This window comes from Rhizobium sp. N122 (assembly GCF_002211295.1).
Taxonomy (GTDB): Bacteria; Pseudomonadota; Alphaproteobacteria; order Rhizobiales; family Rhizobiaceae; genus Rhizobium.
On sequence record NZ_LOKU01000001.1, the window covers coordinates 113,522 to 171,192 of the forward strand.

The following is a 57,671-nucleotide window of genomic DNA, read 5'->3' on the forward strand; positions in this document are numbered from 1 at the left end:
CGTATGCGCCGGTCGTTGAGCGGCGCTGCGCGGGTATCGATGCGCAGCGATGTCGTCTCCGAATTCGGATAGGCGAAATCGGTTTCCTTGTTGGTGGCATCCTGCACCGATACGGCCGGAACGATATCGGCTTCGCCGGCATCGACCATGGCGGCTGCGACCGCACTGTCCGAGCGGAACAGATAGGTCGCCTGCTCCACTTGCGGCTTCTCCCCCCAATAGTCCGGATTGCGCTTCAGCACGATCGACTGGCCGATCTCCCATTTGTCGAAGGTATAGGGGCCGGTGCCGATCGGCTTGCGGGTGAATTCGTCTGCCGGTGTCGCCTCGGCCGATTCCACGGCCATCACCGTCATCAGCAGCGGAAGGATCGGCTGCGCCGGTTTTGTCGTAATGCGGATCGTGTTGGCATCCGGCGTCTCGAAGCTGAATTCCGTACCGCCGAAATATTTGCCGCCGGTTTCACAGCTGAGCTTCTTGTTCTTGTTGCGCTCGATCGTAAACTGGACATCTTTGGCGGTGAACGGCTTGCCATCGTGCCATTTGACATTCGGGCGCAGCTTGAACTCCCAGGTGTCGTCGTCGATCTTCGACCATTCCGTCGCCAGGCGGGGTTTGAGACCGCCATTGACGTAGTCGAATTCGACCAGCATCTCGTTGACGTTCTCGGAAATGACCCGGCCGACGTCCTGGCGCGCGGCCATGCAGGGCTCGACGACATCGACGGTTTCCGCGAGCACGACGGTGACGTTGCTCTTGGCATCGTCAGCGTGAACCGAGCCAGCGCTCAGCCCGATCATCGCGGTTGAAAAACAGGCAGCGACCAAATGCAGTTTCATTTCGTTCTCCTCCCATGCGCCGGCGGCGCTCTTTACGGCGAATCTTCGTCCTATCTCCGGTGATCCGGCCTTCGCCTCCTCTTTGCGAAAAGCCATCCTAATACACAAGCGCACTAATATACTAGTTAAGCGGAGCGATCAAGCGCAGCACCCGGAACACGGGCGCCAACGCTGTCCGAAACGCTCGATTTCTAGCCGGCCGAAGCAATCGATCCACGCATCGTCTCGACCTCACCGTCGGTAAGATCGGTCAGTGGCGGACCCTTTGGCTCGTGCCTCGAGCCGGCGAATGATCTCGCGACGTTCCGTCGCGGCGATCAATTGCTTCTTCCTCGGCTTCAGTTGCGCAGATCGAGGGGCAACAGGCCGGCGGGGAAATTCTGGTAGGCGACGGGGCGTAGAAACCGGCGGATCGACATGGTGCCGACGCTGGTCGCGCCGAAATTGGTCGAGGCCGGATAGGGGCCGCCATGCACCATGGAATCGACAACCTCGACGCCGGTCGGGAAGCCATTGACAAGCAACCTGCCCGCCTTCCTTTCGAGGATCGGCAGCAGGTCGCGGGCCAGGCCAAGATCGGCGTCTTCCATATGGATCGTCGCGGTCAGCTGTCCCTGGAAGCTTTCGGCAAGGGAGAGCATCTCTTCCGGCGAGCCGACGCGCACCACCAGACCGAGAGAACCGAACACCTCTTCGCTGAGCGAATGATCGGCAAGCCAGGCCGAGCCATTGGTCTCGAACAGATTCGGGGCGGCGTCCCGGCCAGCGCTCTTTACAGAAAGAACCGGCGCGACGGCATTGCTCGCCCGCATGCGCTCGACACCGTCGTGATAGGCGGCGGCGATGCCTTGGGTCAGCATCGTCTGCGGCGTCACCTTTTCAAGAGCCGCCTTGGCAGCGCCGGTAAACCTGTCCGCCTCCGGCCCATCGACGACGACGGCAATACCGGGTTTGGTGCAGAACTGGCCGGCGCCCAGCGTCAGCGAGCCGGCCCAGCCGGAACCGATCGCCTCAGCCCGGGCGGCGGTCGCGGCCGGCAGCAGGAACATCGGATTGACGCTGCCGAGCTCCCCGAAAAAGGGAATCGGTTCGGGGCGCTGGGCGCAAAGGTCAAAAAGCGCACGGCCGCCGACAAGCGACCCGGTAAAGCCGACCGCCTTGATGGCGGGATGGGTCACCAGAGCCGTGCCGACATCGCGGCGCCCGCCCTGGATCAGGCTGAAGACGCCAGCCGGCATTCCGGTGCGCTCGATCGCAGCTGCGACCGCCTCGGCAATAATCTCACCGGTGCCGGGATGGGCCGAATGTCCCTTGACCACGACAGGGCAGCCGGCGGCAAGCGCGGCTGCCGTGTCGCCGCCGGCCGTCGAAAATGCCAGCGGAAAATTCGAGGCGCCGAAAACGGCGACCGGGCCGATCGGCCGCTGCACCAGGCGGATTTCAGGCCGCGGCGCCGGCTGCCGATCGGGCTGCGCCGCATCGGTGCGAGCATCAAGATGCGCGCCTTTGCGGATATGCTCGGCAAACAGCTTGAGCTGTCCGGTGGTGCGACCGCGCTCACCATTCAGCCGGCCCTCCGGGAGCCCGGTTTCCTCGGTTCCGATCAGGGTGACGGCCGCGCCGCGCCTGTCGATCTCCTCGGCAATCGTCTCGAGGAAAACGGCGCGCTCCTCGCTTGTCTTCGCTGAAAAGGCCGCAAAAGCGGCTTCGGCCGCGCGGCAGGCGCGGTCGACCAGTTCCGTCGTACCGACAGCGAAGTCATGGGCCGGGCCATGCGCCGGCTCGGAGCGAAATGTCGAAGTCCCGGCAATCCACTCGCCGGCGATGAGATGCCTGCCTGAGGGTGTCCAGCTCATTGTTATCCTCCTCGGCGGAGCTTTGCTCCGTCCTGATGCGGTCGTTGTTCAAGATACCGGCTTTAGCGGCCGTTCACCTTTCGCCATTCGGCAAACAGCGTCAAATTGCTCTCATCGGTGGCCGGGTAGAGGCCAATGATCGTATGTCCCTGCTTGACGCGTTCGGTGACGAAGTCCTCGTAAGCGGTCATCTCCACCGCTTCGTCGGCTATCTCGTCGGCTATCTCGGCCGGGATGACGATCACGCTGTCGTCGTCGCCGACCATGATGTCGCCCGGGAAGACCGCCACGTCCCCGCAGCCGATCGGCACGTTGATGTCGATCGCTTCGTGCAGCGTGAGGTTGGTCGGGCTGGAGGGACGATGATGATAGGCGGGTAGATCAAGGCCGCCGATGGTCATGGCGTCGCGGAAGCCGCCGTCGGTCACGACGCCGGCACCGCCGCGCATCATCAGGCGGGTAATCAATATGTCGCCGGCCGACGCCGCCCGCGGGTCCTTGCGGCTGTCCATCACCAGAACATGGCCTTCGGGGCAGGTCTCGATGGCAAGCCGCTGCGGGTGTTTCGGGTTGCGAAACACGTTCATCGCATTGCGGTCCTCGCGCGCCGGCATGTAGCGCAGCGTGAAGGCCGGTCCCACCATATTGCGGCCTTTCGGCTGCACCGGCCGGACATCCTGGATCGTCTGATTTCTCAGGCCGCGCTTGAACAGCGCCGAGCAGAGCGTCGCGACCGAAACACCCATCAGCTTTTCACGGGTTGCGGGGTTCATATTTCCATCTCCTCGTTCGAATTCAGCCGCCGAAGCTGCGCGTTTCCACGGTCCAGTCGCGGGCTTTGCCCGTCAGGCTGCAGCCAAGCCCCGGACGGGCGGGCACGATCATCCGGCCATCCCTAATGTCGAGCTGTTCGTTGAACAGCGGCGCCAGCCAGTCGAAATGCTCTACCCACGGCTCGTGCGCATAGGCGGCCGCCAGGTGCAGATGGATTTCCATGGCGAAATGCGGCGCCAGCCGCATGCGTTTCGCCTCGGCTTGCGTGCAGATTCGCAGAAAGGGCGTAATGCCGCCGACCCGTGGTGCATCCGGCTGAATGAAGTCGACCGCATCGGCGCGGATCAGGGCCATATGTTCGTCGGCGCTGGCCAGCATCTCGCCGGTAGCGATCGGCGTGGCCAGTTCGCGCGCCAGTGCGGCATGGCCCTCGGCGTCATAGGCATCGAGCGGCTCTTCGATCCATTCGAGATTGAGCGGCTCGACCAGCCGGCCGAAGCGCAACGCCGTCGTGCGGTCCCATTGCTGGTTGGCATCGACCATCAGCGGCACACGGCCGTCGATATGGCTGGTCACGGCATCAAGCCGGCGAAGGTCGACCATCGGGTCCGGCTGCCCGACCTTGATCTTGACGCCGCCGATACCGGCGGCGATCGAGTGATCAATGGCATCGCGGATTTCCTCGACACTCGACGACAGGAAGCCGCCTGACGTGTTGTAGCAGGCGACGCTGTCGCGATGGGCGCCAAGCAGTTTCGCCAGCGGCAGGCCGGCCCGTTTTGCCTTCAGGTCCCAGAGGCAGATGTCGATGGCGGCAATGGCCTGCGTCGCAATGCCGGAACGGCCGACCGAGGCTCCGGCCCAGCAGAGCTTGTCCCATATGCGCGCGGTATCGCTGGGATCTTCGCCGATCAGGTTGTCGGCAATCTCGCAGGCATGGGCATAAAGAGCCGGTCCGCCTGCCCGCTTCGAATAACTGAAACCGAGACCGCTATGGCCCGCTTCGGAGACGATCTCGCAAAACAGAAACGCCACCTCCGTCAGCGGCTTCTGCCGGCCGGTCAAAACCTTGGCGTCGCTGATCGGCCGCGCCAACGGCAGATAGGTAAGCGACAGGGTGACCGAACGGATGGTGTCCAGCTTGGCCGGACCGGCCGCAAAGCCAGCCTTGGGCGGCTGCGCGGGGATCGTGCGTCGATTGGGATCAAACATCATGGTGCCTCAGTTGATGGCCGGTTCAGGCGTTTTGCCACCGAATTCCGTCGTCAGGAAGTCGAAGTCGCAGCCTTTGTCCGCCTGCTCGATATGCTTGGAGAACATGAAGCCGTAACCGCGCTCATAATGCCTTGTCGGCGCCACCCAGGCGGCACGCCGCGCGGCGATTTCCTCTTCGGAAACCAGCATATTGAGACTGCGTGCCGGAATGTCGAGCTCGACCATGTCCCCAGTTTTCAGCAAAGCCAGCGGCCCGCCAATGTAGGATTCCGGCGCGGCGTGCAGCACGCAGGCACCGAAACTGGTTCCGGACATGCGGGCATCCGAGATGCGCACCATGTCGCGCAGGCCGAGCTTCAACAGCGCCTTCGGCATCGGGATCATGCCCCATTCGGGCATGCCGGGTCCGCCCTGCGGGCCGGCATTGCGCAGCACCAGCACCGTATCGGGCGTCAGTGGATAATCGGGATCGTCGATGATCTTCTTCATCTCCGCATAGCTGTCGGCGACCAGCGCCGGGCCGCGATGGCGGTGGAATTTCGGGTCGCAGGCGGCCGGCTTGATGACAGCGCCGTCGGGACACAGGTTGCCCTTGAGCACTGCCAGCGAACCCTCGTGATAGACCGGGTTCGATAATGGCCGGATAACGTCGTCATTGTAGATCTTCACCTGGTCGAGGCCGTCCACCAAGGGTTTGCCGGTGACGGTGATCGCGGTTGGATTGAGCTTATCTCCAAGCTGCCGCATCAGCGCCCGCAAGCCGCCCGCATAAAAGAAATCCTCCATCAGGTAGGTCGAACCGGACGGCCGGATATTGGCAAGAACCGGCGTCGTGCGGCCGATGCGATCGAGGTCATCGAGCTCCAGCGGCACGCCCGCGCGCCGCGCCATGGCAATCAGGTGAATGATCGCATTGGTGGAGCAGCCGGTCGCCATGGCGACGGTGACGGCATTGTCGACGGCCGCCGGGGTGATGATTTGGTCGGGCGTCAGATCCTCCCACACCATATCGACGATGCGGCGGCCGCAGGCCGCCGACATGCGCTGGTGGTTGGCATCGGCCGCCGGAATCGAGGAAGCACCCGGCAGCGTCAATCCCATAGCCTCGGCGATCGCCGTCATCGTCGACGCCGTGCCCATGGTCATGCAATGGCCGTAACTGCGGGCAATTCCGCCTTCGATGCCCTGCCACTCCTCCTTGGTGATCGTGCCGGCACGCCGCTCGTCCCAATATTTGAAACCGTCGGTCCCGGAGCCGAGCGTCTTGCCGGCATAGTTGCCCCGGAGCATCGGCCCGGCCGGCAGATAAACAAAGGGAATGCCCATGCTGACCGCACCCATGACAAGGCCGGGTGTCGTCTTGTCGCAGCCGCCCATCAGAACGGCGCCGTCGACAGGATGGCTGCGCAACAGCTCCTCGGTCTCCATCGCCAGCATGTTGCGATAGAGCATGGTGGTCGGCTTGACGAAGTTTTCGGAAAGGGAAAGCGCAGGCAGTTCCATCGGAAACCCGCCCGCCTGAAGAATGCCCCGCTTGACCCATTCGGCGCGTTCGCGGAAATGCATGTGGCACGGCTGGGCATCGGACCAGGTGTTGATGACGGCAATGATCGGCTTTCCCTGCCAATCCTCCGGCGCATAGCCCATCTGCATGGTCCGCGACCGATGACCGAACGAGCGCTGATCATCCGGCAGCATCCATCGGGCCGACCGCAGTTGCTCGTAAGTTTTCCTAGCGGTCACGGCTTTCTCCCACCTTTTTGCGCGCTCATTTACGCGCCTTCCTTCAACTGATATTTTAGTTTCCCATATATATCAACGGCAACTTTGCATTCTTGTGCATTAGGGCGTGCAAAGCTATGAATGGAGTGAAAAGGATTGCCTCACATGAATTCCCAGTTCGCCTCCACATTCGGCCTGACTGCACCCGGTTTTCCAGCCGCGGCCGGCAGCACCGTCCAGCGCGTCTATGATGATCTCAGAAAGCGCATCATCACCATTCAGCTGCCGCCAGACACCACGCTGTCGCGCACCGAGCTTACCGAGACTTACGAAGTCAGTCAGACTCCCATTCGTGACGCATTGCAGCTCCTCAAACAGGAGGGCCTGGTGCGCATTTACCCGCAGTCCCGCACCGTGGTGACCAGGATCGACGTCCTGCAGATTTACGAGGCGCATTTCCTGCGCGTCGCGCTGGAATCGGAAGTCTGCCGCCGCCTCGCGACCGATCCGGATCCGGATCCAAGCGTCATCACGCGCGCCCGCTCGATCATCAAAATGCAGTCGGCCGTCGCCGACGACGTCGACCAGATTGCCATCTTCCAGGAACTCGACGAACTCTTTCACCAGACATTGTTCGCAGGCGCCAAACGCAGCAGCCTGCATCAACTGGTTCGCGAGCGGTCCGGCCATCTCGAGCGCATTCGCCGTCTGCATCTGCCCGAAAAGGGCAAGATCATGAGCATCCTCGACGGTCACCACGCCATCATCGACGCGATTGCCGCCCGCGACGAACAGGGTGCCGTCGATGCGATCCGCGAGCATCTCAGCCGCACCGTCGCAAAAGTCGAAGACCTGAGGAAGGAGTTCCCGGACTACTTCGTCTGAGCCTGCCACGCCGCCGCTTTCCCCCAGGGTCAATTGACCGGCGTCAGCAGCGGCCTGCCTGCGAAGAAGGCGGCAAGGTTGTCGACCGTCAATTGCGCCATCCTGTCGCGCGTTTCCTCGGTGCCGCTGGCGTGATGGGGATAGAGCACCACATTGTCGAGGGCTGCGAAGCGCGGATCGGGATTGGGTTCGCTCAGGTAGACATCGATGCCGGCCGAGGCGATCCGCCTCTCCTGCAGGGCCTTGATCAGGGCCGGTTCATCGACCACGCTGCCCCTGGCAATGTTGATGAAGCTGCCCGTCGGTCCGAGCGCGTTCAACACATCAGCCGAAATCAACCCTTCGGTCGAAGCCCCGCCCGGCGTCGCCACGATCAGGATATCGGCCCAGTCCGCCAGTTTTACCGGCTCGTCGAAATAGGCAAAATCATTGCCGGCTTTCTTCGTCCGCCCGGAGTAGCCGACCGTCAGCCCGACGGCTTCGCATCGCCTGGCAATCGCCATGCCTATGCGACCGAGGCCGACGATCCCGGCCCGCTTGCCCGACGTCGACGTCGTCAGCGGCATCATGCCGTTGCGCCCCCAGTCGCCGGAGCGCACATAGCGGTCGCCCTCCGGCAGGCGCCGGCGTGCCGCCAGCATCAGCAGCAGCGCCGTGTCGGCAACGTCGTCGCACAGCACCTCGGATGTATTGGTGAGCTTGATGCCGCGCCGCGTCATCGCCTCGATATCCATCTGGTCGTAGCCGGCCGAGGAACAGGCGGCGAGCTTCAGCGCCGGCAATTGCGCAAGCAGCGCTTCGTCGATCGTCACATGGCCGTTGCAGACCAGAGCCGTGCTGATCGGCCCGGCCCTGGCCAGAAGGGCATCGCGTTCCCCACCTTCTGCAAGGTCCAGCCGGTGCAGCGTATAGGTCTTCTCCAGTATTGCCATTTGACGGGGCCGGAGCGGATAGGCGACGATGACATCGGGCTTCATGCGGGAACGAGTCCTTCCTGTGCGAGGCGTGCGGCGCGGCGGGCGGCCTGGATTTCGGGATCGGGGTCGAGGCCGGCGGCAAGCAGCGCCCGGGTATAGGGGTGGGTGGGCGCGTCGAAGATCTGGGCCACCGGCCCCTCCTCGACAATTTCGCCGGCCTTCATGACGATGACGCGATCGGCGAAATCGCGAACCACCGGCAGGTCGTGCGCAATGAAAAGGTAGGACAGGCCGAATTCACGGCGCAGGCCGCCGAGCAAGGCAATCACCTGCGCCTGGATCGACACGTCGAGCGCCGAAACCGCCTCGTCGCAGATGATCAGTTTCGGCTCCATCGCCAGCGCGCGGGCAATGGCGATGCGCTGGCGCTGGCCGCCGGAGAATTGGTGCGGATAGCGGTCAGCCATATCCGGCTTCAGGCCGACCTTGACCAGCAATTCGGCCACCCTCTCCTTCCACCTCGCTTTCGGCAGGATCTCGGGATGAATGACCCAGGCCTCGGAAATCAGCCGGAACACGGTCATCCGGGGGTTGAGCGACTGCGTCGGGTCCTGAAAGACCATCTGCAAATCGCGACGCAGCCTGAATATGTCCCTCGGGCTCATCGCAAGCAGATCATTGCCGCGGTAGAGGACCTGGCCCTCCTGCGGATCATCGAGACGAACGATTGCCCGGGCAAGCGTCGACTTGCCGGAGCCACTCTCGCCGACGACCGCGACGGTTTCGCCAGGCATGATGACGAGGTCGACGCCTTTCAGGGCCCGGAAGGCGCCAAAACTCTTCTTCAAACCGATGGCGCGCAGCAGCGGCTCGCCCTGGCGGTTACGCTCCTGCGCCATCGCGCCCTTCCCGGGTGCGGCGGCAATCAGCTTCTTGGTATAGGCGTTCTGCGGGTTGCGATAGACTTCAGCTGCGTTGCCGGTTTCGACGACGCAGCCGGAATTCATCACCACCACCCGGTCGGCGATCTCCGCCACAACGCCGAGATCATGCGTGATCAGCAACAGGCCCATGCCGGTTTCCTGTTGCAACTCCTGCAGAAGTTCGAGCACCTGAGCCTGCACCGTAACATCAAGCGCGGTGGTCGGTTCATCGGCAATCAGGATGTCGGGCTTGCAGGCGATCGCCATGGCGATCATCAGGCGTTGCCGCTGTCCGCCGGAGAACTGGAACGGATATTTCCGCATCGCCGCCTGCGGATTGGTGATGCCCACCCGCTCCATGAGTTCGAGCGCCCTGGCACGGGCCTGCTCCGCGGACTGACCATGCGTGGTCATCATTTCGGTGATTTGCCAGCCGACCGTGTAGACCGGATTGAGATGCGCCAGCGGGTCCTGAAAGATCATGGCGATCCTGGCGCCGTTGATCGAACGCCGCTCCTCGGGCGTCATTGTCAGCATGTCGCGCCCATTTAGGAGAATGGTGCCGCCGGTGATCTTCCCGGGCGGCATATCGATCAGGTTCATGATCGCCGAGGCGGAGACCGACTTGCCCGAACCGCTTTCCCCGAGGATCGCCAGCGTCTCGCCGCGATCGAGATGCCAGCTGACATCCTGCACTGCCTTGACGGCGCCGCTGACGGTGTGGAACTCGACCGAGAGGTTACGCACTTCCAGAAGATGTTCAGCCATTTTTCTTGCCTCTCATTTCCCGGCCTCTCATTTCCAGGCGCCAGCGTTGCGTCGGATCGAGCGCGATGCGCAGCCAATTCGACAGGAGATTCAGCGACAGCGTCGTCAGAATGATTGCAAGGCCGGGCCAGAAGGAAAGCCACCAGGCATTGGTGAGATAAGGCCGCCCTTGGGCGACCATGAGACCCCAGGTGATCTCCGGCGCCTGAATGCCGATCCCCAGGAACGACAGCGAGGATTCCGCCAGCATGACGAAGGCGAAATCAAGCGTGGCGATGGTCACCAGCGTCGGAAAGATCACCGGCAGGATGTGATGGAAGACAATGCGCCGGTTCGATGCGCCCATGACCTTCGCCGCCTGCACGAACATCCGCTCGCGCACTTCAAGCACTTCGGCGCGGGCGGTGCGCAGATAGATCGGGATACGGGTGATCGCCAGGACGAGGACGATATTGGTGACCGAGGGTTCGAGCATATAGAGCACGATCACCGCCAGAAGCAGCGACGGAAAGGACATGATGACGTCGCCGAGGCGCATGATCCACTGAGCGGCGGAAGAGCGGCTGTAACCCGCCACCAGTCCAAGCGCCGTGCCGACGACAGAGGATGCAAGCACCGCCGCCGCCGCAACCAGGATGGTGTTTTGCGCCGCCACAACGACGCGGGCCAGAAGCGGCCTACCCAGCGCATCGGCGCCAAGGACGTAAAGCCATCCGCGGGTGATATCGAAGGGCGGCGCGTTTCGGCCCCGCAGGTTCTGCTTGGTGGCGATGCCCTCCAGCAGAAACGGGCCAAACAGCGCGCAGAGAAGAACGATCAAGAGGAACAGAGCAGCGAAGAAAGCCAGCTTGTCCGCCCACAACATGGTCAGCCAACGCCCGATCGGGCCGCTCGGTTTTTTCTCGATGAGGATTTGTGTGTCGGTCATCGCCATCGCTCAATACCGGATACGCGGATCGAGCAGCGCATAAGCGATGTCGATCAATAGGTTCATGATGAAGATCGCCAATGCCGAGACCATGATGACGGCCAGCACGACGGCGAAATCGCGAAGCAGGATGGAATCGATCATCAGCTTGCCGATCCCTGGAAAACCGAACACCGTCTCGACGACGACGGCGCCGTTCAAGATGGCGGCCGCCTGATCGCCGATGACGGTGATCACCGGCAGCATGGCGTTGCGCAGTCCGTGAACGAAGATGATCGAGTTCGAACGGACGCCCTTGGCGCGCGCCGTCTTCACGTAGGCGGAAGACAGAACGCTGATCATCGAGCCGCGCACCACCTGCAGGATCAGGCCGAAGGGCCGGATGAACAGCACGCTGACCGGCAGGACCCAATGCCAGAAGGTTCCCGTTCCCGACGTCGGCAGGACATGCAGTTTGACGGCGAAAATGACGATCGCCACGATGGCAAGCCAGAAGTCCGGGGCTGCAGCGCCGATCAACGAGAAGAAAGTGGCAAGACGATCGAAGACGCCGCCGACACGAAACGCCGCGAGCGAACCGATGACGATCGCAGCGACGGTGACCAGCGCCATGGTGATGACAGCCAGCCAGAAGGTCCAGACGAAGGCCTCCAGCACGACATCCATGGCAGGGCGAGCCTGCCGCAGGGACTGACCGAAATTGCCCTGGGCGAGATCTGCGACATAGCGGCCGAACTGGACGATCAGCGGGTCGTTGAACCCGTTCATCTCACGGAATTGCTGGCGTATTTCCGTTGTCGCGTCGATCGGTAGATAGAGGTCGGTTGGATCGCCTGTCAGCCGGGACAGGAAGAACACGATGACGATGAGCACCACGAGCGATACGCCGCTGGCGATCGCGCGTTTGCCGATGAAACTCTTCATGCCACTCCTCCCGAGTGAAACCCAAACGCCCCGAGGCAAAGCCATCCGGGCAGCCGGATCTTTGATTGTCCCGAAGTTCGCCCGTCATGCCCCTCCGCCTACAGGCGCCAACTGAAATATTAGTGTATCTAGAATTTTTGTGAACCCCTTTTCTCAAAATCGTCAGGTCTTATCGACCGGCGGCTTTCGTCGCCACGCCATACCGCCGGTGCCAATGATGGTCGCGCCAATGATGACTGCGGCGCCGACCCAGGTCTCGGCGGCCGGGATTTCCGAAAAAAACAGGAAGGCCATCAGCGCCACCACCGGCAGCCGGAGAAAGTCGAGCGGCGCCAGAACGCTTGCGGCCGCCATGCCGAAGGCGCGGGTGATCAGCGTCATGTTGAAGGCGCCGAGTGCCCCCTGCATGGCGAGCAGCCCGAGTTGGCTCCAGCTCGGCACCGACCAGACCGGCAGCATGACGATCAGCCCAAGCGGCACCGTCGTGATCAGGTTCCATGCAACCAGCCGGTCCGCGCTGTCCCTCAACGCCATCCGTCGCAGCATCAACTGGCTGGCCGCCGTCAAGACCGCTCCTGCCAGCGCAAAAAGCAGCCATTGATCGAAACCGGTCGCTCCGGGGCGAATGATGATCATGACGCCGGCAAAACCCGCGACAATGCCGGCGACGCTGAAGACCCCGACACGCTCCTTAAGCACAAGCCAGGCGCCGAGAACGAGAAACATCGGCATGGTGAAATTAATCGCCGTGGCATCGGCCAGCGGCGCGTGCGCAAAGGCGATGAACAAAGCAACCAATGAGGCGAGCTTCAGTGCCGCACGCACGGCATGCAGAAGCCGGTAGGGAGAGGCCTTCAGACCCACCCGCGCCACGATCCACGGCGAGACGACAAGAAGTCCGAAAAACGACCGGAAAAAGCCGATCATCAACGGGTGCACGTCGCCGGCCAGCAAGCGCACGATGATCGCGTCGAGACTGTTCAAAAAGGCGGCGGCCACCATCATGCAGACGGCGAGGCCTGTGCGACCGGGCTGCATCGCGCTTCTCCTGATTGAACGAATGCGAGCCACGCCATCGGCTTTTGAGAACGGCGAGCGCGCTGGCCAGAATCTGCCGCGACGGTCTTAACCCGATGGTCAATCATCGTCTATACTAAAATACAAATATATTAGTCGAATAGGAACAAAGCCGAGCCAGCTATTCGAATGTGACGCACAGCACTCCGGCGAGTTATTTCCCACCTGGGGCGGAGTTCGAGGGTTGCAAGAATCGAGGGAATACACTCTACGTCTGAGAATGAGCCGCCGCAAAACTACCTGTGCTAGAGAAAATGCCGCTGTCGATCCCCGATGGCAGCGCGGCCATGTTTCCTCGGCACAACCCTTCCGGCGGCGCGTGACCTCCTCACCCCCGAATTAGCCGATCAGTTGAAACCGCGATACCCGGCTTGCTCGCAGGCGCGGGAGCCTGCGGGACAGATCCGGAATTTCCCAACCCCGTCTACTTACTCCACAAGGATATTTCCATGAAGCCTATGCGCAATCTCCGCCTGATGATGGCAAGCACCGCCTTCCTGGCGCTCGCCGGCCCCTCCTTCGCCCTCGATGGCGCAGACATGATGAAGAAGCTCAATGCCGCCACGAGTGCCGGCGGCACGGTTATCACCTTCGAAAAGGCTGATGTCGATGGGGATACGGTAACGGCGACGGGCGTCCAGGTGGGATATGCGAACCTGCCCGGCGATACCTTGAAGATCGGCGAACTCACCTTCGAAGGTGTCGAGGAAACGGCAGGCGGCGGCTACTACGCCAAAACAGTCTCTTTCCCGGATATCGACATGAGCCAGGAGGAAGGACGCTTTTCCGCAAAGGACATCGAGATCGCCGGCCTGACGATTCCCGCCAATGTCACGGGCGACACGCTGGACGACATCCTCCTTTATGAAACGGTCAGCACCGGGCCGATCGCTGTCAACGTCAAGGGCAAGGACGTGTTCGCCATCGAGGGCATCGAGTCGAATCTCGCGCGCCAGGATGGCGGCTTTAGCTACGACGCCAATGTCGCCGGCCTGAAAGCCGACCTGTCGCAGGTCGAGGATGCGAGCGCGAAGGAAGCCATCGAGAAACTCGGGCTGGCGACGATCGACGGCACGGTGACGATGAAGGGCAGCTGGGAAGTCGAAAACGGCAAGATTGCCGTCGACGAATACGCGTTCGACTTCAAGAATATCGGCCGGCTGAATATCGCCGTCGACTTCTCCGGCTACACGCTCGCCTTCGTCAAGTCGCTGCAGGAAGCGGTGAAGACCGCCGAGGCCAATCCGAACAAGGAAGAGGCCAATCAGGCCGTCGGCCTTGCGATGCTGGGGATGATGCAGCAGCTGACGTTCAATAGTGCCTCCATCCGCTTCGACGACGCCTCGATCACCAAGAAGGCGCTCGACTATGCCGGCGCGCAGCAGGGCGTCACCGGCGACCAGTTGACGCAATCGCTGAAAGGTCTCGTGCCGATGATGATGGCGCAGCTCAACCTGCCGGAGCTGCAGAACCAGGTATCGGCCGCCGTCAATACCTATCTCGACGGGCCGAAAAGCCTGACGATCAGCGCCGCACCGGAAAAGCCGGTTCCGTTCCCAATGATCATCGGCGCGGCCATGGGCGCGCCGAACACCATTCCCTCGGTCCTCGGCGTCAAGGTCACGGCGAACGACTAAGCTGCTTTTGAGGGGCCGGAGGCAGGTTTTCAGCCTGCCTCTGGGAACGCCGGACAACATCAGAGGCCGACCAAAACTTGGCCACTTTCATTCCGGGGAAAGCACCGATTTCCGAGGAATGCTTTAAAGCTCGTCGCTGCGTCGCCTCACGGCGTGCTTCAGCGCGATCATATGTCTTCGCCGCTCCAGCAGATAATCGGCATAGCCGACGCCGATGAACAGTAATGTCGGGCCGGCGTAGATGAGGATCAGAGCCAATGCGATGAGGATGAATGCGCTCGTCATGGTCTTATTTTCCGTCGATATTAGTCCCGCCGCGTCTGAGGCGAGAAAGCGGACAGGGCTCATTTCGGCGCTCCTGTGCCTATTCCTTTAAAATTCGCCGGCTTCGAATTCGTTCCCTCTGCGATAGAATTCCGCCCCGCGGTCTTTCCTCCCGCATGGCCGCCGTCACGCTTTTAAGCAGCCGGTTCGACAGCAGATCCTCCAGCAAAACCGACAGCTTCGGCTTCCAGTTCGGATAACTGTCGCTGGTGCCAGGAATATTGGTCGGTCTTTTCTCGTCGGTAAGATCGGCAAGCCGCACGGCGGTCAGAAGCGATGGCGTCCGGGCAATGAAACGGTAGGCGCTGACGGTCAGATCTTGCAGCGCTTCTTGGCTTGCCCGCGCCGTCAGCCGGGCCGGCACGTCGAGGCCGGCGGCCTCGAAGACAGTTTTCAGAAATCTCCGCTCGCGCTTGCGGTGTTTGAGATGTTCTCCGGTCAGATTGGGCGGTACGATGCCGTGTTCACAGCGGTCCTGACTGTCGGCGCCGCGCCACCAGCCGGCAAGGGTCTGATGATCATGCGTGGAGATGCAGGCGAGCGCGAGGGTGGGATAGGCATCGGCAGGCTTGAATCCCCTCTTGTCCTGTTCGTAGGACAGGATCCGGTAGGAGAGAATGCCGGCAGCCGCCAGATCTTCCTGCAATCCCTCCGGGATCATTCCGAGAGATTCCCCGATAACCAGGCATCGATGTTCGGCGGAAAGCTCGGCGAGGATCTGCAGCAGCCGATCCTCAGGATACCGGACATAGGCGCCGCTGTCCGGTCTTGCACCCAACGGCACCAGGAAAAGGCGGCGGATCGCCGGGGCATGGTCGATGCGGATGGCGCCCGCGTAGCGCATGGCAGTACCGACCATGCGCCGGTACGGCGACATTTTCCCCGCGGCAATTTCGGACGGCAGGTATCCAGCAAGGTGCCAGTCCTGGCCGCCGACGGCGAATGGATCGGGAGGACAGCCGATCGTCGCCTTGGAGACATAGATATCAGGCTCGCTCCAGGTCGCCGAGCCATCGACCGCCTCCCCGACGGCAAGATCGAGATAGAGCCCGATCCTGAGGCCGGCCTTGCGCGCCCGCTCCGCCGCCTGCATCAGCTGTCGGTGGGCGAGCCATTGCAGCCACATATGGAAGCCAACATCGTCCGCGTGCTTGCGTTCAAAATCGCCGACAGCGGCACTGTCAAAACGCTGGAACTCGGCTGGCCACCGTTGCCAACCGGCGCCCGCCCCACGCTCGACCATGGAAAACGAGAGGCATTCAAACAGCGCATGCAGCCGAAGGCTGTCGCCGCCTAACCCGACAAAAGCGTCGAAATCGGCGGAGTCGTCGCTGACGCGGCGCCGTTGCCATTCCGACCAGAGATCTCGAAGGGCGCCAAGCTTGGTGCGTGCAACGCCGTTGTAATCGACGAGATCGGATTGGCGAAGGCGCTCCAATTCCCGTTCGAGTTCGGGATTGCCGGCAAATCCCGGCACCTGATCGACCGCGATATAGAGCGGGTTGAGATGCTGGCGGCTTGAGGGTTCATAGGGACTGCAGCGGTCGGGATCGGCGAGAAACGGCGCGTGAAGCGGATTGAGGCCGATGAAATCGGCTCCCAGCGACCCCGCCAGATCGGCCATATCGGCCAGGTCCTGGAAGTCTCCGATGCCCCAGTTGCGTGCCGACCGGATCTCGTAAAGCTGCAGGCTCACGCCCCAGACCCGTGTGCCGGACAGAAAATCCGGCAGAAACGACACCGGGATCTTCCCTGGCGCCGGCTTCGCTTTCCGCTGCGGCACGCCGGTCTCCTGATCCGCCGTCAATTCAATATTCAATGCCGAGAGTATCTTGCGCTTGGTCGCGGCCGAGATCACCACCTCCCGGTTCTCGGGGCTGGGTCTTGTCGGGCTGATGCCGTGGAGGCGGGCGAGCTTGTCGAGTTCAGCGGACTTCATCATTCGACCTTTTCTCTCCCACCGCCGTCACGCCTGGCTCAGGCTCCAGATCACCGTCCAGGGCGCCAGATCGCCGCCGTCGCTTCCGCCGAGACGGAATATCGTCTCGGCGCCGCCCTGTTGCGAGCCGAGCGCTGTCGCCCTGTTGCCGAGGTTGGCGCGCAGATGAAGATGCCGGCCTCCCGCAAGGGGCCAATCCACTGCGATCGCATGTCCCGCCGAGCGGTGGGCAGCGCTTCCGGCCGTCGCGCCTTTCAGCAAAGGAACGATTCTCCGGTGCCGGAGGTCGAGAAGCGTTCTGTAGAAATCGAGCACCTCGGAGGAAGCGCGTTTCGACCAATCCAGTTTGGCCGCGGCAAAGGTCGATGGAGCCGTCGGGTCGAGAAGGTCGTCGGCGTCGAAGCCCGGCAGACGCGAGAGCTCCTCGCGGCGGCCCTTCCTGACCTTCTCGTTCAAATCCTCGTCGAAATCGCAGAAGAACGGGAAAGGCTCCTGCGCCCCCCATTCCTCGCCCATGAACAGCATCGGTATCTCAGGCGCCAGCAGATAGATTGAAGTGACCGCCTTGACGGCCTCGGCCGGACTTGAAGCCATGACACGATCGCCAAGCGCCCGATTGCCGATCTGGTCATGGTTCTGGATGAAGGAGATGAAGGCCGTCGGCGGCAGGTGGCTGCTCGGCCTGCCGCGGCTTGCCCCCCGATAGGGCATATGTTCGCCCTGGAACACGAAGCCTTCCGCCAGAGCCCGGCCGAGCTTGCCCGCGTCGCCGGCATAATCGGCATAATAGCCGAAGGTTTCGCCGGTGGCGGTGATGTGCAGCAGATGGTGGACGTCGTCGTTCCACTGGGCGGTGAACAGCTTTGCTTCGCCTTTTTCGTCGCGCTTCAGCAGATCGCTGTCATTCTCCTCGTTTTCGACGATCAGATGAACGTGCCGGTCGCCGGCTGCAGCCCGGACGCGGCGGGCAAGTTCGTGCAGCAGATGCTCGTCGCTATCGTCCTTGATCGCGTGAACGGCATCGAAGCGAAAGCCGTCGAGCCGGAATTCGGTGATCCAGTAGATGGCGTTCTCAATGACAAATTCACGGATCATCTGCGATCCGTCGCCGTCATAGTTGATGCCGTGCCCCCAAGGCGTCTTGTGACGGTCGGTAAAGAGCGGCGCGTAGGAAGGGATATAATTTCCGTCCGGCCCGAAGTGGTTGTAGACCACATCGAGAAACACCGAGATGCCGCGCTGATGGGCTGCGTCCACCAGCGCCATGAAATCTTCCGGCCGGCCATAGCTGCTGTCAGGGGCATAGGGCAGCACGCCGTCGTATCCCCAGCTGTAGCGACCGGGGAATTCGCTGACCGGCATGATCTGCAACGCCGTGACGCCCAACTCCCTGAGATGATCGAGCCGCTCAATCGCAGAGGTGAAACTCCCCTCCGGCGTGAAGCAGCCGATATGCATCTCATAGATGACCATCTCCTCCCACGGCCGGCCGGTCCAGTCGCTCGTCTTCCAGCGATAGGCGGTGAGGTCGACCACTTCGCTCGGACCGTGCACATCCTGCGGCTGGAACCGCGAGGCGGGGTCGGGAATTTCAAGGCCGTCCGGCAGGATGAAACGATAGCGCGTACCGGCAGGGGCATGCGGAACTGTGCACCGATGCCAGCCACCGTCCGCCGCCTGCATCGGCCGCAGATCAGCGCCTTCGATTTTCAAGGACACGCTTTCATGCAGAGGCGCCCAGAGCCGAAACAGAATACCCTCTTCAGTGACTGCGGGGCCGAACGTCATATTGGTCAAGGGAAAGCCTTCGGTGAAGTGAGGATGAGATTTGGGTAACTTTTGCAGGAGCAAAAAGTTTCGTCCGCACCCGGAACCGCGAAGTGGCCGCCGTCACCGGAAAACATCACTGGCTCACAAGAGGCCGCCTCAATCGAGCCAAGTCGATGGCTCGCGCATCCCGTGCACGATCACGACAATTTCAGCGCCATAATTCGTGGGTTCATAGATGGCGATGTAGCGTCCCTCGATAATCAGACGGGCAGCAGGGCTGACATCCGGTCGAGCAGGTCCCATCTCGGGATGGGTGGCAACCAGCTCAAACTTATCGAAAAGCTTCTACAGCAGCCTGTCCGCTGCCTGTTCATTGTGAATGGCGACATTGCGCCAGATATCTCGCATCTGACGTTGCGCACGCGGAGACATTTTGTATTTAGCCACGGGCTGCGCGTTCTGCTTTCAGCTCTTGCAGGAAGCGCGTGGGATCAGCCTCTTCCGGTTCGCCGCTAGCTTTCCCCTCAGCATACTCCCGCTTGAGTTTTTCCAGCTCAAGCGCACGAATCTCCTCGCGCTGTTCCAATAGCCGGAGGCTATCGCGCACGACCTCGCTGGCGCTGGCATAGCGCCCCCTTTCGACAAGCTCTCGGACAAGGCCTTCATAGCGAGGGCCGATATTGTAGCTGGAGGGCATAACGATACCTTTCGTTGAAGCGGTATTATCAGTTTTTGATAAGCGCGACAAATTGAACTGACCGCCGGCCCATGATTGCAAGTCACTTCGGCCGTCACGCCGCCGCGACTTTGCCCGAGAGTGCCTTGTCCATGGCCGCCTGAAGCTGTTCCTGTGTGAAGGGTTTGGTCATCCTGAGCATCCGGCCAAGACTGTGGTCTTCGGAAAATTCGGCATAGCCTGAGGCAAGAATAATGGGCAGGCCCGGGAAGGCGGAACGAAGGTGGCGTGCAAGCTCTGCACCCGTCATGCCGGGCATCGCGTGATCGGTAATGACAAGATCGCAATCCCGTCCGTCGGCAAGGAATTCCAGGGCCTGCGAGGCAGAGGACGCTTCCCGCGGCAGGTGGCCGAGATCCTCCAGCATCGCCACGGTTCCTGTCCGGACAAGCGCATCGTCGTCGACGACGAGAATGGCGAGCGGCCGTGACACCGGGTTCAAGGCTTCCGTCGCGGGAGGCTCGACCGCCGGCTGCGTCTTGACGAAGGTCTCGGCAACGGGCAGCCACAGGGATACGGTCGTGCCCTTGTCTCTCGCGCTCGATATCTGGATCGAGCCGCCGGATTGCGCCGCCAGGCCGTGAACCATCGACAGGCCGAGGCCGGTGCCCTTGCCGACCCCTTTGGTGGTGAAAAACGGCTCAGCGGCGCGAGCGACCGTTGCCTCATCCATGCCCTCGCCATCGTCCGACACCGATATCCGGATGTAATTCCCGCCCGCAAGACCGGCCGGCCGGGCGTCTTCGGCCGCTGCCGCCGCAACCGTCACGGCGCCGCCGCTTTCGAGCGCATCGCGGGCATTGACGAACAGGTTGAGCAGAGCCAGTTCCAGCTGGTTGCTGTCCACCAGAAGCGGCGCCAGATCCGCCGGAATGCACTTGCGGATTTCGATGCGCGGCCCCACCGCCTTGGCGAGAAGATCTTCGACGTTTTCGAACAGCCTGAGAAAATCGACCGCCTGCGGCTTCAGCTCCTGGCGGCGCGCGAAGGCAAGCAGGCGCTGGGTCAGCGCCGTGCCGCGCTCGGCCGCCTGGATCGCATTCGTCAGCAGGCGTTCGCTGCGTTCATCCGCCGGAAGCCGCTTCTTCAGGAGGCCGAGGCTGCCGAGCACCGCCATCAGAAGATTATTGAAGTCGTGCGCCACCCCGCCCGTCAGGTGGCCGATCGTGTCAAGCTTCTGCGCCTCGAACAATTGCGCCAGGGCTTCCTCACGCTCGCGCGTCTTTTGATCGATCCGGTGCTCCAGTTCCTCGTTGAGCTCCCGCAGCTGGGCGGCCGAAGCCTCGAGCTCGGCCGTGCGCTGGCGAACCCTCGCCTCCAGTTCGGCATTCAGCCGTTCGAGCTCCCGCGTCTTCCGATAGAGATCGGCAAAAACCCTGACCTTGGCCCTTAGCACTTCCGGCACGATCGGCACGGAGACGTAGTCGACGGCGCCGACAGCATAACCGCGCAGCCGGTCGGGTTCGGCCAGCATCACCGCGGAAACGAAAATGATCGGCGTGTTCTGATAGCGCGGGTGCTGCCGGATCATGCCGACCAGTTCGAAGCCATCCTGTTCGGGCATGCAGACATCGACGAGGATCACGGCGATTTCGGTGCGCAGCAGATGCTCGAAGGCTTCGCGGGCGGACTGCGCCTTGATGAGGTTTTCCTCGAGTTCTTCGAGAATAACCTCATAACTCAAGAGCTTGGCGGGCTGGTCGTCGACGAGGAGGATGTTGACGGGGTTCATGGCCGGTTCCTCAGCGATGCAGCCACATGCGAAGGGCCGACAGAAGCTGCTCGGTATTGACCGGCTTCGCCAGGTAGTCGGAGGCGCCCGCCTCCAGGCATTTCTCGCGGTCGCCCTTCATCGCCTTGGCCGTCAGCGCCAGGATCGGTAGCCGCCGGAACCGCGGCTCCGAGCGGATGACCTGCATCGTCTCGTAGCCGTCCATGCCAGGCATCATGATATCCATCAGCACGATCGCCACCGAGGGCTCGTTGTTGATGACGTCGATGGCCTCGCTGCCGGTCGTCGCCGTCAGCACCCGCATGCCCCGGCGTTCCAGAACGCTGCTCAGCGCGAAGATGTTGCGGGCATCGTCGTCGACGAGCAGCACGCTCTCGCCGACGAGATCCTCATCCGAGCTGTGCAATTCCTGCAGCGTCGCCTGTTTTGCAGGCGGCAGATCGGCGACGACCCGATGCAGGAACAGAGCCGTCTCATCGAGCAGACGCTCCGGAGACTCGACGCCCTTCACCACGACGCTTCGGGCCATGCTATGCAGTGTCGCGTCCTCCTCGGGGGAAAGCTCCCGCCCGGTGAACACCACCACCGGAACCTCGCCGATTTCCGCGTCGTCCCGTATCTGCTCCAGCACCTCGAAGCCGGACATATCCGGAAGAGTAAGGTCGAGCACCACGCAATCCGGAGGATCCTGCCTGAGGGCGGCAAGTGCTTCCGATCCCGAGCCAACGCTGGTGATGTCGATGTCGTCATGTCCGAGAAGGGCAGTGACGCTCAGGCGCTCAGCCTCGTTGTCTTCCACCAGCAACAGATGTTTGCGGCGCGGCTCGGCGTAGGCCTTCAAGCGCGACAGCGCCTTGCCGAGGCCCTCGGGCGTCGTCGGCTTGCTCATGAAAGCGAAGGCGCCACGGGTCAGCCCATGCTGGCGATCCTCGTCGAGGCTGATGATCTGCACCGGGATATGCCGCGTCTGCGAATTCTGCTTGAGCTGGCTGAGCACCGTCCAGCCGAGCATGTCGGGCAGGAAGATGTCGAGCGAGATCGCCGCCGGCCTGTAGTCCTGGGCGAGTGCCAGCGCATCGCTGCCGCGCATCGCCACCAGAACCTTGAACCCGTTGTCGCGGGCGAGATCGACGAGCACGCGGGCGTAATGCGGATCATCCTCGACGACGAGCAGCACCGAATCGCCGACCACGATCCGATGGCGATCGTCTTCGACATGTTCGGCCGGCTTCTCGGCTCGGCGGCTTGCAGCCGCCTCCGCGAATTCCACGACATTGGCCGATGGAGCGGGCTTCGGCGCTACCGCGCCGGCACCGACGTAGGTCAGCGGCAGATAGAGGACGAAGGTGCTGCCGACGCCGGGGGTGCTGCGCAGCTGGATCTCGCCGCCCAGGAGGTTTGCCAGTTCGCGGCTGATCGCCAGGCCGAGGCCGGTGCCGCCATATTTGCGGCTCGTCGAGGCGTCGGCCTGCTGGAACGCTTCGAAAATAATGCGTTGTTTTTCCGGCGGAATACCGATGCCGGTGTCGACGACTTCGAAGGCAATCACCGAGGGCGCATGCCGGAGCGATGGATGATCGGGCGACCAACCGCTCGCCGCCGGCGCGACGCGAAGCGTCACGCCACCTTGGGCGGTGAACTTGAAGGCGTTCGACAGCAGGTTCTTGAGAATCTGCTGCAGCCGCTTCGAATCGGTGATGATGCTCTTGGTGACATCCGCGCCGACCTCGACCGTAAACGACAGGCTGCGGTTTTCGGCCTCGTGCCGGAACGGGCGGGCCATCACCTCGAGCAGGTTGCTGACGAAAATCTCCTCGGCATCGACCGAGACCGTTCCGGACTCGATCTTCGACAGGTCGAGGATATCACTGATCAGGTTCAGGAGGTCGGTTCCGGCGCCGTGGATCGTCTTGGCAAACTCGACCTGTTTGCCCGACAGGTTGCCGTCGGGGTTTTCCCCGAGCTGCTGGCCGAGGATGAGGATCGAATTCAACGGCGTGCGCAGCTCGTGCGACATGTTGGCGAGGAATTCGGATTTGTATTTCGATGTCAGCGCCAGTTCGGTCGCCTTTTCCTCCAGCGCGCGCCGGGCCTGCTCGATCTCCTGATTCTTCGCCTCGACTTCGACGTTGCGTTCTTCGAGCTGCTGCGCCTTCTGCCCGAGCTGTTCGTTGGTCTGCTGCAGCTCGCGCTGCTGCGTCTGCAGCTCGGCGGCGAGTTTCTGCGACTGCTTGAGCAGGCCTTCGGTCTGCATCGTCGCTTCGATCGAATTGAGGACGATGCCGATCGACGTCGTCAGCTGGTCGAGGAAGGAGAGCTGAAGCTCGGTGAACTCGCCGGCGGAGGCAAGCTCGATCACCGCCTTCACCTGTCCCTCGAAATGCACCGGCAGCACGATCGCGCTTCGCGGCAGGGTGGTGAAGACACCGGAGCTGATCGGAATGACATTGTCGGGAAGGTCGGTGACAAGGATCCGGCGGGCATCGCTGGCGCACTGGCCGACAAGTCCTTGACCGAAATCGAGCCGCAGCGGATGCGCCGCCTCGACCCCTTGTGCATAGACCGATAGCAGCGACAGGAACGGCTGTTCCTCATCGGCATCGACCTGATAGATCACCCCCTGATGCGCGCCGACGAGCGGCGCCAGCTCCGACAGCATCATCTTGCCGACCAGCGTCAGGTCACGCTGGCCCTGCAGCATGTTGGTAAAGCGGGCCAGGTTGGTTTTCAGCCAGTCCTGCTCGGTGTTGCGCTCGGTGGTGAGCCGCAGGTTGTCGATCATCGTGTTGATATTGTCTTTGAGCTCGGCGACTTCGCCGCGCGCGTCGACCTTGATCGAGCGCGTCAGGTCGCCCTTGGTGACGGCGGTCGCCACCTCGGCGATGGCGCGCACCTGCGTCGTGAGGTTGGCGGCAAGCAGATTGACGTTACCGGTCAAGTCCTTCCAGGTCCCCGCCGTACCTGGAACATTCGCCTGGCCGCCCAGGCGCCCTTCGACGCCCACCTCGCGCGCCACCGTGGTCACCTGATCGGCGAAGGTCGCCAGCGTGTTGGTCATGTTGTTGATGGTTTCGGCAAGGGCCGCCACCTCGCCTTTGGAGGCGACGGTGAGGTTCTGCTTGAGGTCGCCGTTCGCCACCGCCGTCACGACCTTGACGATGCCGCGGACCTGCTCGGTCAGGTTGGCGGCCATGACGTTTACGGTGTCGGTCAGGTCCTTCCAGGTACCGGCCACACCCGGCACCTGCGCCTGACCGCCCAGCTTGCCTTCGGTGCCGACCTCACGGGCAACACGCGTCACCTCGCCGGCAAAGGCGTTGAGCTGGTCTACCATGGTGTTGATGGTGTTCTTCAGTTCGAGAATTTCCCCCTTCACGTCGACGGTGATCTTGCGCGACAGGTCGCCGCGCGCCACGGCCGTCGTGACTTCGGCGATGTTTCGCACCTGGGTCGTCAGATTGGCGGCGAGCAGGTTGACGTTATCGGTCAAGTCCTTCCAGGTGCCGGCAACGCCGGGAACGACGGCCTGGCCGCCGAGGCGGCCGTCGGTGCCGACTTCGCGCGCCACACGCGTCACTTCGCCGGCAAAGGAGCGAAGCTGATCGACCATGGTATTCAAGGTATCCTTCAAAAGCAGGATTTCGCCGCGCACGTCGACGGTGATCTTGCGGGACAGGTCGCCATTGGCGATTGCAGTCGCCACCTCCGCGATATTGCGCACCTGCGCCGTCAGGTTGCCGGCCATCGAGTTGACGCTGTCGGTCAGGTCCTTCCAGGTGCCGGCGACACCGGAGACCTGCGCCTGGCCGCCGAGCTTGCCTTCGGTGCCGACTTCGCGGGCGACGCGCGTCACCTCGCCGGCAAAGGCGTTGAGCTGGTCCACCATCGTATTGATGGTGTTCTTCAGCTCAAGAATTTCACCCTTCACGTCGACGGTGATCTTGCGCGACAGGTCGCCGCGCGCCACGGCGGTCGTCACTTCGGCGATGTTGCGCACCTGGCCGGTCAGGTTGGAGGCCATGGAATTGACGTTCTCAGTCAGATCCTTCCAGGTGCCGGCCACACCCGGCACCTGCGCCTGGCCGCCGAGCTTGCCTTCCGTGCCCACTTCGCGGGCAACGCGCGTCACTTCCGAGGCGAAGCGGTTCAGCTGATCGACCATGGTGTTCAGGGTTTCCTTGAGTTCAAGGATTTCGCCCGAAACCGACACGGTGATCTTCTTCGACAGGTCGCCATTGGCGATCGCCGTGGATACTTCGGCGATATTGCGCACCTGCGCCGTCAGATTACCCGCCATCGAGTTGACGCTGTCGGTCAGGTCCTTCCAGGTGCCGGCGACGCCGAGCACGTTGGCCTGGCCGCCGAGACGCCCTTCCGTGCCGACCTCGCGCGCCACGCGCGTCACCTCGCCGGCAAAGCCGTTCAGCTGATCCACCATCGTATTGATGGTCTCCTTCAGTTCGAGGATTTCGCCCGAGACGGTGACGGTGATCTTCTTCGACAGGTCTCCCTGGGCGACGGCGGTCGCGACTTCGGCGATGTTACGCACCTGGCCGGTGAGGTTGGAAGCCATGGAATTGACGCTGTCGGTCAGATCCTTCCAGGTGCCGGCGACGCCGCGCACATTGGCCTGGCCGCCGAGCCGGCCCTCGGTGCCGACTTCGCGGGCAACGCGCGTCACTTCCGACGCAAAGGCGTTCAGCTGGTCGACCATCGTGTTGATGGTTTCCTTGAGTTCGAGGATTTCGCCCTTCACGTCGACGGTAATCTTCTTCGACAGGTCGCCATTGGCGATCGCGGTCGAGACTTCGGCAATATTGCGCACCTGCGCCGTCAGATTGCCGCCCATCGAGTTGACGTTCTCGGTCAGATCCTTCCACGTGCCGGCGACGCCGCGCACATTGGCCTGGCCGCCAAGCCGGCCTTCGGTGCCGACTTCGCGGGCAACGCGCGTCACTTCCGAAGCAAAGGCGTTCAGCTGATCGACCATGGTGTTGATGGTTTCCTTCAGCTCGAGGATTTCCCCCGACACCGTCACCGTGATCTTCTTCGACAGGTCGCCATTGGCGATTGCGGTCGAGACTTCGGCGATGTTGCGCACCTGCGCCGTCAGGTTGGAAGCCATCGAATTGACGTTGTCGGTCAGGTCCTTCCAGGTGCCGGCGACGCCCGGCACCTGCGCCTGGCCGCCAAGCCGGCCTTCGGTGCCGACCTCACGCGCCACGCGCGTCACTTCGCCGGCGAAGCCGTTCAGCTGGTCCACCATCGTGTTGATGGTTTCCTTCAGCTCGAGAATTTCACCCGAGACGTCGACGGTGATCTTGCGCGACAGGTCGCCGCGGGCGACAGCCGTCGTGACCTGGGCGATGTTGCGCACCTGCGCCGTCAGGTTGCCGCACATGGCGTTGACGCTGTCGGTCAGATCCTTCCAGGTGCCGGCGACACCCGGCACCAGGGCCTGGCCGCCGAGCTTGCCCTCGGTGCCGACCTCGCGGGCGACGCGCGTCACTTCCGAAGCGAAGGATCTGAGCTGATCGACCATCGTGTTGATGGCTTCCTTCAGCTGCAGGATCTCGCCGCGCACATCGACGGTGATCTTCTTGGACAGGTCGCCGTTGGCAACGGCGATCGTCACTTCGGCGATATTGCGCACCTGCGCCGTCAGGTTCGACGCCATCGAGTTGACGCTTTCGGTCAGGTCCTTCCAGACGCCCGTCACCTCGGGCACTTGCGCCTGCCCGCCGAGTTTTCCGTCGGTGCCGACCTCGCGGGCGACACGCGTCACCTCCGAGGTGAAAACGCTCAGCTGCTTGATCATCGTGTTGACGATATCGGCCGAGCGCAGGAATTCGCCCTTCAGCGCCCGCCCGTCGACGTCGAGCGGCACGGTCTGCAGCAAGTCGCCCTTGGCGACCGCGGTGATCGTGCGCGTGACCGCCGTGGTCGGCCACAGCAGATCGTCGATCAGGCCGTTGATCGATCCTTCCATCTCCGACCAGGAGCCATCGGACAGGCCGAAGCGCACCCGCGTGCTCGTTCGCCCGTCACGGCCGACGACCTGGCCGACATGTTCGAGCTGCTGGGCCATGCGCTGATTGCCGGCGATGATGTCGTTGAGGGCATCGGCGATCTTGCCGGTGACGCCGGTCAGATCCGATCGCATGCGCACGGAAAAGTCGCCGCGCCGGACCGCGACGAGGACCTCGAGAAGGGCGCTGGCATCGTCGAACGCCATGGTTTTGTGGTCGTGGCCATTGAGGCTGTCTGCCGCAACGACATCGCGCGAAAATTCACTGGTCTGCTTGCTCACGAAATCCCCCTTGTTCGACTGGAGGTAAATTAGTGCTCAAGTGGAAAAAGGGTATGGCTGAGGCGCACGGTTGCGGAGATCGATGTATCAGGCATCCGCCATCAAACTTTGCCTGCGCGGGAACAGTTTCCGGCCAGCCGTCGTTTCCAGCCTGATAATGGAGAGCGACATGTCGAACGTCTCAAGGACAGGCAAGGAAGAGATCAACAACGCGACCAGCCCGAACACATTCGGAAGATCGGTCGAAAGCCAGGCGCAAATGCAGGATGCAGCAGCGCAGGCCTCGCCCGAAACCGGCGGCGAGGTGCTCAATATCTACCGGCTGGAACCGATCGCGGCCCCTGACGATCCGAGATGGGACAATGCTCCCGGCCATGGTATCGTCGTCGTGGCCGCCAGAACGCCGGGTGATGCCAGGATCGTCGCGGCAGCGCGCGAGCTCGACTTCATGGAAGTGGATGCAGCTCCCGCCGAAGATGTCACCACCGTCAATGCCAGCGCCTTTCGCGACGACAAGCTCTACACCGTCATCGAGGTCGAACGGAACAGGCGCGACATCAAGCGCGGCATCGTCGAAGGCACGGTCTCGGTCGAAACGATCCGCTCGGTCGAGCCGGATTAGAGCTTGCCCCTTTCATTGGAGTTCTCATGAATACGGCCAATCTGCAGCTCAAGGGCTTGATCATGGCGATGGCGTCGATCTGCGACGCGATCGTCGAGAAGGAACTGCTTACCCGCCAGGAGCTCAATGTCGCGCTGTCGAAAGCCATGAAGGCCGTCGAGGAAGACGACGACCATGAGCTGTCGGACGCCAACCGCGCGGCGATCCTGTTTCCCATCCGTGTCTTGCAGCTTGCCGAGCAGGCTGCCGGGAAAGGCGAGCAGCTGACGTTTTCCGACTATGCCAAGCTTGTGGGAAAGCTGAGCTGACCGTGTTCGAGGGATTTGCCCTTGAGACCGTCGACGTCGGGCCGGGCCAGCTGCGGGTCCGGCACGGCGGATCGGGGCCGGCCCTTCTTCTCCTGCACGGCCATCCCCGCACGCATATGAGCTGGGGCAAGGTGGCGGACCTGCTGTCGCCTGATTACACCGTCGTCTGCCCCGACCTTCCCGGATTCGGCCGCTCCTATCAGCCGGCCGATGCTCCCGACAGCGTCAACTCCGCCAAGCGCGCCAAGGCGCACACGCTTGTCGAACTCATGCGGCAATTGGGGCACGAAAGCTTCTTCGTGGTCGGCCATGACCGTGGCAGCCTGACGGCGTTCCGCATGGCGATGGATCATCCCGCTCGCGTGCGCAAGCTCGTCATCGCCGACGGCATCCCCGTTCTCGAGCATCTCGAACGCGCCGACTGGACCTTTGCCAGAGACTGGTACCACTGGTTCTTCTTCGCCCAACCGGAAAAGCCGGAACGCGCAATCTGCGCGGACCCTTTGGCATGGTACGACACGCTGTCGCCCAGGCTGATGGGGAAGGAGGCCTACGACGATCTGCTCGACGTCATCCATGATCCTGATGTCGTACATGGAATGATCGAGGATTATCGCGCCGGCCTCAGCATCGACCATCTCCACGACCGCGACGATCGCGATTCCGGCCGGAAAGTGGCGTGCCCCACGTTATGCCTCTGGTCGCTGAGGGACGATCTCGAACAGATCTACGGCGACCCTGTCGCCATCTGGCGGAATTGGGCGGATGACGTCAGGGGATTCGGCATAGAGAGCGGCCACCACGTGGCCGAGGAGAACCCCTCTGCACTCTCCCAGGCGATCCGGACGTTTCTTCAAGCCCGTTGATATGTCCGCTCCGCATGTTGGTTGGCTTTGTCTGCAAGCAGCGGCTTGCGGTCGCTGTCCCCTCTCGTTTACGGCTCTGCAAAAATCCTTATTGCAATTCACTCGCAATTGCAGAATAGATAGAAACGAGGCCGAACGGTAATAATTGCAAATGCGTCGCATTTTCATCGGCAAATTTTTGCCGGCCGTCGCTGCGCGCGCCGAACGTCTGATGAGGCAAAGGAAGGGAATATTCATGCTGAGTGACATGAAACGCAAAGTCATAAGCGGGCTGGTGGCCGTTGCCGCGCTGGGCCTGATGGCTGGCGGTGCCGCCGCGCAGGAGAAGTTCAAAGCGGTGACCACCTTCACCGTCATTGCCGACATGGCAAAGAATGTTGCCGGTGACACGGCGATCGTGGAATCGATTACCAAGCCCGGAGCCGAGATCCACGAATATCAGCCGACGCCGGGCGATATCCAGCGGGCCCAGGGCGCCCAGATCCTGCTGTCGAACGGGCTCAATCTCGAACTGTGGTTCCAGAAATTCTACCGGAACCTGAAAGATGTTCCTGATGTCGTGGTCTCCACAGGCGTCGAGCCGATGGGCATCAGCGAAGGTCCCTACAGCGGCAAACCCAATCCGCATGCCTGGATGTCGCCGAAGAACGCGATCATTTATGTCGACAATATCCGCGATGCTTTCGTCACATACGACCCGAAGAATGCCGAGATCTACAAGGCCAATGCAGAGGCCTACAAGAAGGAGATCGAGGCGACCATCGCGCCGATCCGCGAGAAGCTGAATACCATTCCCGAGGACAAGCGCTGGCTGGTGTCGAGCGAAGGGGCCTTTTCTTATCTCGCCCGCGACTTCGGCTTGAAGGAGCTCTATCTCTGGCCGATCAATGCCGATCAGCAGGGCACGCCGCAACAGGTCCGCAAAGTCGTCGATGCCGTCAGGGCCAACAAGATCCCTGCCGTATTCAGCGAGAGCACGGTGTCGGACAAGCCGGCCCGCCAGGTCGCCCGTGAAACCGGTGCCCGGTATGGCGGCGTGCTTTATGTCGACTCCTTGAGCGAGGCCGACGGTCCCACGCCGACCTATGTGGACCTGCTGCGCGTCACCTCCGACACTGTCGTCAAGGGCCTTGCCGAAGGCCTGTCGCAATGAACGCGATCGTCTCTCCTGTTCCCCCCGCATCTTCGGATGCGGGGGGCGGCATCTCGGTCAGGGATGCCACGGTCACCTATCGCAATGGCCACACGGCATTGCGCGACGCCAGCTTCCAGACACCCACCGGCACCATCACCGCGCTGGTCGGCGTCAACGGTTCGGGCAAGTCGACACTGTTCAAGGCGATCATGGGCTTCGTGCGCCTCGCCAGAGGCGAGATTTCGGTGCTCGGCATGCCGGTCGCACAAGCGCTGCGGAAAAATCTCGTCGCCTACGTGCCGCAATCGGAAGAGGTCGACTGGAACTTTCCGGTGCTGGTCGAGGACGTCGTCATGATGGGGCGCTACGGCCATATGGGGATGATGCGCATTCCGAAAGCGGCCGACCACGAAGCCGTGTCCAAGGCGCTCGCCCGCGTCAACATGAGCGAATTCCGCAAGCGCCAGATCGGCGAGCTTTCCGGCGGCCAGAAGAAGCGCGTCTTCCTCGCCCGCGCGCTGGCACAGGACGGCCGCGTCATCCTGCTCGACGAACCCTTCACCGGCGTCGACGTCAAGACTGAAGAGGCGATCGTCAAGCTGCTCCGTTCGCTGCGCGACGAAGGGCGGGTGATGCTGGTGTCGACGCACAATCTCGGCAGCGTGCCGGAATTCTGCGACCGCACGGTGCTGATCAAAGGCACGGTATTGGCTTACGGACCGACAGATGAGACCTTTACCCAGGAAAACCTCGAGAGAACCTTTGGCGGCGTGCTTCGCCATCTCATATTGAATGGCTCCGGCGGCAAGCCATATCCCCTCGGCATCCTCACCGACGACGAGAGGCCTCTGGTCCTGCGGGAGGGCAAGCTGCTCGCGCCTGTCTCTGCGAACGGAAGCGGAGAGCAAGGCTGATGGCCGCCTTTCTCGAACCTTTCACCTACGACTACATGCTGAACGCCATGTGGGTATCGGCTCTTGTCGGCGGTGTCTGCGCCTTCCTCTCCTGTTATCTCATGCTCAAGGGCTGGTCGCTGATCGGCGACGCACTCTCGCATTCCATCGTGCCGGGTGTCGCCGGCGCCTACATGATCGGACTGCCCTTCTCGATCGGCGCATTCTTCTCCGGCGGCCTTGCCGCCGCCGCGATGCTCTTCCTCAACCAGCGCACCAAGCTGAAGGAAGACGCCATCATCGGCCTGATCTTCTCCTCCTTCTTCGGGCTCGGCCTGTTTATGGTATCGCTCCGACCGACTGCGGTGAACATCCAGACCATCGTGCTCGGCAACATCCTCGCGATCACGCCCGAGGACACGCTCCAGCTTGCCATCATCGGCTTCGTTTCGCTCGCCATCCTGCTGGTGAAATGGAAGGACCTGATGGTCGTCTTCTTCGACGAGACTCACGCCCGTTCGATCGGGCTCAATCCGACGCGGCTCAAGATCATGTTTTTCACGCTGCTGTCCGCCTCCACGGTCGCGGCACTCCAGACCGTCGGCGCTTTTCTGGTCATCTGCATGGTGGTGACGCCGGGTGCGACGGCTTACCTGCTGACGGATCGTTTCCCGCGGCTGCTCGTCATCGCCGTAGCGATTGGGGCGGCGACCAGCTTCATCGGCGCCTATGTGAGCTATTTCCTCGACGGCGCGACCGGCGGCATCATCATCGTCCTCCAGACACTGATCTTCCTGGCCGCCTTCTTCCTGGCGCCCAAGCACGGAATGCTGGCAAGCCGGCGCAGGGCCGCTCAAGCGCTGGAGACATCTCCATGAACGGTCTCCCCGCCTTGCTGGTGCCGTTCCAGTTCGATTTCATGATCAACGCCCTGATCATCTCGGTGCTGATCGCCATTCCCACAGCGCTGCTCTCCTGCTTCCTCGTGCTCAAGGGCTGGGCGCTGATGGGAGACGCCATGAGCCATGCCGTCTTCCCGGGCGTGGTCATCGCCTATATCGTCGGCTTCCCCTTAGCGATCGGCGCCTTCGCGGCCGGGATGGCCTGCGCGCTTGCCACCGGCTTCCTGAAGGAGAACAGCCGCATCAAACAGGACACGGTGATGGGCATCGTATTTTCGGGCATGTTCGGCTTCGGCCTGGTTCTCTATGTGAAGATCCAGTCCGAGGTGCATCTCGATCACATCCTCTTCGGCGACATGCTCGGCATCGGCTTTCCCGACATCGTGGAAACGGGCGCCGTTGCGGCACTGGCGGCCACCATCATCGCCGTCAAGTGGCGTGACCTGCTGCTGCACGCCTTCGATCCGGCGCAGGCAAGGGCGGTCGGGCTGAGGGTGAAGCTGCTTCATTACGGTCTGCTCTGCCTGCTTTCGTTGACGATCGTGGCAGCGCTGCGGTCGGTCGGCATCATTCTCGCCATCTCGCTGCTGATCGCACCAGGTTCCATCGCCTATCTGCTGACGCGCCGCTTCAGTACGATGCTCGCTCTGTCGGTCGCAATCGCGGCGATCACGGCTTTTGCCGGCGTCTATCTCTCCTTCTTTATCGACAGCGCGCCGGCCCCGACCATCGTGCTTCTGTTCGCGATCACCTTCATTGGCGCCTTTGTCCATGCCACACGCAGGGCCGCCCGCATGGAAACCGGAGAAGCAAGCTGAGGAGCCACTGTCAAGGAACGACTACCTGCCGATTTTTGTGATAAGTTGATTTATTCAGTCTTGTTTTCCGGCCGCTCCTGAGGCTATACCCCGGCCGCATATTCTCACGCACCGGGGATTTCTTCGTGACCGACCTCAAATCGCTTCTGGCCGCCTGCGGCCTCTCCGCCCTGATCGGCCTTGCCGCAACTCCCACGCTGGCGGGTTCGACGGCCTACCCGCTGACGCTCGAAAATTGCGGCGCCGAGGTGACCTTCAAGAAGGCGCCGGAGCGGGCGATCGGTCTCGGCCAGAACAGCGCCGAGATCCTGCTGCTGCTGGGCCTTGAGGGCAAGATGGTCGGCACCGCCTTCTGGCCGAGCAAGGTGCTGCCGCAGCTCGCCGAAGCCAATGCCAAGGTCAAGCTTCTCACCGTCGAGATGCCGACCTTCGAATCGATCCTCGCCGAAAATCCCGATTTCGTCGCCGCCGCGCTGCCGAGCCTGGTCGGGCCGAACAGCAAGGTCGCCAAACGCGAGGACTTCGACAAGGTCGGCGTGGCGACCTACCTTTCCCCCAGCACCTGCCTCAGCACCAAGGACGTCAAGGACCAATACGGCAGCCGCGCCGAGCTGTGGAACATGGATCTCCTCTACAGGGAGATCGACGAACTTTCGCAAATCTTCGACGTCGCCGATCGCGGCCAGGCGCTGATCGCCGACTTCAAGGCACGCGAAGCCAAGCTTCGCGGGAGCGTTGCCAAGGACGGCAAGAACCTTTCCTACGTTTTCTGGTTCTCCAGCCCCAGCCCGTCGGCCGATGCCTATGTCGGCGGCAAAAACAGCGCCTCCGGGTTCATCGCCGACCTGCTCGGCGGACACAATGCGATATCAGCCGAAGCGGAATGGCCGACCATCGGCTGGGAAGGCATCATCGCCTCCAATCCCGACGTTATCGTCGTCGCCAGCCTCGACCGCAACCGCTGGGAGCTCGACAAGCCTGAGGCCAAGATCAACTTCCTGAACACCGATCCGGCCGTCAGCCAGACTCCGGCCGTCAAGAACAAGGCGCTCGTCGTCATGGACGGCCAGGCGATGAACCCGACCATCCGCACGATCTACGGCGCCGAGCAGGTGGCTGAGCAGCTGAAGTCTCTCGGTCTTTTGAAGTGACGGACGCAGGCCGTCTCTTCCGGCAGTTGGGAGCGGTCACCGCGCTGCTGCTCGCCTCCCTCTGCCTCATCGCTGTCGCTGTCGGCATCAGCGTCGGGATCGGCGACTTGCCGATTCCGCTTGCAACCACGTTTTCGGCCGTCACCAATCGGCTCGGATGGACCGCGGTCGAGCTGAACCGCATCCATGAGACGGTGATCTGGGATTATCGCCTGAGCCGCGCGCTCGTCGCCGCTTTCTGCGGCGCGGGACTGGCGCTGTCAGGCGCCATCATGCAGTCGCTGCTGCGCAACCCGTTGGCCGAGCCCTATGTGCTCGGCATCTCCGCCGGCGCCTCCACGGGCGCCGTGGCGATCGTCATCCTGGGGCTCGGCGCGGGCGCGGTATCGCTGTCGGCGGGGGCCTTTGCCGGCGCCTTCGCCGCCTTTTTCTTCGTGGCGCTGCTCTCGAACGGCACCCGCGGCGGCGCCGACCGCACCATCCTTGCCGGCGTCGCCGCATCGCAGCTCTTCAACGCCTCGACCTCCTATATCGTCACCACCTCGGCCAATGCCCAGCAGGCCCGCGACGTCATGTTCTGGCTGCTCGGCAGTTTCAGCGGCGTGCGCTGGCCGGAATTCGCGCTGGTCTCGATCATCGTCGGTATCGGCCTTGCCGCCTGTCTGTTTTACGCCCGCGTGCTCGACGCCTTCGCTTTCGGCGACGAGGCGGCATCCTCGCTCGGTGTCAATGTCGGCCGCGCCCGCATGGTGCTCTTCGCGCTGACGGCGATGATGACGGCGACGATCGTCAGCATGGTCGGTTCGATCGGCTTCGTCGGCCTCGTCGTGCCGCATGTCGCGCGCTTCGTCGTCGGGCCGCTGCATATCCGCCTGCTGCCGGCCTGCGCCATTGCGGGAGCGATCTTCATGGTGCTCGCCGATATCGCAGCCCGCGCCCTCATTCCTGGCCAGATCCTGCCGATCGGCGTCGTCACGGCGCTCGTGGGCGTTCCCTTCTTCTCGATCATCCTCTACCGGTTCCAGCGAGCGTCATGAGCATCAAGGCCGACAACCTCACCTGGAAAATTGGCAGGAAGACCATCCTGGACGGCGTTTCAATGGAGGCGCGGCCGGGCCGGATGCTCGGCCTGCTCGGACCGAACGGCTCCGGCAAGACCTCGCTGCTGCGGCTTCTCGCCGGCCTGAAGCGGCCGCATTCCGGCCGCGTTATGCTCGACCGGAGCGATATCGGCAAGATCAGCCGCCGCTCGATTGCCCGGCGCATCGCCTTCGTCGAGCAGCATGCGACGACCAATGCCAATCTGAAGGTCGTCGACGTTGTCAAGCTCGGCCGTTTCCCGCACCGCTCAATCTTCTCCGGCTGGACGAAGGCTGACGAAGAGGCGGTCGAGGCAGCGCTCACGCGCGCCGGCATGGCGCAGAAGCGCGACGATCGCTGGCAGAGCCTGTCGGGCGGCGAAAAGCAGCGCACCCATATCGCCAGGGCGCTTGCCCAATCGCCGCAGGAGCTGATCCTCGACGAGCCGACAAACCATCTCGACATCCAGCATCAGATCGGCCTGATGCGGCTCGTCTCCGGCCTGCCGATCACCAGCATCGTCGCCCTACATGATCTCAACCATGCCGCCATGTTCTGCGACGAGCTGATCATCATGCAGCAAGGCAGAATCGTCGCCTCGGGCGCACCTGAGGACGTGCTGAACGAAAACCTTCTGCGCGAGGTCTTTTCCGTCGAGGCCCGCATCGAAGCCTCGCCCTATCATTCGCGCCCGCACATCCACTATCTCAAGTGAGAACGGCTAGAACAGGATGATTTTAGGCCGGGGCGGCCCAAAAGCCAGCCGGTTTTTCAGCAGCCTGCTAGACGGCGGTGTCGCCATCATAGCTAATAACGACGCATATTGTGGGTTCATTTGTCCACGCAGGTCGACTTTGCCGCGTCTAGGCGAACGTTCTGCACGAATACCTGCAGTGCTGGCCACATTTCCCAATAGTAACGATTCAGTGCTGGATCAACATGGTCGGGAACGGGGTGAGGCTGGCCCAGAATCGCGGCCATATCGATTTCAAACGCGCTCATGTCGCCGAACGGGCGCTTGAAATTGACCACTGGCGCGGGATAGCCTTCACCGGCGACGATCGAGATGATCTGGCTGTCCGGCCACTCGAATCTCAGGTGGTGCAGGAGTTGGAGATGCTGGCGGGTGAATTGAAAATAACCATCTGGCTCAAGCCGTGGCATTTCTGCGAGATATGAACTAATCCGTGCGCCCGGCAATCCAGCGAGATCGTTCCGAAGCCGGCGTTGCATCGTCGCATTATCGAGATGGTCGAGGTGATATTGTCCTTCCGCTAGCCCGCAATTCGCAAGAGCCCAAGTCAGCAGCGTCGAGACCTCGCGGTGAAATCGGGCGATAGCAATTCGATCACTCGTGCCGATGATCGGGCCGAGGTCAGCGGCCACATCGTCGCTGCCATATGGAGCGAGCGGATTGACAACAGGTCCCCCGCTTTCGATCGAAGTGTTCCACGCAAACTGCAGTTTCCGCAATGCCTCGATGTGCTGAGGTGTGATGGTCAGCGCGGGATTTTCTGGGTCGGCGTAGATCTGATGTTCGGCATGCCACTGCCAAGCGATCCACGCCGGCCAGGAAAGCACAGCCACGATCAGAGCGAGCCCAAAAAGCCGCCACTCGAATACCATTTGAGAGTTCTCCCGGTATCAATACGCAGAGATCATGACTTCGTCGCTATCGGGTCTTGGTAGGCTTTGGCAAGTTCGGTATGCGTGTCGCCCTGCTTGCTGCGGCAACTTCCATGCGCTGCCGTGAAGAATACCTCCCATAATGCATCCTCTTCCTGACGACTCAGGATCAATGATGCCCCATCACACTCAGGGACTACACACCTAGTGACGCTCTCATGTCACGATCTGCAGCGGCAGAGCGGTGGTCTTCTTGATCGTCTTCAGGACGATGCTGGACTTGACCGAGGCCAGATTGTCGGTGACCCGGATCATTCGTTCGAGAAACTGGCTGAGATGGTCGAGATCACGCGTCATCACCTTCATCAGGAAATCGGCGTCGCCCGTCTGCGAATAGCATTCCAGGATCTCAGGCGCGGTTTCGATGAAGCGATGAAGCCGCTCGTTTCCACTCTCCGTATGCGCGCGCAAGCTGACAAGCGTATGAGCGACAACGGCAAAACCCAGTTTTACCGGATTGAGAATGGCGACGACGCTTTGGATGTACTCCTCATTGCGCAGCCTTTCCAAACGGCGTGCGCACTGGGTCGCGGAGAGATTGACCTTCTGCGACAACTCACCCTGCGTCACCTCACTGTTTTGCTGGAGGGCGGCGAGCAATTTGATATCGAACTGGTCAAGCATGACCCACCCCACAGAGAAGGAGAATTTCCGCATAGAATAACCGAATGATGCCGAATGTCTGCATCGATGCGCCGTAATAGGCAGATAATCGCAGAAATTCGCCGCAAGAGTTCAGCTAGTCTCCGGATAGAACCTGGAAACGGAGGTGGACTTGTGTTTGAGAAACTGAACAGCCGGCCGGCCGACAGCCTGCTTGCCCTCATCAAGGCCTTTCAGGCTGACGAGCGCACCGGAAAGATCGACCTCGGCGTCGGCGTTTATCGCGATGCCATGGGCCGCACCCCGGTGATGCGCGCCGTCAAGGCGGCGGAGCAGTCTCTTCTCGAGACCCAGGACAGCAAGAAGTATCTCGGCCCGGAAGGCGATCTGCAATTCGTCCGCCTGCTGCAGCCCATCATTTTCGGCAAATCGCCGACATTCGGTCACCGCCTTGTCGGCATTCAGACGCCGGGCGGCAGCGGCGCGCTGCGTCTCGGGGCCGAGCTCATCCAGACGGCCAATCCATCCGCTAAGGTTCTGTTGGGAACGCCGAGTTGGCCGAACCACGCGCCGATCTTTGCCTCGGCGCGCCTGGCCGTAAAGGACTACGCCTTCGTCGACCTGGCGTTGCAGCAGGTCAAATTCGACAGTGTCGTCAAGGCCTTGTCTTCTGCTGGGGAAGGCGACGTCGTTCTCCTCCACGGGTGCTGCCACAATCCGACCGGCATCGATTTCACCATGGAGCAGTGGCTAGAAATTACCGAATTGCTCGTTGCGCACAGGCTGGTGCCATTCATCGATCTTGCCTATCAAGGGCTCGGTGACGGCCTCGAACAGGACGCCGCACCGACGCGGATGATCCTCGATGCGGTCGACGAGGCGCTGATCGCCTATTCCTGCGACAAGAATTTCGGTCTCTATCGCGAGCGTGTCGGCGCGCTCTACGTCATGACCCGCAATGTCGACGACATCGGCAAGGCCGAAAGCAATATGGCCGCGCTCGCCCGCGTGAACTGGTCGATGCCGCCCGATCATGGCGCTGCAATCGTCAGGACCATTCTCGAGAGCCCCGAAATGTCGGCCATGTGGCGCGCCGAGCTCGAAGAGATGTGCGAACGTGTCAACGGCAATCGTGCCGCGCTCACCGCCGCAGCCCCCGATCTGGCCTTTATCAGCCGGCAGCGCGGCCTGTTCTCCAATCTCTCCATGTCGAGAGAAACAGCGGTGGCGTTGCGCGCCAGGCACGGCATCTACATGGCCGATTCCGGGCGGATGAACCTTGCGGGCATGCAGCCTGCCGATGCCGGCGCCATCGTCGCCGCGCTTCGCGCTGAAGGCTGCTTGAAATGAGCAAGAAGGAAACAACCGGCCAGGCGATAACCCGTTCGCTCGTCGCCCATGGGATCGACACGGTGTTCGGCATCCCGGGCGCCCACATGTACGATTTCAACGATGCCCTTTACGGCGCCCGTGACAAGGTTCGCTTCGTTCACACAAGGCACGAACAGGGCGCCGGGTATATGGCTTACGGCTACGCCAAATCCACCGGCAGGATCGGGGCTTATACCGTTGTCCCCGGCCCCGGCGTGCTCAATTCCGGCGCGGCTCTTTGCACGGCTTACGGCGCCAACGCGCCGGTGCTGTGTATCACCGGCAACATCATGTCCCATTTGATCGGCCAGGGCAGAGGACAGCTGCACGAATTGCCCGATCAGCTCGCGACGATGCGCGGGCTTACCAAGACCGCGGAACGCATCAATCATCCGTCCGAGGCTGGCCCCGTGATGGCCGAGGTCGTCAGTAAAATGCTGTCCGGCCGCCAGGGTCCAGGAGCGGTCGAAGCCCCATGGGACGTGTTTGGCCAATCCGGCCCCGAAGTCGACATTCCCGTCGGCACGAAAGCCCCTCACCCAACCGTCAACTCCGATCAGATCGCTGCCGCGGCGGCGCTGATATCGGGTGCCAGCAACCCGATGATCATGGTTGGCGGCGGTGCGGCGGATGCCGGCGCGGAGATCGCCGCTCTTGCGGAACTGCTGCAGTCGCCCGTCACCTCCCATCGCTCTGGCAAGGGCGTCGTCGCTGACGACCACCCGAACTATCTGAATTTTGTCGCCGCCTATGAATACTGGAAGAACACCGACGTTCTGATCGGCATAGGCAGCCGGCTCGAATTGCAGTTCATGCGATGGAAGTGGCTTCCCAAGGGGCTCAAGGTCATTCGCATCGATATCGATCCGACCGAGATGGTCCGTCTCAAGCCAGATGTCGGCATCGTCGCCGATGCCAAGACCGGAACACGGGCGCTGCTCGATGCGCTGGCAGGCGCCAGCCGCGAGGACCGCACGCGCGAATTCGCCGCGTTCAACGAAGCGGCCAGATCTCGTTTCTCAGAAGTGCAGCCGCAGCTCGCCTATCTCGATGCCATTCGTCAAGCTCTTCCAAGGGATGGCCTCTTCGTCGAGGAGGTCAGCCAGATGGGCTTTACCGCCCGCTTTGCCTTCCCGGTCTATGGCCCGCGTCAATACGTGACATGCGGTTATCAGGACAATCTGGGGTTTGGCTTCAACACAGCCCTGGGGGTAAAGGTCGCCAATCCCGACAAAGCCGTGATCTCCGTCTCAGGCGATGGCGGCTTCATGTTCGGCGTGCAGGAGCTCGCAACCGCCGTCCAGCACAAGATCAATGTCGTCGCTATCGTCTTCAACAATTCGTCCTATGGCAACGTCCTGCGCGACCAGAAGCAGGCATATGACGGCCGCTATCTCGGCTCGGACCTCACCAATCCTGATTTTGTCGCTCTCGGGAAAAGCTTCGGCGTCCGGTCATTCAAGGTGACGAGCCCCAGTGAACTGAGAGAGACGATCGAGAAAGCCCTTTCGCTCGATAAACCCGTGCTCATCGAGGTTCCGATCGAAAAAGGATCCGAGGCAAGCCCCTGGCCTTTCATTCATCCGGCGCCGCACGCCTGATGAATCCCATCAACGCGACGGTCCCTCGAGAAAGACCGTCGCCAGCGGCGGCACCGTCAACGACAAGGAGAACGGCCGACCATGGGCAGGTATGGGTTCGCTGGACAGCGCGCCGTTGACCAGACCGGAGCCGCCATATTCGCGTGCATCGGTCGTGATCCGCTCGATCCATACGCCATCATCAGGCACGCCGATCCTGTAGCCGTAACGCGGCACCGGCGTGAAATTCGATACGACGAGGACGGATGAAGAGCGGTCCCTGGCATAACGAAGCATGCCAAGAACGGAATTGACGGCGTCATCGGCAGCCGCCCATTCGAAGCCTTCAGGATGAAAATCGCCAAATTGCAACGCCGGCTCGTCGCTATAAAACGCATTCAGATCCTTCACCAGGCGCTGAATGCCTACATGCGCCGGCCGGTCCAGCACATCCCAGCTCACCGAAGCGTCGTGGTTCCATTCGCCCGGCTGGGCCACCTCGCTTCCCATGAATAACAGCTTCTTGCCGGGATGGCCCCACATGAAAGCGAGGTAGCTGCGCAGATTGGCGAATTTCTGCCATTCGTCGCCCGGCATCTTCGTCAGCAGCGAGCCTTTCCCGTAGACCACCTCGTCATGGGAAATCGGCAGCATGAACCGCTCGGAATAGGCATAGATCATGCCGAAGGTCATCGTGCCGTGGTGATAGCTGCGGTAGACCGGATCCTTCTCGATATAACTGAGGCTGTCGTGCATCCAGCCCATGTTCCATTTGATGTCGAAACCGAGGCCGCCCTGCTCGGGCGGCTTGGTAACGCCGGGCCAGGCCGTCGATTCCTCGGCTATGGTCATGGCATGCGGGCAGCGCTCGTGGATGATGCTGTTCAGATGCTTGAAGAATTCCACCGCTTCCAGATTTTCGCGGCCGCCATATTGGTTGGGAACCCACTCGCCTTCGTTGCGGCTGTAGTCGCGGTAAAGCATCGAGGCCACGGCGTCGACGCGCAAGCCGTCGACATGGTAGCGCTCGAGCCATTCGAGCGCGCTGGCAATAAGGAAGCCTTTGACCTCGTTGCGGCCGAGATTGTAGATAAGCGTGTTCCAGTCCCGGTGAAAGCCTTCACGCGGGTCCTCGTGTTCGTAGAGCGCGCTGCCGTCGAAGCGGGCAAGACCCCAGACATCCGTGGGGAAGTGAGCCGGCACCCAGTCGAGGATGACGCCGAGCCCGGCGCTATGGCAGCGATCGACGAAATAGGCGAAATCCTCCGGCGTGCCGTAGCGGCCGGTCGGGGCAAACAAGCCGAGCGGCTGATAGCCCCAGGAACCGCCGAACGGATGCTCCATGATCGGCAGCAGTTCGATATGGGTGAATCCCATGTCGCTGGCATAGGGAACGAGCCGCTGGCTGAGCTCGACCCAGTCGAGATATCTGTTGCCGTCCCGCCCGTCGCGCAACCAGGAGCCGGCGTGCACTTCATAGACTGACATCGCGCCTTCCAGCCTTTCCTGGCGGGAGCGGTCCCTCATCCAGCCGTCGTCGCTCCATTGAAACGGCGTCGACGATGCAACGATCGAGGCCGTGGATGGGGCGGCTTCGCTCGCCCTCGCCACCGGATCGGCCTTTTGTGGCAGGCAGGTTCCCTCGGCGTCGACGATTTCGAACTTGTATCTTTCGCCGGGCGCCAACCGGGGAATGAACAGCTCCCAGACGCCCGCCGACTGCCGCAGCCGCATCGGATTTCGCCGCCCATCCCATGCATTGAAGTCGCCGACGACCGAGACGCGGCGGGCATTCGGCGCCCATACCGCGAAACGAACGCCTGATATGCCGTCGATCGACATCGCCACCGCGCCAAGCGTGCGGCTCAGACTGTAATGCGTGCCCTCCGATATTAAATGAAGGTCGAGCTCACCGAGCAGCAGGCCGAAACTATAGGGATCCTCGGTGATCTGCACCGCATCCGGCCATGTGATCTTTAGCCGGTATCCGGTCCTCAAACCGGTTGCCGCCGCAAACAGGCCGGCGGGATGGGCGATACTGAAGGGCGTCACCACCCGTTCACTCCCAGCCTCGATGAGATCGACGGCTTCGGCGCCGGGCAAATAGACCCGCACAATCGTCATGCCGCCCCTTTCGTGCGGGCCGAGGATCGAGAAAGGATCGCCGTGGCGTCCCTCGATCAGGGCCCAGAGTGCATCCTGTCCGATGCCGGCGAGAAGTTCCGTGCGCTCAACATTCATGCCTCGACCCCCGCCAGGCGCGATACGATTTCGGTGAGGCCGGAGAGCGGGATCGGAAGCCATTTCGGCCTGTTGCGGGCTTCATAGGCGATTTCATAAGCGGCCTTTTCGAGAAGAAAGGCATCGAGGACCCTCCGTCGTTGATCGGCTGGCATGTCAAGCGCCTTCGATGCCGAAACCGCCTGTGAATAGGCATCGAGGAACGCCTCTTCCGCCTGGTGTCCGAAGCGGGCGATGGCCTCGCGCCGGACTTCGTTCTCGTGTTCGATGACGGCATCGTTGTCGAGCTTGGCGGTGGCGACGAGATAACTCAGTGATCGCAAAAGCCCGGCGACATCGCGCAGCGGATTGGTCTTGGCGCGGCGCTCGCCCAGGTTTTTCGCAGGCTCGCCCTCGAAGTCGATGATGACGGCATCGCCTTCGCTGACGAGGATCTGGCCAAGATGGAAATCGCCATGTGTACGCGTCATCAGCGTATGGCGTGTGGCCTCAGCCAGCGTCGCGCCGAGTTCGACGAGTTCGGAGCGGCGCTTGAGCAACGGCGCTGCGAGCAGGTCGATCACCGGATCGGCATTTTCCTCGCGTTCGGATAGTTTCGACATCGCATAGTCGACCTCGCCGGCAACCGCCTTCTTCATTGCCTCGACTTCGCTGTCGCCGGCAACGACCGGGCGGAAAGCTTCGTCCGCGGTCTCGCCGGCGAGCACGACATGCAGTTCCCCGAGCCGCAGGCCGACCATGGCGACGAAGCTGATCAGCGGCTGGAAGACGTCGTCGCCCGGCTGGACGGCTGGGTCGTTCAGCACGAGTTCGTCTGCCCCGCGGCGCAGATTGTTCAGCATCCAGTTCCAGGCGTCGCCCTGATTGCGGATCGCGCCTTGGACGATGATCAATGTCGAGCGGCGTCCACTGGAGTCCGTATGCGCGACCTCGCCGAGCAGGGGCGCAGTGTGGTCATAGCCGGCGCGGGTCAGATAGCGCGTCATCTCGACCTCCGGGTGAATACCGGGAAAGATGTGCCGGATCAGCTTGATCATCGCGAGGTCGCCGACGATCAGCGAACTGTTGGATTGCTCGGCCGAAAGCCAATGGACCGGAAGGTCGTCGGTGACCGCGAGACGATCGAGCCGCTCCGTGCCGAGAAATTCGAGCGTGCCGGTGCGGCCGGTGATGCGGGAGCGGTCGCCAAGCCCGCGCAGGATGCCGCGCGCCATCGCCTCAGCGGCAAATCCGTCCGTCAGGAAGCCGACGCGCCGGCCCTGGCGGATCCGTCCGAGCGCGAGCTGCTGGGTCAGCACCGATGGTTGCGCATCGTCCCAGGCGACCGCCAGCGGCAGCTGGTAGGATTCGCTATGGTTCGGCAGCACCGCCTCCAGTTCGCCGAGGACGATCCCGTCGGCAAACGGAATCGGCGTTGCGGAGATCAGACGCGCCGCCTGCAGCGGCTGGTCCTTTGCCCCGAACCACCGCCGCTTCGCCAGATAAGCAGGCAGAATTTCATTGCTGAGGACACGTGCAAGCTTGGGTTCATCGACAAGGTCGAGCAGGCCGCGACGGGTGACCATCGTCACCAGATCGGGAAGCTGCTCGGGCGGCGCGGTGCGCCATGCCGGCGGGTCGGCATCGGCTTCCAGCTGGAACCAGAAAAATCCGTAGGGCGGCAGTGTCAGCAGATAGGTCAGTTGCCCAATCGGCGGAAAGGGCGACATGCCGGTCAATTCGATCGGCACACGACCTTCGAAGGCTGAGAGGTCGAGTTCGACGGCCTGTGGCAGTCGCGAGAGGTTGGCGACGCACATCAGGGTCTCGCCGTCATATTCCCTGAGATAAGCAAGGATCTTGCGGTTCTCCGGTGCGAGGAACCGCAGCGAACCACGGCCGAAGGCCGGATGCCGGCCGCGCAACGCCAGCATCTTGCGCGTCCAGTTGAGCAGCGAATGCGCGTCCGTGCTCTGCGCCTCGACATTGACCGCTTCGAAACCGTAAAGCGGGTCGGCGACCGGCGGCAGGACGAGACGCGCCGGGTCTACCCTGGAGAAACCGCCATTGCGGTCCGGAGACCATTGCATCGGCGTCCGCACCCCATCCCGGTCGCCGAGATAGATATTGTCGCCCATGCCGATCTCGTCGCCGTAATAGATGACCGGCGTTCCGGGCATCGAGAGAAGCAGCGCATTCATCAGCTCGATCCGTCTGCGGTCGCGCTCCATCAACGGCGCAAGGCGCCGCCTGATGCCGAGGTTGATGCGGGCGCGCTTGTCGGATGCATAAGTTTCCCAGAGATAGTCGCGCTCGGCGTCGGTCACCATTTCGAGCGTCAGCTCGTCGTGGTTGCGCAGGAAGATCGCCCATTGGCAATTCTCGGGAATCTCCGGCGTCTGCCGCAGGATATCGGTGATTGGGAAGCGGTCCTCCTTGGCAATTGCCATATACATGCGCGGCATCAGCGGGAAGTGGAAGGCCATGTGGCACTCATCGCCCTCGCCGAAATATTCGCGCGTGTCCTCCGGCCATTGATTGGCCTCGGCAAGCAGCATCACGCCGGGATGGGTGGCATCGAGAGCAGCACGGATGCGCTTCAGGATCGCATGGGTTTCCGGCAGGTTCTCGTTGATCGTGCCCTCGCGCTCGACCAGGTAAGGGATCGCGTCGAGACGAAAACCGTCGATGCCGGTTTCCAGCCAGAACCGCATCACCTTCAGCAGTTCCTCCATGACCAGCGGGCTGTCGAAATTCAGGTCGGGCTGGTGGGAATAGAAGCGGTGCCAGTAGTAGGCGCCAGCCACCGCATCCCACGTCCAGTTGGATTTTTCCGTATCGATGAAAATGATGCGCGTTTCCGGAAATTTCTGATCGGTGTCCGACCAGACATAGAAGTCGCGCTCCGGCGATCCGGCCGGCGCCTGGCGCGCGCGCTGGAACCAGGGATGCTGATCGGAGGTATGATTGATGACGAGCTCGATGATGACACGGATATTGCGCTGGTGGGCGGCATCGACGAAGGCGCGGAAATCCTCCACCGTCCCGTAATCAGGGCTGACATTGCCGTAATCGGCAATGTCATAGCCATCGTCGCGGCGCGGCGAGGGAAAGAAAGGCAGCAGCCAGATGGCGTTGACGCCGAGGGCGGCGATATGATCGAGCTTGGCGTGCAGGCCGGCAAAATCCCCGACGCCGTCGCCGTTGGCGTCGTAGAACGACTTGATGTGCAGCTGGTAGATGATCGCATCCTTGTACCACAGCAGCGGCTGGTGCGAGCCATCGGCATTCATCGTGTCCATTCATGCCTCCCTGAGCGAATACGCCAGATCGCATAGGGCAGAACGTGCGGATTGAGCCCGATGCTCTGCCATTTGCCGGTCCAGTTGAAACGATGCCCGCCGATCAAATCTTCGGCATCCAGCGTGCCGCCATCCCCGAGCGACCAGTGCCAGAGCGGCAGCTCGACATCGCTTTGCTGGAAATTGTGGGGGTCGAGGCTGATGGCAATCAGCAGGACGTTGTCACGCGCACGGCTTGCCTTTTCGAAGAACAGGATATTGTCATTGCGCGCGTTCAGCAGCGTCAGCCCGAGATGCGAATGTAGCGCAGTATTTTCGGTCCGGATGCGGTTGAGCATGCTGATCTCGGCGATGATGTTGCCCGGCCGGTCGTAGTCCCAGGCGCGGATCTCGTATTTCTCGCTGTCGGCATATTCCTTGCGCTTCGCATCCGGTCGCCCCTCGCAAAGCTCGAAACCGTTATAGACGCCCCACAGGCCCGAGAGAGTGGCGGCAAGGGCTGCGCGGATCAGGAAGGCGGGACGCGGCGCGTTCTGGAGGAAATCCGGATTGATATCATGGGTGTTGACGAAGAAATGCGGGCGGAAGAACTCCTTCGCCTCCGTCTCCGTCAGCTCGCGCATATATTGCTCGAGTTCCCATTTGGCATTGCGCCAGGTGAAATAGGTATAGGACTGGGAAAAGCCGATCTTCGCCAGCCGGTACATAACCTTCGGCTTGGTGAAGGCTTCCGACAGGAAGACGACATCGGGATGACGCGCCCGGATATCGCCGATCAGCCATTCCCAGAACGGAAAGGGCTTGGTGTGCGGATTGTCGACGCGAAACAGCTTGACGCCCTGGTCGACCCAAAGCTGGACGATGTCTCTCAGCTCCACCCATAGTGAAGGCAGCGCGTCCTTGGTGTAGAAATCGACGTTGACGATGTCCTCGTATTTCTTCGGCGGGTTTTCCGCATATTTGATCGTGCCGTCCGGCCGCCAGTCGAACCAGCCGGGATGCTCCTTCAGCCAGGGGTGATCCGGTGATGCCTGGATGGCGAGGTCGAGGGCGATCTCCAGCCCATGCCGGCTTGCCGCCTCGACCAGACGCCGGAAATCCTCGAATTCGCCGAGCTCGGGATGGATGGCGTCGTGACCGCCCTCCTCGGAGCCGATCGCATAGGGACTTCCGGGATCGTCAGGCCCGGCTTTCAGGCTGTTGTTGCGGCCTTTCCGGTTGGTCGAACCGATCGGATGAATCGGTGGGAAATAGAGCACGTCGAAACCCATATCGTGGATGGCAGGCAATCTCGCGATCACGTCGTCGAACGTGCCATGCCGGTCCGGATCGCCGCTCTGCGAGCGCGGGAAAATCTGGTACCAGCTGGCAAAGCCGGCGGCCTTGCGCTCCGCATCGACGGCGCTTGCCGTGGAGCGAAGCCGGAACGGCCGCCGATCGGTCTTGTTCATCAATTCCGACGTCCGAGGATCGAGCAGGATCGCCGTGCGCTCGGCATCCGACGCGTGTTCGAGACCGTCGGTTAGAGCGTCCAAGTCGGCGGCCAGCGCTGCAGGCGCCGAGGCCTTTGCCGACCGGACGAGGTTCAGTCCTTCCTGCAGCTCAAGCTTCAGATCCAGCCGGGCGTCGTTCTTCTTGGTCAGTTCGTAGCGAAAGATCGCAAACGGGTTTTTCCACGCTTCGACGGCGAACTCGTAGCGCCCGGTGCGCTCCAGCAGAAATTCGGCGCGCCAGCGGTCGTTTTCGACCAGATGCATCTCCGTCTCGTTCCAGTCCGCCATGGCATCGAGCGGACGCCAGAGCAGGACCGCGGCGATCGGATCGTGGCCGTCGGCGAATATGTCGGCCTCGATGGTGACGATGTCGCCGACCACCCGCTTGACCGGGAAGCGCCCGTCATCGACGCGCGGCATGATGTTTTCGATGGCGAGCCGCGGCGATGCCGTCGCCTGCGCGATTTCCAGAGCGGGTCTGGAGGTGATCGGCGCCGGCGCCTTGCCTTCGATAACCCGCGCCTCCCCTGCCCGCAGACGCAGAGCGGCGCCGTCGACAGCAGAGGGAAGAAAACCGGAGGCCGCTTCGCGAAGTGCGGTCACCGGCGCCGGTGCGCTTTTCCGAAGGTCCCTGTTCAGCAGGATAAACCGCACATTGTCAGCGCTGCGCAGATCCTGGATCTCGGACTGCAGCAGTGCCGAGACCGGTCCATTGGCGTTGCGGATCAGGCGCAGCGATGCGGCCGGCGCATGGTCGACCTTGCCGATCTCGGTATTCGCAAGCCGGATTTCGGAAGAAAGATCGAAAGCGAGGTCATGACGCAGTCCCCGAAGACCCGACCTGTTCCCGTGCGTCGGATCGAGCGGCGTGGCAGCGCCATATTCGAAACCCATCGGAACCATCAGGCCGCCGCCAAGCGAAGCGGCAAGACGCAAGGCTCTGACGGCGCGCCGTTCGAGGATCTCGCGGCTCTCGGTTCCGTGCGCGATGCGCCGCGCGAATGGCGGCTCCGGAAAGGCGATTTGCCAACCGAGCGCTTGCTGCACGCGATGCTCGTCGATGAACCATCTCTCGTCGAAATCCCACCAGGCCATCGACGAAAAACAGCCGTCGAAACCTGTTCCCTTGATCCCGCCCCTCACCGCAAAATCGGTGCCGGGTGTCCAGGCGAAGAATTGCGCCTCGGTCTTTTCGCGCACCGCCGCAATCAGGGATTTGAAAAGTGTCGGTACGACGCGATCGATCCCAAGCATCCGGTAGCCGAAGAGACCAAGACCGCTCAGCCGCTGCAGCCGTTCGGTCCATTCCGCCAACAGCTGCGATTGCCGCTCCGCCCCCATCGCCGTCAGCGGCTCCGCCGGGTCCAGCGGCGAACGTCTCGGGTCGACAGGGCGAAAGCCCGCCTGGGCGTCGCGTGCCCTGCCGTCGAGCATCAGGTCCATCATTAAGGCGACACCGCTCTTGCGGCCAGCCTCCGCCAGGCGCGCCACCCCATCCTCGACCGCGCTTGCGAGCGAGAGGTCAGGATCGAGGCGGTCGAAATCCCGGGAAGCAAACACGCTGCGCTCCCCGCCCCGATCGAAGAGGGGTGCCGTCAGAACATGATCGAAACCGGTATCCGCCGCATGGTCGAAAACCTCGCGCCATGCATCGATGCCCTGGAGAAGGAGCGGATTGACATAATAGATCCGGGGTGGGGTGCTCAACACACCCCCGTTCGCAGAAAATGACATCGGCCGCCGCCTCGAGTTGCTTTTCAGGCAAACTACCTTTGGCGGTTGTTGTTCCACCGGCACGGCCAATTCGCGGCTGTACGAAATCATCGGCCGCATCGGCGCCGGATCGACGGGGCGCGCTTCTTCGAGCTTCAAAACTTTCCCGTGAGACGACGAGACCTTGAGAATTCCAGCCGCATCCGAGTAGTCTCCCTTGTCCAGGGAGGGTGAGTCAGTTGGCTGTTGAGAGCGCATCCATGCTTCGATCGATACTCATGCCCGCAACCCTTTCGACCTGCGTCCTGTGCCTTACCTCCTGGAGCATCGAGACCGATCGTTCCACAGAGTACAAACACGGCCTGTTCGAAATCCGCGAGGAGGCCAGGCACTTCGTCGAGCGGGAGAATACCAAAGGGCAGCAGCCATGGGAGGTGCTGGAGCCCAACGCGAAGGTGCTGGTACCCCGATGCGCGGTCCCGCTCCGGTCACAATGGACGCCGAAGAGCCTCGGCCGCTCGAAACCCAGCGTGATGGTGATATGCGCAACCGCCGTGCCGAATGATGTGATGAGCCATTGGGATGTCCATGTCCCCGTACAGCGGAAGCCACACCATCCTTAAAGGGCAGGTACCTGAGCAGGATTTGATGTAGTGAATGAAAGCACTCCGACTCCTATAGAGGCGACCAGACGTGAACGCACCGGTAGAATTATGCTCCTATCCCGAACTTGACGATCGGATCGTAATCGCTCGGGCGGGCGACGAAGTCGATGCCGTGTTTGTCTTGACCGAGAGATTCAACGTCCTGATCGATACGCTCGGAACGCCAGAGCAATGCCTGAGGGCGCTGGATCTGCTCGAAGAAAAGGCTGCAGCCCGCCCGCTGATCGTCATCAATTCGCACATGGTTTGGGATCACTTCTGGGGAAATGCCGCCATTGCGGGGCGCGCTCCGATTATCGCGCATACCGCAGCGCTCGATCGTTTGCGCGACCCCGCCGCGCAGCAACTCCTCAAAGACAAGATGAACCAGGAATCGCGGTTTCAGAATGTCGAACTCATTGGCCCCGACATTACCTTCTCCGGCGCGATGGTCCTCAACGGCGGCGATCTGACGCTCGAACTCATCCATACACCCGGGCACACGCCAGACCATATCGCCGTATGGATTCCCGAACTGCGCATCTGCCTTGCCGTCGACGCTGTGGAATATCCCATTCCGGAAGTCTGGAGCAGAACTGCCGGCGATCTTCGTCTGATCCGGTCGTCGCTGCAGCGAATCCGCGGTCTCGACGCGCGGCTGATCATCCCCGCGCATGGCCAGACATCTTCGCCTTCGACGGTGAAGGCGAACCTCGCCTATTTCGAGGCCCTGGCCGATCGTGTCGACGGGTTGAGCGAACGCCAGCTGGCCGATGGGCGGCTCAGCCGTTCAAGCGGTTTCCGGCTTGAAGACTTCGTCGCCATCCCCGACGGGATGCCTGCGGATACGGCGACCTTCTACCGGAACTGCCATGAGACCAACCTTGGCGCCACGGTTCAGGCCCACATCGAAAAACGGAAATCCGCATAAAGGTAGGAGGCGATGACGTGAAACCGTTGGAAGGCGGGCGAACCGGGCAGATCTGGCACGACGGCGATACCGTCATCAGACCGTCAGGCGCCTGGACGCCGACCGTGCATCGATTTTTGCGCCATCTGAGAAGCCGCGGCTTTCTGGCGGCGCCGGCGCCGATCGGCATCGCGGGGGGAAACCAGGAGGTCGTCAGCTATGTCGCCGGGCGCGTCTGCGAAAACTTGGCGGATCCATTTGTCGGCTCGGAGACCATGCTGCTGTCTGCGGCCAGGCTTCTGCGGGATTTTCATTCGGCATCTGAAGGGTTTCTGGCAACGGATCAAGGGGTCCAGACATGGATGTTGCCGCCGCAGGAACCGCGCGAGATCGTCTGCCACGGAGATTATGCACCGTACAACGTCGCCACGGCAGAGCATGAGGCCGTCGGCATCATCGATTTCGACACCGCCCATCCCGCCCCGCGCCTCTGGGATCTGGCCTATGCGGTCTACCGCTGGGCACCCTTGTCCGATCCCTCCCATCCCGACGTGACATCAAGCCTCGACGAGCAGCTGCGGCGAGCGGAAATCTTCTGCAACGCCTATGGAACGACGGCAGAAGAACGGCGCCAGCTCCCGGAGATGATCTGCCGGCGGCTTCAGGCGCTCGTCGACTTCATGCAGGCAAGCGCCTCGGCCGGAGACGAGACCTTCACGGAGGACGTGGCTGCGGGAGACGCCCGGCTGTATCTCGGCGACATCGACTATATCAGAAGGCATCGGGATCGACTGCTGAAGGCTTTGTCCTGACGCGGCTCGCACTGCGGATGTCCCGCCCGCCGTTTATGTCACATATCCAATCGATCCGGAGTGATCATCTATCGATATGCGCAGTGGGGTTATCTTCGTGGCGGTTTGAACGGGACGGTTGCGGCCCTGCCAATATCCTGTTCGATATCAACCCGCATGCTGTCTATAAGCTCCTGGTACTCAGTGACGCGTTCATCTCGCTCCGGATCGGATGATTGCTCCCATTTCTGTTTCTCGTTGTTTGCCGTTGCGAAGTCGTCGCAGAGATCGCGGAACCTCTCGCTGCGGGCGGCGAGTTCCTCGATCACATCGGCGCGCTCCTTAAAGACGCTTTTTACGAATCCAACATCGTTCTCCATCCGGTTTATCCATCCGCGTCCATCGCCTCACAGCAGGCGATGGCAAAACATCATGATCCAAACTCCTCGCTTGGCAATGTATCTTGCCGTGACAAACAGTCTCGACGCGGCAACGCCTCTCAACGCAACCCCCACCCCAGAAGCAGCATGCCGCTCGCAGCCGTCCAGCTGCCAAGCACCCGCATCGCAATGCGTATCCAACTCCATTTCGCTTTTAGGACGGCAGCCGAGACGAGGGCGATCAAAACGAAGACAAGACCAGTTGACCCGATGACCGCAGCCGGACCGTCGCCGGTGGCAAAGTAAGCCGAGCCGAATTTGTACCCTTCAAACGCGCCGAGCAATATCGCGAGCAACGCCATACACCAGGCAGGCATTCGAATGTCGACCGCCGCTAGTCCTCCCAGCAAGAGCAAGGGCAGACTTTCGTAGGCAGGATTGTCGGCGAGCGGGCCGAGCAGCATCCCGACGAACCCGAATGCCACCCACGCGGTCGGCAGGATCACCACAGAGGCCCGGGCATGGACCAGCCCTCGAAGTCCGGCCAACATGCCAAGCGCGATGATGGGCAGAATGGCTTCCGGCGACATCGCAAAATGCGCGACGCCATCGTAGACAGGTCCCAATCCGGTATTGACCAGATGAGCACCGGCGTCCGCCGGACTAGCAAGAATTCCGGCGGACGCCATTACGGCGCGGACGGGTTTTCTCACGGGAGCGCCAGCCTCTGTCATGCGAGTGCATTCCACAAGAAGAGTGCGCCGACTGCGCCGACCGCTCCCCCTGCGGCCCTGACGGTGATCTTGCCCCACGGCCACTGGTAGAGCAGTCCGATGATGATTCCGGTCGCGTGCAACAGTCCCGTGGCGATCACGAAGCCGAGGCTGAAGAACAGTGCGTTTTCACCGGGAGGCAATTCGGCACCGTGTGCGTAACCGTGGAAGATCGCGAATACTCCGACGAGGATCGCTGCAGCGACGAGCGGCGGCCGGATTTCGGCCAGAACGGCCGCCCCCAGCAGGATACCAGACAGTGCTATGCCGATTTCAACGCCTGATAGGGACAGGCCGAGAAGGCCGAGGAGGCCGCCGAATGCCATGACCAGGGGGAAGCCGATGGGAAGCAGCCAGATTGCCGGTTTGCCCAACTGCGCGCCCCACAGACCCACCGCGATCATCGCCACGACGTGATCGAGCCCGGTGATGGGATGAAGGAAGCCGGCGGCCAGACCCGATGCGCCTCCTGTTCCGACATGAGCCTCGGCAACGCCCGCGGAAAGGAGAAGCGCTGTGACGACAAGGCCGGTATTCCGAATTGATCCGTCTCTCATGCGGCTCCCCCCAACATTGCTGCGATGCGATCAATGGTCCAGTACGCGCCCAATATCCCGACCACATAGGCAGGCATCAGTTGCAGGCCGCGCGGCAATCTGATCTCGATCGATTTCAAGGCGGCAGTAAGCAACAGGATCAGTCCCACGAATGCCAGCTGGCCGGCCTCGACCCCAAGATTGAACATCAGTAGCGCAAACGGGATATCGCCCTGCGGCAGGCCCAGCGCCGTCAGTCCGCTCGCAAATCCGAAGCCGTGCAAGAGCCCGAAGGCAAAGGAGACGACCCATGGATGGCGGATGGTAAAGCTTGTCTGTCCACGCCATACCCGGATGATCTCGGGTCCGAGAAACAGGATGGACAGCGCAATCACCGCATTGAGCGGCAGCGCCGGAACAGCGATCTCTCCCAGCGTCGCGACCGCGAGAGTGATGGAATGGGCGACCGTGAAAGCGGTGATCGTCTTCACCAGCATCCACCGCGAGCGGACGATGAAGAGCAGCCCGAAGACGAATAGCAGATGATCTATGCCGAGAAGAATGTGCTGGATGCCGCTCACGAAGTACGCTCTCGCCGCAGCAAGTGGGCTGCGGGTGGCGGCGAAGTCGATCCAGGGCTGAGATGGATGGATCATCGTCGTCTCGACGGTGCCATCCTGCAGATGAACGCGAACCAGTACATCGGTGATGGTCGCCTGCAGACCGACGAATTCGACCCGCTTGCCTGCGAGGCCATTGCCATCCGTCTCGATCACCCGCGTTTCGACGAGCGAATCCGGAAGATCACGTTCTGCCGGCATTGTCACGTTGCGCACATCATTCGAAAACCTGATTATAACCGGGAGGCGCATGCCCGATAGCATGGGCGTCCGCCAAACGACCTTGTAGCGGTTTGCCGCTATCTCATCGATCTGGAGGTAGGCAGGCCGTATCTCGTGGGCGCAGGCGGCTCCAACGAGCGTAAGGACGGCGACGGCGACGCCGAAAAACAGATCCCCAAAGCCCCTGGACAATATCCACGCGCGCCTCATTGCGCCGACACCTCAAGCCCGAGGTTGAAGCCTGGCGGCACCCGCAAGTCCTGAAAGTCGGCGGCGTCGATGGGCGGCACGACAATCGTGTAGCGTGACCGCATTTCATCCAGCGCCGAGTTCTTGATCTCGCGATACTTGTCGTCGATCCAGCCCGCCTTCACGTTTGGCATCACCTCGGCGTAGGTTGGGATCCGGCCTGGTTCGATGGAGTCGATCCAGACGAGATGCCAGCCGTATCCCGATTTGACCGGTCCGGCCCATTTGCCCGGAGCGAGCTGGAAGAGTGTCTTGGAGAACTCCGGCCCGAATTCCTTCGCCATCTGATCGGGAGTGGCGTCGCCGTAATTGCTCTGGAACATGAAGGGATCGCCGATTGCGGCCACTTCGCTGGATTCGGGAGACTTCCCCTCGATTAGAGCCAGAGCGGCTGCTGCCGCCTCCTTTGTTTCTTTCCCGTGCCGGTCCGTCGAGAAATAGAGATGTCGGAACGTCGCATGTGCAGGGAGCGCGAAGGTATCCGAATTTTTCTCGAACCAGTCCTTCAGCTCCACGTCGGTAGGCTCCTGCAGGGCGGCTACGTCGCTGGCCAGAAAGTCCATCTTCTGCGCCAGCCTGCGCTTGACCACCTCGTCGTCGCGATCAAGCCCGAGGGCGACGGCTTCCCGAAAGAGGATTTCCTGTGTCACTTTCTGATCGACGAGGCCGCGCACCTGTTCCGGCGTCGGGGTCGACCTTCCCTGCGCCAGCCAGCTTATCGCCAGTTGCCGGACGTCGTCCTTGGTCAGAACGATCCGGTTTATGGTCGCCGCGTCATCCCGCGCTGGCGTCAGCACATTATAGCCTCCAAACAGCAAGGCTCCGGCGGCGACGAAGTGGAGCAGCGGCTCGCTGACAAGTCGCCGCAATCTCCCCGAGGCGTTATGGTCGCCGCCGTCTGCATTGCCGAAGTGCTCAGGTCTTTCTTCAGGAGGCAGTTTCACTGGCCCGCCTCCTTATCGAATTACGGCCTGGACTTCGTAGTTCGCATAGCCGAATTCATTGCTCCTGGCGGCCACGTACTTATCGCCGGACGTATAGACCGTCAGCTCGAACGGAGTTCCATCGATCGTCGTGATGATGTGGCCGTCCTTGATTGCATAATCGGCCGACGATCCCGACGTGCTCGGATGCATGATCTGCAGAACATCGTCCGCGCTGGGTTGACCACCGTTCAGCTCGGTTATGACGCGCTGACCATGCTCACCGAACAGGACATCGAAATTCTGGTTGGTGACCCTGTTACGAACTTTCAACGTCTTCCCAACGACGAGTTCCTTCAGTTGATCGTTGGTGAGCGCGACGGCTCCTGCCTTGGTCAGATCGTCGACGATCAGCCCGCGCTCGGCCTTGGCGACGGCCGCGGGCGTCGGGGTATACCAGATCGGCGTCGTCCAGGCGCGTTCCTGAACCGTGGCGGCCACGCTGCTAGGGGGAAGGATGCCGAGCTTCACGGCGTCGTAGGTGCTCCAGCGCGGCGTCGGGATCTGCAAGACACGCGAGTAGTAGAAGGCGTGCAGACTTGGGTCGAACTCCGGATCGCTCCACACCGCCTTCAGTTCCACAGCGCCGATATCGTTGGTGTAGGTCGCCTTCGTGATATCGACGGTGCTTCCCACCGGAGGGAGTTTGCCGGTAACCGGATCGGGCTGGCGGCTTCCTGCCCAGGCGACGTCGAATATCTTTTCGAAGATCTGACCCTGCTTGGTCCAGCCCTTGACGATCTGGATACGATCGAGATTGGCGTCATCGGGGTCCTTAACCGCAGCAACGATGAACGTGGGAACCTTGTCATCGGCCGCAGGAAGATCGCCGCCCATCGGGACGCCGCCGGCGTATGCGGTTTTTGCCCAGTCCGCGTTGGCAAGAACGCCTTTGTCGTAGTCCCAGCCGCCAAACATGCGCGCCTGGATCCGCACACCGCTGGTGGCATAGACCTCCTTGCGCTGCATCGCGTTGAAGATGGAATCACGCGTGTTCTGTTCCGCCCAAACGACGGTCAGGCCCGAGGTCCCAGTCTCCATAATGTTCATGCCGGACGCGACTTTGCCGGCCAGTCGTGCGGCCGGCGTCGCGTCAACGAGCCCGTGATCGCCGAAGAAGTTGGACTGCGAGTAAGCGGTGACGGTGTTGTGCGAGTCGCCTGCCCCGACCACCCCGAACTTGTAGGGGTTGTAGCCGCGGGTGGCCTGCATAGCCAAACCGTTCTCGTAGGCTTCGCGCGCGTAGCTTCCATGCAGCTTGGACGTACTGTTGTCGATCCCGATCAGGTAATTCATGATCTCGAAATTGGCGAACTCGTCGTTCGGCGAGAGATCAGGATGCGTCTCGGAGGCCCCCTTTGCCTGCTTGAGTTCCGTCAGCGGCTCGTTGGTCATGCGCTGCTGCGCCCAGGCGGCATCGAGCGGATTGCCCTTGCTGTCGACATCTGTCGGAAACATGATGCCGTTGGACAGGTTCGCATTGTGGGAGATGGCCAGCACCTCGTTGCCGGCCTTTCGCTGGCCGTCCATCCAAGTCCAGAGGTCTTCGGGATGGTCTGACTCGAGGGCGGAGAACGGCGCCGCGGGGACCTTTGCGCAGTCCTTGAAGAAGACGTTGCGGTGCATGTTCTGGTTGTTCGGCATCGACGTCCACTCGTACGAGCAGAAGGCGGTGAACTGGCCTGGTTTGTTGTACTTGTCGGCGATGGCAACATTTTGCTTCCACACAGACCCAACAACAGCCGGATCCACCAGTTCCGTGAGCGGCTTGTGGCTGGCGATGCTATCCGCCAGAAACTCGAAGATTTTCGTGGCGCTATTGTCTTTGGTCACCTTCAGTTTCGCGGCAACCGGGAGCTTGCTGATCGGAGACGTGGGATCGTTGGCAAGACGGACGACGCCAACATATTCCGAGTGATCCGTCACACCCTGGAAATCCAGTGGTGTCTTGATCTTCACGTCGAAGCCCGCCGGATGCTTGATGGTCTGCCCCATCGAGTATTGGTATGCCTCCTCCGGCCCCGTCACCGTGTTTCCGATGATGTAGGCGTCAAGCGACCAGCTCGTATGCTGGTGGGTCTGTCCGAAGTAGGCGTGCCGTTCCTGTGCGGACACTGCCGTGACAGAGAGCGTCAGGAATGTCGACGAGAGCAACAGTACGAGTTGGTTCGATCGGCGCATCTTCAGCAGTCCTTTATTTACGGGGTGCGGGTGTTAGCGAACTTCCTCGATCTCAGTCGGGCGCCACGCCTTGGTGAAGAACGTCTCCAGCGGGCTGTAGAGGCGCAGTAGTGTAAACCAACCCTTGCCGGGGACGGTCTGGATCCAGTTTCCGCGCTTGACGCCTTGCGGCTGTTTGGGGCCGAAATAGATCGTTGTTGAACCGTCTGCCTCGGGCTCGGCGGCTGGTGACGGATAGCTCTGGCTTCCGGCACGCGGATAGCGCTGCGGCGTATCCAGCATCGACCGGGTCTGGTTGTCGTAGAGCGTGAACGACCAGAATGCTTCCGCTGGGATGTCCTTTGGCAGCGTCACCTTGTAGGT

At 61.9% G+C, this 57,671-nt stretch carries 45 protein-coding genes and 1 pseudogene (2 of these 46 running past the window's edge); 17 read left to right on the plus strand and 29 right to left on the minus strand.

Annotated features, from left to right (window positions below):
• The 5 genes from ATY75_RS00545 to araD form a co-directional block, all read right to left on the minus strand.
• Window positions 1–839, minus strand: the 5' portion of a protein-coding gene (locus tag ATY75_RS00545; protein WP_088936021.1) for an ABC transporter substrate-binding protein. Its footprint begins 682 nt before the window's first position; only the first 839 of its 1,521 coding nucleotides appear in the window; it begins with the start codon at window positions 837–839; the stop codon falls past the left edge of the window.
• A gap of 338 nt (window positions 840–1,177) precedes the next feature.
• Entirely contained in the window at window positions 1,178–2,695 is a 1,518-nt protein-coding gene (locus tag ATY75_RS00550; RefSeq protein WP_088936022.1) for an aldehyde dehydrogenase (NADP(+)), read from the minus strand.
• 62 nt (window positions 2,696–2,757) lie between these two features.
• A complete protein-coding gene (locus tag ATY75_RS00555) occupies window positions 2,758–3,468 on the minus strand; it encodes a ribonuclease activity regulator RraA (protein ID WP_088936023.1) in 711 nt (236 codons plus the stop codon).
• Window positions 3,469–3,490: 22 nt separating this feature from the next.
• Window positions 3,491–4,681, minus strand: coding sequence for a mandelate racemase/muconate lactonizing enzyme family protein (locus tag ATY75_RS00560; RefSeq protein ID WP_088936237.1), 1,191 nt, complete (start codon window positions 4,679–4,681; stop codon window positions 3,491–3,493).
• Window positions 4,682–4,690: 9 nt separating this feature from the next.
• Window positions 4,691–6,427, minus strand: a complete 1,737-nt coding sequence (gene araD / locus ATY75_RS00565) for an L-arabinonate dehydratase (protein ID WP_088936024.1) — start codon at window positions 6,425–6,427, stop codon at window positions 4,691–4,693.
• A 144-nt stretch (window positions 6,428–6,571) separates the two neighbouring features.
• Between araD and ATY75_RS00570 the strand changes: the two genes are divergently transcribed.
• The gene (locus ATY75_RS00570; protein ID WP_064844279.1) at window positions 6,572–7,291 is read left to right on the plus strand and encodes a GntR family transcriptional regulator; all 720 of its coding nucleotides are present in this window, start codon (window positions 6,572–6,574) and stop codon (window positions 7,289–7,291) included.
• Between the two features lie 29 nt (window positions 7,292–7,320).
• On the opposite strand, the gene ATY75_RS00575 is transcribed toward ATY75_RS00570, so the two are convergent.
• The 5 genes from ATY75_RS00575 to ATY75_RS00595 all read right to left on the minus strand — a co-directional run bounded on the left by ATY75_RS00575 (window position 7,321) and on the right by ATY75_RS00595 (window position 12,789).
• Complete coding sequence (locus tag ATY75_RS00575; RefSeq protein ID WP_088936025.1) at window positions 7,321–8,268, minus strand: 2-hydroxyacid dehydrogenase; 948 nt, start codon at window positions 8,266–8,268, stop codon at window positions 7,321–7,323.
• Entirely contained in the window at window positions 8,265–9,899 is a 1,635-nt protein-coding gene (locus tag ATY75_RS00580) for an ABC transporter ATP-binding protein (protein ID WP_088936026.1), read from the minus strand. Before ATY75_RS00580 ends, ATY75_RS00575 begins: the two co-directional genes overlap by 4 nt.
• Window positions 9,892–10,833, minus strand: coding sequence for an ABC transporter permease (locus tag ATY75_RS00585; protein WP_172599290.1), 942 nt, complete (start codon window positions 10,831–10,833; stop codon window positions 9,892–9,894). Before ATY75_RS00585 ends, ATY75_RS00580 begins: the two co-directional genes overlap by 8 nt.
• A 3-nt stretch (window positions 10,834–10,836) precedes the next feature.
• On the minus strand, window positions 10,837–11,751 hold the full coding sequence (locus ATY75_RS00590; protein WP_088936028.1) for an ABC transporter permease: 915 nt from the start codon (window positions 11,749–11,751) through the stop codon (window positions 10,837–10,839).
• A gap of 162 nt (window positions 11,752–11,913) precedes the next feature.
• Entirely contained in the window at window positions 11,914–12,789 is an 876-nt protein-coding gene (locus ATY75_RS00595; RefSeq protein WP_088936029.1) for a DMT family transporter, read from the minus strand.
• A 488-nt stretch (window positions 12,790–13,277) separates the two neighbouring features.
• On the opposite strand from ATY75_RS00595, the gene ATY75_RS00600 reads away from it, so the two are divergent.
• Entirely contained in the window at window positions 13,278–14,465 is a 1,188-nt protein-coding gene (locus ATY75_RS00600) for a hypothetical protein (protein WP_088936030.1), read from the plus strand.
• 123 nt (window positions 14,466–14,588) lie between these two features.
• On the opposite strand, the gene ATY75_RS34460 is transcribed toward ATY75_RS00600, so the two are convergent.
• From ATY75_RS34460 to ATY75_RS00630, 7 genes and pseudogenes are all read right to left on the minus strand, one after another.
• Entirely contained in the window at window positions 14,589–14,750 is a 162-nt protein-coding gene (locus ATY75_RS34460) for a hypothetical protein (protein ID WP_172599291.1), read from the minus strand.
• A 79-nt stretch (window positions 14,751–14,829) separates the two neighbouring features.
• Window positions 14,830–16,728 carry a 4-alpha-glucanotransferase gene (gene malQ, locus ATY75_RS00605; RefSeq protein ID WP_190241297.1) on the minus strand — a complete coding sequence of 633 codons (1,899 nt, stop codon included), beginning with the start codon at window positions 16,726–16,728 and terminating at the stop codon, window positions 14,830–14,832.
• 27 nt (window positions 16,729–16,755) lie between these two features.
• Window positions 16,756–18,525, minus strand: a complete 1,770-nt coding sequence (gene treZ, locus ATY75_RS00610; RefSeq protein ID WP_088936032.1) for a malto-oligosyltrehalose trehalohydrolase — start codon at window positions 18,523–18,525, stop codon at window positions 16,756–16,758.
• 129 nt (window positions 18,526–18,654) lie between these two features.
• Window positions 18,655–18,945, minus strand: a pseudogene (locus ATY75_RS00615) (type II toxin-antitoxin system RelE/ParE family toxin).
• Complete coding sequence (locus tag ATY75_RS00620) at window positions 18,938–19,195, minus strand: type II toxin-antitoxin system ParD family antitoxin (protein WP_088936033.1); 258 nt, start codon at window positions 19,193–19,195, stop codon at window positions 18,938–18,940. The pseudogene ATY75_RS00615 and the gene ATY75_RS00620 overlap by 8 nt, the downstream one beginning before the upstream one ends.
• 94 nt (window positions 19,196–19,289) lie before the next feature.
• The gene (locus tag ATY75_RS00625; RefSeq protein WP_088936034.1) at window positions 19,290–20,966 is read right to left on the minus strand and encodes a response regulator; all 1,677 of its coding nucleotides are present in this window, start codon (window positions 20,964–20,966) and stop codon (window positions 19,290–19,292) included.
• Between the two features lie 10 nt (window positions 20,967–20,976).
• Window positions 20,977–27,276, minus strand: a complete 6,300-nt coding sequence (locus ATY75_RS00630; protein ID WP_088936035.1) for a HAMP domain-containing protein — start codon at window positions 27,274–27,276, stop codon at window positions 20,977–20,979.
• A gap of 169 nt (window positions 27,277–27,445) precedes the next feature.
• On the opposite strand from ATY75_RS00630, the gene ATY75_RS00635 reads away from it, so the two are divergent.
• The 10 genes from ATY75_RS00635 to ATY75_RS00680 all read left to right on the plus strand — a co-directional run bounded on the left by ATY75_RS00635 (window position 27,446) and on the right by ATY75_RS00680 (window position 35,766).
• The gene (locus ATY75_RS00635; RefSeq protein WP_064844302.1) at window positions 27,446–27,898 is read left to right on the plus strand and encodes a hypothetical protein; all 453 of its coding nucleotides are present in this window, start codon (window positions 27,446–27,448) and stop codon (window positions 27,896–27,898) included.
• 26 nt (window positions 27,899–27,924) lie between these two features.
• Complete coding sequence (locus ATY75_RS00640; protein ID WP_088936036.1) at window positions 27,925–28,206, plus strand: hypothetical protein; 282 nt, start codon at window positions 27,925–27,927, stop codon at window positions 28,204–28,206.
• Between the two features lie 2 nt (window positions 28,207–28,208).
• Complete coding sequence (locus ATY75_RS00645; protein ID WP_088936037.1) at window positions 28,209–29,072, plus strand: alpha/beta hydrolase; 864 nt, start codon at window positions 28,209–28,211, stop codon at window positions 29,070–29,072.
• A 235-nt stretch (window positions 29,073–29,307) separates the two neighbouring features.
• On the plus strand, window positions 29,308–30,225 hold the full coding sequence (locus ATY75_RS00650; protein ID WP_088936238.1) for a metal ABC transporter substrate-binding protein: 918 nt from the start codon (window positions 29,308–29,310) through the stop codon (window positions 30,223–30,225).
• Complete coding sequence (locus tag ATY75_RS00655) at window positions 30,222–31,121, plus strand: manganese/iron ABC transporter ATP-binding protein (protein ID WP_088936038.1); 900 nt, start codon at window positions 30,222–30,224, stop codon at window positions 31,119–31,121. Before ATY75_RS00650 ends, ATY75_RS00655 begins: the two co-directional genes overlap by 4 nt.
• On the plus strand, window positions 31,118–31,978 hold the full coding sequence (gene sitC, locus ATY75_RS00660; RefSeq protein ID WP_088936039.1) for an iron/manganese ABC transporter permease subunit SitC: 861 nt from the start codon (window positions 31,118–31,120) through the stop codon (window positions 31,976–31,978). Before ATY75_RS00655 ends, sitC begins: the two co-directional genes overlap by 4 nt.
• Window positions 31,975–32,820, plus strand: coding sequence for a metal ABC transporter permease (locus tag ATY75_RS00665; protein ID WP_088936040.1), 846 nt, complete (start codon window positions 31,975–31,977; stop codon window positions 32,818–32,820). Before sitC ends, ATY75_RS00665 begins: the two co-directional genes overlap by 4 nt.
• Before the next feature lie 125 nt (window positions 32,821–32,945).
• Window positions 32,946–33,971 (plus strand): ABC transporter substrate-binding protein, encoded by a 1,026-nt coding sequence (locus tag ATY75_RS00670; protein ID WP_088936041.1) that lies wholly within the window; start codon window positions 32,946–32,948, stop codon window positions 33,969–33,971.
• A complete protein-coding gene (locus ATY75_RS00675) occupies window positions 33,968–35,008 on the plus strand; it encodes an iron ABC transporter permease (protein WP_088936042.1) in 1,041 nt (346 codons plus the stop codon). Before ATY75_RS00670 ends, ATY75_RS00675 begins: the two co-directional genes overlap by 4 nt.
• The gene (locus ATY75_RS00680; RefSeq protein ID WP_088936043.1) at window positions 35,005–35,766 is read left to right on the plus strand and encodes an ABC transporter ATP-binding protein; all 762 of its coding nucleotides are present in this window, start codon (window positions 35,005–35,007) and stop codon (window positions 35,764–35,766) included. Before ATY75_RS00675 ends, ATY75_RS00680 begins: the two co-directional genes overlap by 4 nt.
• A 116-nt stretch (window positions 35,767–35,882) precedes the next feature.
• Here ATY75_RS00680 and ATY75_RS00685 read toward each other — a convergent pair whose 3' ends face one another.
• Together ATY75_RS00685 and ATY75_RS00690 are read right to left on the minus strand one after the other, a co-directional pair.
• Window positions 35,883–36,677 carry a hypothetical protein gene (locus ATY75_RS00685; RefSeq protein WP_088936044.1) on the minus strand — a complete coding sequence of 265 codons (795 nt, stop codon included), beginning with the start codon at window positions 36,675–36,677 and terminating at the stop codon, window positions 35,883–35,885.
• A 216-nt stretch (window positions 36,678–36,893) separates the two neighbouring features.
• Window positions 36,894–37,361, minus strand: a complete 468-nt coding sequence (locus tag ATY75_RS00690) for an Lrp/AsnC family transcriptional regulator (RefSeq protein ID WP_064844320.1) — start codon at window positions 37,359–37,361, stop codon at window positions 36,894–36,896.
• Window positions 37,362–37,514: 153 nt separating this feature from the next.
• Here ATY75_RS00690 and ATY75_RS00695 point away from each other — a divergent pair, with 153 nt between their 5' ends.
• Window positions 37,515–38,690, plus strand: coding sequence for an amino acid aminotransferase (locus ATY75_RS00695; RefSeq protein WP_088936045.1), 1,176 nt, complete (start codon window positions 37,515–37,517; stop codon window positions 38,688–38,690).
• On the plus strand, window positions 38,687–40,312 hold the full coding sequence (locus ATY75_RS00700; RefSeq protein ID WP_088936046.1) for a thiamine pyrophosphate-dependent enzyme: 1,626 nt from the start codon (window positions 38,687–38,689) through the stop codon (window positions 40,310–40,312). Before ATY75_RS00695 ends, ATY75_RS00700 begins: the two co-directional genes overlap by 4 nt.
• A 9-nt stretch (window positions 40,313–40,321) precedes the next feature.
• Here ATY75_RS00700 and glgB read toward each other — a convergent pair whose 3' ends face one another.
• The 3 genes from glgB to ATY75_RS00715 are packed head-to-tail and all read right to left on the minus strand — an operon-like array spanning window position 40,322 to window position 49,040.
• Entirely contained in the window at window positions 40,322–42,532 is a 2,211-nt protein-coding gene (glgB, locus tag ATY75_RS00705; RefSeq protein WP_088936047.1) for a 1,4-alpha-glucan branching protein GlgB, read from the minus strand.
• Window positions 42,529–45,813 (minus strand): maltose alpha-D-glucosyltransferase, encoded by a 3,285-nt coding sequence (gene treS / locus ATY75_RS00710; RefSeq protein ID WP_088936048.1) that lies wholly within the window; start codon window positions 45,811–45,813, stop codon window positions 42,529–42,531. The genes glgB and treS overlap by 4 nt, the downstream gene beginning before the upstream one ends.
• On the minus strand, window positions 45,801–49,040 hold the full coding sequence (locus ATY75_RS00715) for an alpha-1,4-glucan--maltose-1-phosphate maltosyltransferase (protein WP_088936239.1): 3,240 nt from the start codon (window positions 49,038–49,040) through the stop codon (window positions 45,801–45,803). Before ATY75_RS00715 ends, treS begins: the two co-directional genes overlap by 13 nt.
• A 239-nt stretch (window positions 49,041–49,279) precedes the next feature.
• Between ATY75_RS00715 and ATY75_RS34970 the strand changes: the two genes are divergently transcribed.
• The 3 genes from ATY75_RS34970 (at window position 49,280) to ATY75_RS00730 (ending at window position 51,385) form a co-directional block, all read left to right on the plus strand.
• Entirely contained in the window at window positions 49,280–49,642 is a 363-nt protein-coding gene (locus tag ATY75_RS34970) for a hypothetical protein (protein WP_088936049.1), read from the plus strand.
• A 70-nt stretch (window positions 49,643–49,712) separates the two neighbouring features.
• Window positions 49,713–50,594, plus strand: a complete 882-nt coding sequence (locus ATY75_RS00725; RefSeq protein WP_088936050.1) for an MBL fold metallo-hydrolase — start codon at window positions 49,713–49,715, stop codon at window positions 50,592–50,594.
• Between the two features lie 17 nt (window positions 50,595–50,611).
• Window positions 50,612–51,385 carry an aminoglycoside phosphotransferase family protein gene (locus ATY75_RS00730; protein ID WP_088936051.1) on the plus strand — a complete coding sequence of 258 codons (774 nt, stop codon included), beginning with the start codon at window positions 50,612–50,614 and terminating at the stop codon, window positions 51,383–51,385.
• Between the two features lie 89 nt (window positions 51,386–51,474).
• Here ATY75_RS00730 and ATY75_RS00735 read toward each other — a convergent pair whose 3' ends face one another.
• The 7 genes from ATY75_RS00735 to ATY75_RS00765 form a co-directional block, all read right to left on the minus strand.
• Window positions 51,475–51,744: a hypothetical protein gene (locus tag ATY75_RS00735; protein ID WP_088936052.1), complete on the minus strand. Its 270-nt coding sequence runs from the start codon at window positions 51,742–51,744 to the stop codon at window positions 51,475–51,477.
• A gap of 119 nt (window positions 51,745–51,863) precedes the next feature.
• Window positions 51,864–52,478 (minus strand): HupE/UreJ family protein, encoded by a 615-nt coding sequence (locus ATY75_RS00740; RefSeq protein ID WP_088936053.1) that lies wholly within the window; start codon window positions 52,476–52,478, stop codon window positions 51,864–51,866.
• The gene (locus ATY75_RS00745) at window positions 52,475–53,074 is read right to left on the minus strand and encodes a HupE/UreJ family protein (protein ID WP_088936054.1); all 600 of its coding nucleotides are present in this window, start codon (window positions 53,072–53,074) and stop codon (window positions 52,475–52,477) included. The genes ATY75_RS00740 and ATY75_RS00745 overlap by 4 nt, the downstream gene beginning before the upstream one ends.
• Window positions 53,071–53,874 (minus strand): HupE/UreJ family protein, encoded by an 804-nt coding sequence (locus ATY75_RS00750; RefSeq protein ID WP_245317518.1) that lies wholly within the window; start codon window positions 53,872–53,874, stop codon window positions 53,071–53,073. Before ATY75_RS00750 ends, ATY75_RS00745 begins: the two co-directional genes overlap by 4 nt.
• A gap of 227 nt (window positions 53,875–54,101) precedes the next feature.
• A complete protein-coding gene (locus ATY75_RS00755; protein WP_245317527.1) occupies window positions 54,102–55,013 on the minus strand; it encodes a peptidylprolyl isomerase in 912 nt (303 codons plus the stop codon).
• Window positions 55,014–55,100: 87 nt separating this feature from the next.
• Complete coding sequence (locus ATY75_RS00760; protein ID WP_088936056.1) at window positions 55,101–57,308, minus strand: DUF3604 domain-containing protein; 2,208 nt, start codon at window positions 57,306–57,308, stop codon at window positions 55,101–55,103.
• 33 nt (window positions 57,309–57,341) lie between these two features.
• Window positions 57,342–57,671 carry the 3' portion of a DUF1254 domain-containing protein gene (locus ATY75_RS00765; RefSeq protein WP_088936057.1) on the minus strand. Its footprint extends 1,296 nt past the window's final position, so the window shows 330 of its 1,626 coding nt (coding positions 1,297–1,626); its start codon lies off the right edge, out of view — the gene reads right to left on this strand; the stop codon is at window positions 57,342–57,344.

What these genes read in the sequence shown, in the direction of transcription:
- ATY75_RS00550 (WP_088936022.1), bottom strand. Translation starts at nt 2,695, where the DNA reads ATGAGCTGGACACCCTCAGGCAGGCATCTCATCGCCGGCGAGTGGATT.
- ATY75_RS00555 (WP_088936023.1), bottom strand. Translation starts at nt 3,468, where the DNA reads ATGAACCCCGCAACCCGTGAAAAGCTGATGGGTGTTTCGGTCGCGACG.
- ATY75_RS00560 (WP_088936237.1), bottom strand. Translation starts at nt 4,681, where the DNA reads ATGTTTGATCCCAATCGACGCACGATCCCCGCGCAGCCGCCCAAGGCT.
- ATY75_RS00570 (WP_064844279.1), top strand. Translation starts at nt 6,572, where the DNA reads ATGAATTCCCAGTTCGCCTCCACATTCGGCCTGACTGCACCCGGTTTT.
- ATY75_RS00575 (WP_088936025.1), bottom strand. Translation starts at nt 8,268, where the DNA reads ATGAAGCCCGATGTCATCGTCGCCTATCCGCTCCGGCCCCGTCAAATG.
- ATY75_RS00580 (WP_088936026.1), bottom strand. Translation starts at nt 9,899, where the DNA reads ATGGCTGAACATCTTCTGGAAGTGCGTAACCTCTCGGTCGAGTTCCAC.
- ATY75_RS00585 (WP_172599290.1), bottom strand. Translation starts at nt 10,833, where the DNA reads ATGGCGATGACCGACACACAAATCCTCATCGAGAAAAAACCGAGCGGC.
- ATY75_RS00590 (WP_088936028.1), bottom strand. Translation starts at nt 11,751, where the DNA reads ATGAAGAGTTTCATCGGCAAACGCGCGATCGCCAGCGGCGTATCGCTC.
- ATY75_RS00595 (WP_088936029.1), bottom strand. Translation starts at nt 12,789, where the DNA reads ATGCAGCCCGGTCGCACAGGCCTCGCCGTCTGCATGATGGTGGCCGCC.
- ATY75_RS00600 (WP_088936030.1), top strand. Translation starts at nt 13,278, where the DNA reads ATGAAGCCTATGCGCAATCTCCGCCTGATGATGGCAAGCACCGCCTTC.
- ATY75_RS34460 (WP_172599291.1), bottom strand. Translation starts at nt 14,750, where the DNA reads ATGACGAGCGCATTCATCCTCATCGCATTGGCTCTGATCCTCATCTAC.
- malQ (WP_190241297.1), bottom strand. Translation starts at nt 16,728, where the DNA reads ATGAAGTCCGCTGAACTCGACAAGCTCGCCCGCCTCCACGGCATCAGC.
- ATY75_RS00620 (WP_088936033.1), bottom strand. Translation starts at nt 19,195, where the DNA reads ATGCCCTCCAGCTACAATATCGGCCCTCGCTATGAAGGCCTTGTCCGA.
- ATY75_RS00625 (WP_088936034.1), bottom strand. Translation starts at nt 20,966, where the DNA reads ATGAACCCCGTCAACATCCTCCTCGTCGACGACCAGCCCGCCAAGCTC.
- ATY75_RS00635 (WP_064844302.1), top strand. Translation starts at nt 27,446, where the DNA reads ATGTCGAACGTCTCAAGGACAGGCAAGGAAGAGATCAACAACGCGACC.
- ATY75_RS00640 (WP_088936036.1), top strand. Translation starts at nt 27,925, where the DNA reads ATGAATACGGCCAATCTGCAGCTCAAGGGCTTGATCATGGCGATGGCG.
- ATY75_RS00650 (WP_088936238.1), top strand. Translation starts at nt 29,308, where the DNA reads ATGCTGAGTGACATGAAACGCAAAGTCATAAGCGGGCTGGTGGCCGTT.
- ATY75_RS00655 (WP_088936038.1), top strand. Translation starts at nt 30,222, where the DNA reads ATGAACGCGATCGTCTCTCCTGTTCCCCCCGCATCTTCGGATGCGGGG.
- ATY75_RS00665 (WP_088936040.1), top strand. Translation starts at nt 31,975, where the DNA reads ATGAACGGTCTCCCCGCCTTGCTGGTGCCGTTCCAGTTCGATTTCATG.
- ATY75_RS00680 (WP_088936043.1), top strand. Translation starts at nt 35,005, where the DNA reads ATGAGCATCAAGGCCGACAACCTCACCTGGAAAATTGGCAGGAAGACC.
- ATY75_RS00685 (WP_088936044.1), bottom strand. Translation starts at nt 36,677, where the DNA reads ATGGTATTCGAGTGGCGGCTTTTTGGGCTCGCTCTGATCGTGGCTGTG.
- ATY75_RS00690 (WP_064844320.1), bottom strand. Translation starts at nt 37,361, where the DNA reads ATGCTTGACCAGTTCGATATCAAATTGCTCGCCGCCCTCCAGCAAAAC.
- ATY75_RS00700 (WP_088936046.1), top strand. Translation starts at nt 38,687, where the DNA reads ATGAGCAAGAAGGAAACAACCGGCCAGGCGATAACCCGTTCGCTCGTC.
- glgB (WP_088936047.1), bottom strand. Translation starts at nt 42,532, where the DNA reads ATGAATGTTGAGCGCACGGAACTTCTCGCCGGCATCGGACAGGATGCA.
- treS (WP_088936048.1), bottom strand. Translation starts at nt 45,813, where the DNA reads ATGGACACGATGAATGCCGATGGCTCGCACCAGCCGCTGCTGTGGTAC.
- ATY75_RS00715 (WP_088936239.1), bottom strand. Translation starts at nt 49,040, where the DNA reads ATGTCATTTTCTGCGAACGGGGGTGTGTTGAGCACCCCACCCCGGATC.
- ATY75_RS34970 (WP_088936049.1), top strand. Translation starts at nt 49,280, where the DNA reads ATGCTTCGATCGATACTCATGCCCGCAACCCTTTCGACCTGCGTCCTG.
- ATY75_RS00735 (WP_088936052.1), bottom strand. Translation starts at nt 51,744, where the DNA reads ATGGAGAACGATGTTGGATTCGTAAAAAGCGTCTTTAAGGAGCGCGCC.
- ATY75_RS00740 (WP_088936053.1), bottom strand. Translation starts at nt 52,478, where the DNA reads ATGACAGAGGCTGGCGCTCCCGTGAGAAAACCCGTCCGCGCCGTAATG.
- ATY75_RS00745 (WP_088936054.1), bottom strand. Translation starts at nt 53,074, where the DNA reads ATGAGAGACGGATCAATTCGGAATACCGGCCTTGTCGTCACAGCGCTT.
- ATY75_RS00750 (WP_245317518.1), bottom strand. Translation starts at nt 53,874, where the DNA reads ATGCCGGCAGAACGTGATCTTCCGGATTCGCTCGTCGAAACGCGGGTG.
- ATY75_RS00760 (WP_088936056.1), bottom strand. Translation starts at nt 57,308, where the DNA reads ATGCGCCGATCGAACCAACTCGTACTGTTGCTCTCGTCGACATTCCTG.